This is a genomic window from Desulfoplanes sp. PS50 (assembly GCF_053851535.1).
The window spans coordinates 1-57,671 of the sequence record NZ_JBSPZA010000014.1 but is presented as its reverse complement, the minus strand read 5'-3'; the positions used below and the strand labels follow the sequence as shown (position 1 = coordinate 57,671).

48 protein-coding genes and 1 tRNA gene are annotated in these 57,671 nt (G+C 51.3%); 19 read left to right on the top strand and 30 right to left on the bottom strand.

All coding sequences use genetic code 11. The features are described 5' to 3' along the window. Positions 1–248 precede the first annotated feature (248 nt). From hemA to tilS, 3 genes are read left to right on the top strand one after another with little or no spacing between them, the layout of a single operon-like run. A complete protein-coding gene (hemA, locus tag ACTVJH_RS08035; protein WP_455989254.1) occupies positions 249–1,610 on the top strand; it encodes a glutamyl-tRNA reductase in 1,362 nt (453 codons plus the stop codon). Positions 1,611–1,640: 30 nt separating this feature from the next. Beyond that, on the top strand, positions 1,641–1,976 hold the full coding sequence (locus ACTVJH_RS08030; protein ID WP_455989252.1) for a hypothetical protein: 336 nt from the start codon (positions 1,641–1,643) through the stop codon (positions 1,974–1,976). Between the two features lies 1 nt (position 1,977). Further along, positions 1,978–3,033, top strand: coding sequence for a tRNA lysidine(34) synthetase TilS (tilS, locus tag ACTVJH_RS08025; protein ID WP_455989250.1), 1,056 nt, complete (start codon positions 1,978–1,980; stop codon positions 3,031–3,033). A 114-nt stretch (positions 3,034–3,147) separates the two neighbouring features. On the opposite strand, the gene nadD is transcribed toward tilS, so the two are convergent. Further along, positions 3,148–3,843: a nicotinate (nicotinamide) nucleotide adenylyltransferase gene (nadD, locus tag ACTVJH_RS08020; RefSeq protein WP_455989248.1), complete on the bottom strand. Its 696-nt coding sequence runs from the start codon at positions 3,841–3,843 to the stop codon at positions 3,148–3,150. 200 nt (positions 3,844–4,043) lie between these two features. On the opposite strand from nadD, the gene ACTVJH_RS08015 reads away from it, so the two are divergent. Genes ACTVJH_RS08015 through ACTVJH_RS08005 form a run of 3 tightly spaced genes read left to right on the top strand, consistent with a single transcriptional unit; the run spans position 4,044 to position 8,205 of the window. Further along, positions 4,044–4,454, top strand: coding sequence for a YkvA family protein (locus tag ACTVJH_RS08015; RefSeq protein WP_455989246.1), 411 nt, complete (start codon positions 4,044–4,046; stop codon positions 4,452–4,454). Continuing rightward, positions 4,451–6,979, top strand: coding sequence for an ATP-dependent helicase HrpB (hrpB, locus tag ACTVJH_RS08010; protein WP_455989244.1), 2,529 nt, complete (start codon positions 4,451–4,453; stop codon positions 6,977–6,979). Before ACTVJH_RS08015 ends, hrpB begins: the two co-directional genes overlap by 4 nt. Before the next feature lie 41 nt (positions 6,980–7,020). Beyond that, positions 7,021–8,205, top strand: a complete 1,185-nt coding sequence (locus ACTVJH_RS08005; RefSeq protein WP_455989242.1) for a serine hydrolase domain-containing protein — start codon at positions 7,021–7,023, stop codon at positions 8,203–8,205. A 263-nt stretch (positions 8,206–8,468) separates the two neighbouring features. Here the strand turns inward: ACTVJH_RS08005 and ACTVJH_RS08000 are convergent, their stop codons facing one another. Next, complete coding sequence (locus tag ACTVJH_RS08000) at positions 8,469–8,855, bottom strand: hypothetical protein (protein WP_455989240.1); 387 nt, start codon at positions 8,853–8,855, stop codon at positions 8,469–8,471. 176 nt (positions 8,856–9,031) lie between these two features. Here ACTVJH_RS08000 and ACTVJH_RS07995 point away from each other — a divergent pair, with 176 nt between their 5' ends. Beyond that, positions 9,032–10,219: an FprA family A-type flavoprotein gene (locus ACTVJH_RS07995; RefSeq protein WP_455989238.1), complete on the top strand. Its 1,188-nt coding sequence runs from the start codon at positions 9,032–9,034 to the stop codon at positions 10,217–10,219. A 157-nt stretch (positions 10,220–10,376) separates the two neighbouring features. On the opposite strand, the gene ACTVJH_RS07990 is transcribed toward ACTVJH_RS07995, so the two are convergent. The 8 genes from ACTVJH_RS07990 to ACTVJH_RS07955 form a co-directional block, all read right to left on the bottom strand. Next, a complete protein-coding gene (locus ACTVJH_RS07990) occupies positions 10,377–10,808 on the bottom strand; it encodes a cyclic nucleotide-binding domain-containing protein (protein ID WP_455989236.1) in 432 nt (143 codons plus the stop codon). Positions 10,809–10,853: 45 nt separating this feature from the next. Next, a complete protein-coding gene (locus ACTVJH_RS07985) occupies positions 10,854–11,936 on the bottom strand; it encodes an ATP-binding cassette domain-containing protein (protein ID WP_455989234.1) in 1,083 nt (360 codons plus the stop codon). After that, positions 11,933–12,715 carry an ABC transporter permease gene (locus tag ACTVJH_RS07980; protein WP_455989232.1) on the bottom strand — a complete coding sequence of 261 codons (783 nt, stop codon included), beginning with the start codon at positions 12,713–12,715 and terminating at the stop codon, positions 11,933–11,935. Before ACTVJH_RS07980 ends, ACTVJH_RS07985 begins: the two co-directional genes overlap by 4 nt. Then, the gene (gene modA, locus ACTVJH_RS07975; RefSeq protein ID WP_455989230.1) at positions 12,703–13,467 is read right to left on the bottom strand and encodes a molybdate ABC transporter substrate-binding protein; all 765 of its coding nucleotides are present in this window, start codon (positions 13,465–13,467) and stop codon (positions 12,703–12,705) included. Before modA ends, ACTVJH_RS07980 begins: the two co-directional genes overlap by 13 nt. Positions 13,468–13,967: 500 nt before the next feature. Further along, positions 13,968–15,317, bottom strand: a complete 1,350-nt coding sequence (locus ACTVJH_RS07970) for a hypothetical protein (RefSeq protein WP_455989228.1) — start codon at positions 15,315–15,317, stop codon at positions 13,968–13,970. Further along, positions 15,296–20,788 carry a GDSL-type esterase/lipase family protein gene (locus ACTVJH_RS07965; protein ID WP_455989226.1) on the bottom strand — a complete coding sequence of 1,831 codons (5,493 nt, stop codon included), beginning with the start codon at positions 20,786–20,788 and terminating at the stop codon, positions 15,296–15,298. Before ACTVJH_RS07965 ends, ACTVJH_RS07970 begins: the two co-directional genes overlap by 22 nt. A 446-nt stretch (positions 20,789–21,234) precedes the next feature. Further along, a complete protein-coding gene (locus ACTVJH_RS07960; RefSeq protein WP_455989224.1) occupies positions 21,235–23,394 on the bottom strand; it encodes a RelA/SpoT family protein in 2,160 nt (719 codons plus the stop codon). Between the two features lie 83 nt (positions 23,395–23,477). Next, positions 23,478–25,016, bottom strand: a complete 1,539-nt coding sequence (locus ACTVJH_RS07955; protein ID WP_455989222.1) for a peptide-binding protein — start codon at positions 25,014–25,016, stop codon at positions 23,478–23,480. Between the two features lie 603 nt (positions 25,017–25,619). Here ACTVJH_RS07955 and ACTVJH_RS07950 point away from each other — a divergent pair. The 4 genes from ACTVJH_RS07950 (at position 25,620) to bioB (ending at position 32,213) form a co-directional block, all read left to right on the top strand. Next, on the top strand, positions 25,620–28,826 hold the full coding sequence (locus ACTVJH_RS07950; protein WP_455989220.1) for an SNF2-related protein: 3,207 nt from the start codon (positions 25,620–25,622) through the stop codon (positions 28,824–28,826). A 310-nt stretch (positions 28,827–29,136) separates the two neighbouring features. Further along, complete coding sequence (gene bioA, locus ACTVJH_RS07945) at positions 29,137–30,426, top strand: adenosylmethionine--8-amino-7-oxononanoate transaminase (RefSeq protein WP_455989218.1); 1,290 nt, start codon at positions 29,137–29,139, stop codon at positions 30,424–30,426. 60 nt (positions 30,427–30,486) lie between these two features. After that, positions 30,487–31,134, top strand: a complete 648-nt coding sequence (gene bioD, locus ACTVJH_RS07940) for a dethiobiotin synthase (RefSeq protein WP_455989216.1) — start codon at positions 30,487–30,489, stop codon at positions 31,132–31,134. 95 nt (positions 31,135–31,229) lie between these two features. Next, positions 31,230–32,213, top strand: coding sequence for a biotin synthase BioB (bioB, locus tag ACTVJH_RS07935; protein ID WP_455989214.1), 984 nt, complete (start codon positions 31,230–31,232; stop codon positions 32,211–32,213). 24 nt (positions 32,214–32,237) lie between these two features. On the opposite strand, the gene ACTVJH_RS07930 is transcribed toward bioB, so the two are convergent. From ACTVJH_RS07930 to ACTVJH_RS07915, 4 genes are all read right to left on the bottom strand, one after another. Beyond that, a complete protein-coding gene (locus ACTVJH_RS07930) occupies positions 32,238–32,996 on the bottom strand; it encodes a methyltransferase domain-containing protein (RefSeq protein ID WP_455989212.1) in 759 nt (252 codons plus the stop codon). After that, entirely contained in the window at positions 32,993–33,622 is a 630-nt protein-coding gene (locus tag ACTVJH_RS07925) for an alpha/beta hydrolase (protein WP_455989210.1), read from the bottom strand. The genes ACTVJH_RS07930 and ACTVJH_RS07925 overlap by 4 nt, the downstream gene beginning before the upstream one ends. Before the next feature lie 166 nt (positions 33,623–33,788). Continuing rightward, a complete protein-coding gene (gene bioF / locus ACTVJH_RS07920) occupies positions 33,789–34,961 on the bottom strand; it encodes an 8-amino-7-oxononanoate synthase (protein WP_455989208.1) in 1,173 nt (390 codons plus the stop codon). Between the two features lie 77 nt (positions 34,962–35,038). Next, positions 35,039–35,464: a hypothetical protein gene (locus tag ACTVJH_RS07915; protein WP_455989206.1), complete on the bottom strand. Its 426-nt coding sequence runs from the start codon at positions 35,462–35,464 to the stop codon at positions 35,039–35,041. A 206-nt stretch (positions 35,465–35,670) separates the two neighbouring features. Between ACTVJH_RS07915 and ACTVJH_RS07910 the strand changes: the two genes are divergently transcribed. Further along, positions 35,671–37,194 (top strand): CDP-archaeol synthase, encoded by a 1,524-nt coding sequence (locus tag ACTVJH_RS07910; RefSeq protein WP_455989204.1) that lies wholly within the window; start codon positions 35,671–35,673, stop codon positions 37,192–37,194. Positions 37,195–37,326: 132 nt separating this feature from the next. On the opposite strand, the gene ACTVJH_RS07905 is transcribed toward ACTVJH_RS07910, so the two are convergent. The 15 genes from ACTVJH_RS07905 to ACTVJH_RS07835 form a co-directional block, all read right to left on the bottom strand. Continuing rightward, positions 37,327–37,761 carry an iron-sulfur cluster assembly scaffold protein gene (locus tag ACTVJH_RS07905; protein WP_455989202.1) on the bottom strand — a complete coding sequence of 145 codons (435 nt, stop codon included), beginning with the start codon at positions 37,759–37,761 and terminating at the stop codon, positions 37,327–37,329. A 159-nt stretch (positions 37,762–37,920) separates the two neighbouring features. Further along, entirely contained in the window at positions 37,921–38,841 is a 921-nt protein-coding gene (locus ACTVJH_RS07900; protein ID WP_455989200.1) for a manganese-dependent inorganic pyrophosphatase, read from the bottom strand. A gap of 394 nt (positions 38,842–39,235) precedes the next feature. After that, positions 39,236–39,826 carry a hypothetical protein gene (locus tag ACTVJH_RS07895; RefSeq protein WP_455989198.1) on the bottom strand — a complete coding sequence of 197 codons (591 nt, stop codon included), beginning with the start codon at positions 39,824–39,826 and terminating at the stop codon, positions 39,236–39,238. 103 nt (positions 39,827–39,929) lie between these two features. Next, entirely contained in the window at positions 39,930–40,397 is a 468-nt protein-coding gene (locus ACTVJH_RS07890; RefSeq protein ID WP_455989196.1) for a PTS sugar transporter subunit IIB, read from the bottom strand. Beyond that, complete coding sequence (locus ACTVJH_RS07885; protein ID WP_455989194.1) at positions 40,398–40,805, bottom strand: PTS sugar transporter subunit IIA; 408 nt, start codon at positions 40,803–40,805, stop codon at positions 40,398–40,400. Positions 40,806–40,948: 143 nt separating this feature from the next. After that, a complete protein-coding gene (rapZ, locus tag ACTVJH_RS07880) occupies positions 40,949–41,830 on the bottom strand; it encodes an RNase adapter RapZ (protein WP_455989192.1) in 882 nt (293 codons plus the stop codon). A gap of 3 nt (positions 41,831–41,833) precedes the next feature. Further along, entirely contained in the window at positions 41,834–42,283 is a 450-nt protein-coding gene (locus ACTVJH_RS07875) for a PTS sugar transporter subunit IIA (protein ID WP_455989190.1), read from the bottom strand. A 3-nt stretch (positions 42,284–42,286) separates the two neighbouring features. Next, the gene (hpf, locus tag ACTVJH_RS07870) at positions 42,287–42,826 is read right to left on the bottom strand and encodes a ribosome hibernation-promoting factor, HPF/YfiA family (protein WP_455989188.1); all 540 of its coding nucleotides are present in this window, start codon (positions 42,824–42,826) and stop codon (positions 42,287–42,289) included. Between the two features lie 108 nt (positions 42,827–42,934). After that, positions 42,935–44,380, bottom strand: a complete 1,446-nt coding sequence (gene rpoN / locus ACTVJH_RS07865) for an RNA polymerase factor sigma-54 (RefSeq protein WP_455989186.1) — start codon at positions 44,378–44,380, stop codon at positions 42,935–42,937. A gap of 145 nt (positions 44,381–44,525) precedes the next feature. Continuing rightward, a complete protein-coding gene (gene lptB / locus ACTVJH_RS07860) occupies positions 44,526–45,248 on the bottom strand; it encodes an LPS export ABC transporter ATP-binding protein (RefSeq protein ID WP_455989184.1) in 723 nt (240 codons plus the stop codon). Between the two features lie 4 nt (positions 45,249–45,252). Continuing rightward, positions 45,253–45,789 (bottom strand): LptA/OstA family protein, encoded by a 537-nt coding sequence (locus ACTVJH_RS07855; RefSeq protein ID WP_455989182.1) that lies wholly within the window; start codon positions 45,787–45,789, stop codon positions 45,253–45,255. A gap of 233 nt (positions 45,790–46,022) precedes the next feature. Then, positions 46,023–46,577: an LPS export ABC transporter periplasmic protein LptC gene (lptC, locus tag ACTVJH_RS07850; RefSeq protein ID WP_455989180.1), complete on the bottom strand. Its 555-nt coding sequence runs from the start codon at positions 46,575–46,577 to the stop codon at positions 46,023–46,025. Positions 46,578–46,583: 6 nt separating this feature from the next. After that, entirely contained in the window at positions 46,584–47,105 is a 522-nt protein-coding gene (locus ACTVJH_RS07845) for a KdsC family phosphatase (RefSeq protein ID WP_455989178.1), read from the bottom strand. Continuing rightward, positions 47,095–47,904: a 3-deoxy-8-phosphooctulonate synthase gene (gene kdsA / locus ACTVJH_RS07840; protein ID WP_455989176.1), complete on the bottom strand. Its 810-nt coding sequence runs from the start codon at positions 47,902–47,904 to the stop codon at positions 47,095–47,097. Before kdsA ends, ACTVJH_RS07845 begins: the two co-directional genes overlap by 11 nt. 9 nt (positions 47,905–47,913) lie before the next feature. After that, entirely contained in the window at positions 47,914–49,548 is a 1,635-nt protein-coding gene (locus ACTVJH_RS07835) for a CTP synthase (RefSeq protein ID WP_455989174.1), read from the bottom strand. A 276-nt stretch (positions 49,549–49,824) separates the two neighbouring features. On the opposite strand from ACTVJH_RS07835, the gene ACTVJH_RS07830 reads away from it, so the two are divergent. From ACTVJH_RS07830 to ACTVJH_RS07810, 5 genes are all read left to right on the top strand, one after another. Then, the gene (locus ACTVJH_RS07830; protein WP_455989172.1) at positions 49,825–50,634 is read left to right on the top strand and encodes a phosphoribosylformylglycinamidine synthase subunit PurQ; all 810 of its coding nucleotides are present in this window, start codon (positions 49,825–49,827) and stop codon (positions 50,632–50,634) included. Between the two features lie 47 nt (positions 50,635–50,681). Next, positions 50,682–51,227, top strand: a complete 546-nt coding sequence (tadA, locus tag ACTVJH_RS07825; RefSeq protein WP_455989170.1) for a tRNA adenosine(34) deaminase TadA — start codon at positions 50,682–50,684, stop codon at positions 51,225–51,227. A gap of 69 nt (positions 51,228–51,296) precedes the next feature. Next, positions 51,297–51,387: transfer RNA gene (locus tag ACTVJH_RS07820), tRNA-Ser, on the top strand. A gap of 93 nt (positions 51,388–51,480) precedes the next feature. Next, positions 51,481–52,782, top strand: a complete 1,302-nt coding sequence (locus ACTVJH_RS07815; RefSeq protein WP_455989168.1) for a tyrosine-type recombinase/integrase — start codon at positions 51,481–51,483, stop codon at positions 52,780–52,782. A gap of 305 nt (positions 52,783–53,087) precedes the next feature. Then, positions 53,088–53,921, top strand: a complete 834-nt coding sequence (locus ACTVJH_RS07810) for a hypothetical protein (protein ID WP_455989166.1) — start codon at positions 53,088–53,090, stop codon at positions 53,919–53,921. Between the two features lie 17 nt (positions 53,922–53,938). Here ACTVJH_RS07810 and ACTVJH_RS07805 read toward each other — a convergent pair whose 3' ends face one another. Then, positions 53,939–54,865 (bottom strand): ImmA/IrrE family metallo-endopeptidase, encoded by a 927-nt coding sequence (locus ACTVJH_RS07805; RefSeq protein ID WP_455989164.1) that lies wholly within the window; start codon positions 54,863–54,865, stop codon positions 53,939–53,941. Between the two features lie 450 nt (positions 54,866–55,315). On the opposite strand from ACTVJH_RS07805, the gene ACTVJH_RS07800 reads away from it, so the two are divergent. Continuing rightward, positions 55,316–55,528, top strand: a complete 213-nt coding sequence (locus ACTVJH_RS07800) for a helix-turn-helix transcriptional regulator (RefSeq protein ID WP_455989162.1) — start codon at positions 55,316–55,318, stop codon at positions 55,526–55,528. A gap of 187 nt (positions 55,529–55,715) precedes the next feature. Next, entirely contained in the window at positions 55,716–57,563 is a 1,848-nt protein-coding gene (locus tag ACTVJH_RS07795) for a DUF927 domain-containing protein (RefSeq protein ID WP_455989160.1), read from the top strand. Positions 57,564–57,671: the final 108 nt, after the last annotated feature.

Sequence of the window (57,671 nt, the reverse complement as noted above, 5' to 3'; positions counted from 1 at the left end):
GCGCAGTGCGCAGGAAAAACAAAAAAGTGACAACTCTTTTTCAGGACGGGACAAAAATACTTGTCGACAACGTCATCCCGGACTTGATCCGTGATCTCAATGGACTTGGCGCTATCTTGAGGTTCAGCCCATATCTTTGGCCTCCAGGATCTGCGCACTGTGCTTTGCGCACTGCGCACTGCGTACTGTGTACTGCGTACTATCCTTAATCCTTAACCTTCCCCTACTTTTTACAAAGATTGCCCATAATGAATCAAAGCATCTATCTCATAGGTCTCAACCACCGGACAGCCGATGTATCCATCCGGGAACAGCTGGCCCTGCCGGATTGCAATCCCTGTCTCCAGGGTCTGGTCAGGCCGGATGGTCCGATCAAGGAAGCCATGATCCTGTCCACATGCAATCGGGTCGAATTCCTGGTCATCGGTGATCCCCAGAAAAATCCCATCAGGGAAGTGATCGAATTCTGGGGGACCACGTGTTCCTTTGCCGCAGAAAACATCAAAAATCACGTTTATGTCTTTCAGGGACTCGAGGCCATTCACCATCTGTTCACCGTGGCCTCCAGCCTGGATTCCATGATCCTCGGTGAACCCCAGATTCTCGGGCAGCTCAAGCAGGCCTACCGCACGGCCGTGAAACACGGCAGCGCCAAGGTGATCGTCAGCCGTGCCCTGCACAAGGCCTTTTCCGTGGCCAAACGAGTCCGCACAGAGACCGCCATTGCCTCCAACGCGGTCTCCATCAGCTATGCGGCCGTGGAGCTGGCCAAACGCATCTTCGGGGATCTCTCGCCTCAACGGGCCATGCTCGTGGGCGCCGGAGAGATGGCCGAACTCGCAGCCACCCACCTTTTAAGGGCGGGCATCCAGGGAATCACCGTGGCCAACAGAACCCTGTGCCGGGGTGAGGAATTGGCGGAAAAATTCGACGGCAAGGCCATACCCTTCGAGAATCTGACCGATCATCTTCCCGACGCGGATATTGTCATCAGTTCCACGGGATCCCAGTATACCGTCATCAGTGCCCGGGATATCAAGAAGGTGCTCAAAAAACGCAGACACCGGCCCATGTTTTTCATCGACATTGCCGTGCCCAGGGATATCGATCCCGACGTGAACGGATTGGACAATGTCTATCTCTACGATATCGACGATCTCAAGGAGGTGGTCGAAGAAAACCTGGCCGAACGCAAGGAAGAGGCCGGCAAGGCCGAACTCATCGTCAGGGAGGAGGTGGACAGCTTTGCCGTCTGGCTCAAATCCCTGGCCCTCAAACCGACCATCGTGGATCTTTTGGACCGGGGCGAAACCATTGCCCAGCGGGAGATCAAGAAAACCCTGAAGGCCCTCGGCCCCGAGGTTGCGCCGGAGGTTCACGAAGCCTTGCAAGTCCTTGCCCACTCCCTGATCGGCAAATTGTACTGCGAACCCATTGCCTATCTCAAACGCCGGAGCAAGGAAGAGGACACGATAACCAGATGCATCCACGACACCCGGCGAATGTTCAATCTCGATAATGAGACCATTCCGGACGATGCCCACAGCCAAAAAAAATCCGGACCATGTTCCGACGACTCGCTCACCAATCAATTGTACGAAAACAAATAAATTTCACCCGTCACTCAAAAAGGATGACCGATGCGCTCTTACCAGATCGATGAATTCACCCCTGAACAGATGGAAACCATCAACGCCCGGCTCACGGGAAAGGGATATGCCAGCTCCATCCCCCAGCTGTTCCAGATCCCCCTTCCTGACGAACTCATGGGTCCCGAGCAGGCGGCACATGCCGATTCCTGCGGCCCCTTCTACATGGCCGTGGAAACCGGCAAGGACTGGCTGCGGCTGGAATTTCTGGTCCGGGCCCGCCAGATCCTGCGCTGTTCCTGCGTGGCCTATGCCACCAAAAAGCAACGGGATTTCATGATGGACTATATCGATGCCACCCTGCGGGAATGGGACATCCCGGTCTGAGATGATCAGCCCGCGACTTCAGGACCTTGCGCCCGCATGGGCCCGCTTCTGTCTGGGCATCGAAGGATTTGTCGCCAATGAGCTGGAAACCCGGCTCGAGGGCAAAACCCTGGTCCTGGCCTATTCCACGGGCATCGACTCCACAGCGCTTGTATACATCTTCCACATCCTGGCCCCCCGGCTGGGTCTTCGCCTGGTGGGGGCCCATCTCGATCACCAGCTCAGATCCGAGGCCGCACGGGAACAGGAGATCGCCAGAACGACCTGTAGCCGTCTCGAAATCCCCTTTGAGGGCAGTACCCGGAATATCCGGTCCATAGCACAGGAAACCGGCCAGGGACTCGAAGAAACCGCACGGATCGAACGCTACCGGTTTCTTGAAAACGTCAGAACCAGCCATGAGGCCGATTTCATCCTCACCGCCCACCAGGCCGACGACCTGGCCGAAGATGTGCTCATGCGCCTTGTCAGGGGCACGGGATGGCCCGGACTGGGAGGGATGCAGGGAAAGGATGGGAATCGTCATCTGCTCCGTCCGCTTCTGGGAACGCCCAAGAAAACCCTGCAAATCTTTCTCGAATACCTCGGCGTCGGCTGGGAGGAGGACGCGAGCAATACGGACACCTCCTTCCTGCGCAACCGGGTGCGTCTGAACATCCTTCCCCTTTGTATTCAGGAAAATCCGGGCTTTCTCCAAACAGTGCAGCAGTTGTGGCAATGCGCACAGGCCGACCGGACATTCTGGGACCATCGTATCGCACACCATCTAAAGGATCAGAAAAAATTCATCCCCTCCCACCTGTCCAGCCTTGAACGGGCCGAACGCTACCGGCTGATCAAACACACCCTGGAGACCATGGGTCCGGGCCAGCCCCTGGCAAAATCGATCTTCAAGCTGGATCACCTCTGGCAGACCAGGGCCACGGGCAAGACCGTCCAGTTTCCCGGAGACAAGACAGGAACCATAACCCGAAAGGGGATCGTATTCGCCATAAAAAAAGACGAACCAGAAGGCTCGCCCGGGACGGATTGCGTCAGAACGCTAAAAATGTACTAACGCGGCCAGGCCGCAGTTTTAGGTTTTAGGTTTTAAGTTTTAAGTTCAAGCGGTTATAAAATTTTCTTGTTTTTTATGGCAGACTTTCACGAGTAAGGTACTCAATGTGAAAAATTAGAAGCGGTCAGCATGAACCTCTTGGTCCACCGACATATGTTCTTTCCAGATCATGCTGATCCGTGTTCGATGCTCGCAAAGATAGGCTTCAACCGGTTCCGGGACCAGATAGGTGATGCTCTGTCCTTTGGCCCATTTGTCGCGGATGAGTGAGGAGCTGATATCCAGCCGGTTCATTTCAAGAAAAAAAATATCCTTGTTGGTTCCCGGAAGCGTCCATCTCCCCTGGTTCATTCGACTTCCAGGCCAGAATTCCCGGATCAGTTCGTCGGCTGCAGTGCGGTCCAGCCCACCCCGTCCAACCAGAACCAGATGGGTCAATGCAGGAAGATCCTTTCCCCTGTACCAGGAACCGATGTGGATCAGATCCTCACTGCCCATGATGAAAAAGAGTTCGGTCTTCGTGCCGGCTGATCCATACGCCTTCAGTGTATCATAGGTATAGGAAGGTCCCCTGCGGTCCGCCTCCAACTCGTTGACCCGCATCCCATCGATCGTTCGCACACATTCGCGCACCAGATGTGCCCTGAGGGAAAAGGGCAGCAGTCCCTGGGTCGTCTTGTGCGGAGGCACGGATGCCGGAACAAAATCCAGCCAGGTCAGTTCAAGCTGCTCCAGAACCTCGAAGGCCACGCGCAGATGGCCGATATGCGGGGGGTTGAAAGAACCTCCCAGAATGCCGATACGTTGCATTGTCTATCCACACACGGGTTACAGAAAATTTTCCCAGGATCACGGTATGGTCCGCCGTGACTGGAAACACAGTCTCCCATAAGCCCTGATCTCACAAACTGCAACTCATGAAGGTATGCTTTGATTTTTCCAACCGTGTATGACACTCAAACGGCTGCATGGACCAAAACAACCTGTAACCCCGTTGTGAGCACTTTTTCATGGACATCAAGAGCATTCTGAACAAGATCGACAAAGAGTTCATTCTTTCCAAGGCCGAAACCATCGGAAACAGCGATTTCGGCAGGGTCATCAGGGAATCGGAAACCATCCAGAAACTTGCGGCCAAGGACGGCCCTCTGCAGAAATTTGTAAGCGACGTCACCCTGCTTCTGGCCATGGTCAAGGACTATTACACCGGCGCGTATCGGGACATCCCGTTCAAAAGCGTTGCCGCCATCGCCTTCACCCTGCTCTACGTCCTCAATCCCCTGGATCTGATTCCTGATTTTCTTCCAGGCATCGGCCAGCTCGACGATGCGGCCGTTCTTGCCCTGTGTCTGAAAATGATCCGGGACGATCTGGAGAAATACCAGACATTCTCTACAAATACACCTGAACGCAGACCATGAGTCATCCACCGGGTTTCGCGACCTCTCTTCCCATAGGCGAGGTGCTTGACGATCTCGCCCGTGTACTTGACCGGCACACCCGCATCCTGCTTCAGGCCCCGCCCGGTGCGGGCAAGACCACCATCGTGCCTCTGCACCTGAAAAACGCGCCCTGGCTCAAGGGACGCAAGATCCTGGTCCTCGAGCCCCGGCGTCTGGCCGCCCGGGCCACTTGTTACCGCATGGCGGATCTTCTGGGGCAACATGCCGGCCAGGATATTGGCTACATCACCCGGCTCGATACGAAAACCTCCCCCCAATCGCGCATTGAAATCCTCACCGAAGGCATCCTGACCAGACGGATCAGCAAAGATCCCGAACTCGCCGATGTGGGGATGGTCATTTTTGATGAATTCCACGAGCGCTCCATCCACGCCGATCTTGGGCTGACCCTCTGCCTGGATATCCAGAAGAATCTGCGCGAGGATCTGCGCATCCTGATCATGTCCGCAACCCTGGATTCCCAGGGCATTCTGGATACCTTAGGGAAACACACACCGATCATCACGGCTTCGGGCCACTGCCATCCCGTGACTACCCGGTATGTCCCGCCCGCGCGGGAAGAACGGATCGAGGAGCATACCGCCCGGATCATCCACAGAGTGCTTGTGGAAGAGTCCGGGAGCCTTCTCGTGTTTCTTCCCGGGGTACCGGAAATCCGCAGGATTCTCACCCTGCTTGCGGCCAAATCCCTGCCTTTAGGCGTGAACATCTTTCCCTTGTTTGGCACCCAGAGCCGGGACGACCAGGACAAGGCCCTCAACCCTGCACTGCCGGGAACGCGCAAGGTGGTTCTGGCCACCTCCATTGCCGAGACCTCACTGACCATCGAGGGTATCCGCGTGGTCATCGATGCGGGACTCTCGCGTACTGCCCGGTATTCCCCGCGAACAGGCATGGACCGTCTGGAAACCATCCCCGTATCCAGAAGTTCGGCTGATCAGCGCAGGGGCCGGGCCGGACGCCTTGAACCCGGAATCTGCTATCGTCTCTGGAACTCCACCCGCCAGGCAACCCTTCCCGCGCATCATCCGCCCGAGATATCGACCAGGGATCTCTGCGATCTCATCCTGACCCTTGCCGACTGGGGAACAACCGACCTGACTGAGCTTGACTGGGTCACTCCACCTCCCCGGGCCCACCAGGAAACAGCCCGCTTTCTGCTCACAACCATCAACGCCCTGGACCCACAGGGACGAATTACCCAGCATGGCCGGGATATCCAGAAAGTGGGTACCCATCCAAGGCTGGCCCATCTCATCCTGGAGGCAGACAAACTGGATCTGGGATGGACGGGTTGCGTTGTGGCCGCCCTGTTCATGGAACGCGATATCTTCGAACACACTCCAGGCAGGGGACGAAAGCGCGATATCCGCCTCAGACTCGATGTGATGGAGGGTATGATCACGAAAAAACCTTTGGAACGCGGGGTGAACAAGGCCGTGTGCCGGCGGATTCTCGCCCAGGCCCGGATCTGGAAAAAGCGATTACACGTCAAAGATGGACAGCTTGTTCCTGAAGCATGCGGCCCTCTGCTTGCCCTGGCTTTTCCGGACCGCATTGGAAAAAGACGTTTAAACACCAACGAGGAAACAGGCTATCTGCTGACAAACGGCAAGGCAGGAAGATTTTCCGGACCCGATCCGCTGACCTGTTTTTCCTGGCTGGTCATTCCTGAACTCGACGACAAGGAAAACGAGGCCATGATCCGGCTGGCCGCTCCGGTGGACCGGGCCTGGCTGGAAGACCATTTGGGAAATATGTGGCAGATACAGGAAGAATATGCATGGGACCCGGCGCGCAAGGAGGCCACGGCCAAGGAAATCGTGTATTTTGGCAAGATACGGGTCAGATCATCCCCGCTTTGTGACCCTGACATCCAACGGCTGCAGGAGGTCACGATCCAGGCCATCAGGGACCAGGGACTCTCCCTGCTTCCATGGAATGCACCGGCCCGCTCCTGGCTCTCCAGGGTGCGTTTTCTCATACACCACGGCCTGGATCTCCCGGCCCACGATGACCAAACCCTGCTTGACGAACTGGAAACCTGGCTTGCCCCCTTCTTTTCCCGGCCCGTATCCCGGCTGGAAAAAATCGACCTGCTCAGTGGTCTGAAGTCACGGCTTTCGTGGAACAACCAGCAACTGGTCCATACCGAGGCCCCCACGCACATGACCGTTCCCAGCGGCTCGCGCCTGCCAGTGAGGTATGAAGATGACCAGCCCATCCTGGCCGTGCGGATTCAGGAAATCTTCGGATGGCAAAAAACACCCAGGATTGCCGGGAACAGGGTTCCCGTGTGCATTCACCTTCTCTCCCCGGCCCATCGGCCCGTGCAGATCACCACGGATCTCGCGGGATTCTGGGAGACCGGCTACCCGGAGGTGAAAAAGGAGCTCAAGGGGCGCTACCCCAAACACTATTGGCCGGACGATCCCCTGACGGCCCAGGCCACAAAAAAGACAAAAAAACGTATGGGTATGTGACCACGCTTATGTTTGATTCACCCCGACATCAGAGGATTCTCATGAAAAAAAACTTTCTGGAAGGCTGGCTGATTCTTGTTTGCTGCTGCATTCTCTGTGGATGTGAGGCAAGCATAAGCGGTACAACTGACGCCCAACGGTTTGAAAGCAGACTCGAACAGGGTCTTGCCTCGACTGTCACTTCGACCAACGGCCCCGGAGGCGTACTTGTGGTCCGTTTTGCCGATGGGTCCCTCCTCAAGACCGCCTATGGTAACGCAACTCTCGCCGGAACAAAAAAAGTGTCGCTGGGCGCGGATTGGGAAACCGATTCTGTTCTGTCTGTCCCCATGAACCCCACGGACCGTTTCCGCATTGGCAGCGTGACCAAGACCTTTGTGGGCACGGCCATCCTCATCCTGGTCGGGGAAGGTTCACTTTCTCTTGACGATACCCTGGAAACCGTGCTGCCGGGCGTCTATTCCAAGGGCAATCAGGTGACCGTTCGCCAGCTCCTCAATCACAGCAGCGCCATCCCCGACTACACGGCAACAGACAAGTTTGCCGATGTCTATATCGACGATCTCGAACATGTCTGGACCCAGGCCGAACTCATCGATCTGGTGGATGACGCAGAACTTCTGGATGTGCCGGGGCGCAAGGGGTATTACAGCAATACCAATTATCTTTTCCTGGGGATGATCATCGAACGGTTCAGCAGCGGCAGGACGCTGGAGGAATTTCTGGCCGAACGGATTTTCGAACCCCTGGGACTGGCGAACACCTCGTTTCCAACCGCAAACACCATCCCGGGAGCCCATGCGGACGGGTACTTTGATTACAATGAAAACGGCCGGTTCGAACCCGATGAAAAGGCGACCAATCAGAGCCCCACAGCCATCTGGGCCGCAGGGATGATCGTGTCCACTCCGGAGGATCTCCTTGTCTGGCTCGATGAACTCATGACCGGAACCCTTCTGACCCCGCACCTTCAGGCCGAACGGATGAAGATGAACATCCCCATGGTCGGAGCACCCGACGGGGTCTATCTGGGACTGGGGATCGCCGATCTCATGGGACCCATTGGCCATACCGGCGCGGTCGCCGGCTACACGACCAATATCTTCCGATACAAGGGAGTGGATTTCGTGACCTATTCCAATGGCTACCACACCACGGGAACCACGAACATCGCCAACGAGATCTTTGACATGGCCAAGGCCATTGTTTGTGGAGAAGACGATTGAAACCAGACCCGATGTGAATTCCAATTGTTATGACAACAAAAGCATCAGCCGGTGGTGAGCGCGGACGTCCCGCCCGCGCTCACCACCACATACGACCTGCTCATCTCGCAAGATCGCCAAGTTCCGGTTTGGGCGAACACAAGGTTCGCCCCTACAGACATTCACCTTCCATTCGCCTTTCCCGTCTCCTTTTCTCCCGTCTCCCTGCGCACTGCGTACTGCGTACTTCCAAACTCAACACCTAAAACCTAAAACTGCCCTTCCTACACCATCTCCTTCATCTGCCCGAAAAAATCATCGCGGTCGAACAAAGGAGAGTATGTCTTCTCGAGATCATCCAGTTTCTCGAGGAAAACCGGCCATTCCCAGATTTCCTCCATCTTCTTGTTGTCCACAAAGATCTTGAAGAAGGTCCCCTTGGGACAGGTGCTGAAGATGATCTCAAAGGTCTGTCCGTTTACGTAGATCTTCCAGGGGGCCGACCACAGGGTCCGGTCGCCTTCGGTTTTCTTGTATTTCTCGAAAAACTTCGTTGCGGTCTCCTGGATTTCCTGATTGGTCATTTTTTTACCTCCGCGTCGCAGATTGACTGACAATGTGCCGATGCCATGTCCCTGGCATCCGGTCATGGATGCATCTACCCGATCCATGGCATATCCATTGTCGAATCGGCAAGTGGTTGTATCCGTTCAAGCCCGTACCTCGTCTTTCCAGTGGCCATTATTCTGATCATCGCTTGCAATGCAGCGTGAATTCGGTCAAGGGTAAACGGAAAAATCAACGATCCGTCATTTTCGACATCCACGTTCTAACCCCGGAGCAACCAATGAGAAAAATTACAGATGCAGTCGATTGGACAGGCGTGGTCCATTGGGACAGACGTCTTTTCGATTCGCTGGTCCCTCTGCCTGATGGGACGACATACAATGCGTATCTGGTGCGTGGTTCGGAAAAAACAGCCCTTTTGGATGCCGTGGATCCGGATTTTTCCGAGACCCTTCTGGCTACCTTGAATGAAATTCCTCGACTCGATTATATTGTTTCGCACCATGCCGAACAGGATCATTCAGGGACCATTCCCCTGGTCCTTTCCCGTTTTCCCGAAGCCAAGGTCGTGGTCACGGCCAAGGCAAAAAACATGCTCATGGATTTGTTACCCATTCCGGAGGAGGCGTTTCTTGTTGTGGCCGACGGCGACACGCTCTCTTTGGGCGACAGGACACTTAAATTCATACATACACCATGGGTCCATTGGCCTGAAACCATGGTCAGCTACCTGGTCGAGGAAAAGATCCTCTTCAGCTGTGATTTTTTCGGTTCGCATATCGCCACCAGCGAGCTGTTTGTAACCGATCAATGCCGGGTTCATGAAGCGGCCAAACGCTATTTTGCCGAGATCATGATGCCCTTTCGCACGATCATCACCAAAAATCTCGAAAAACTCGCCCAGTACGATATCCGCATGATAGCACCCAGTCATGGCCAGATCTACGAGCAGCCCAGGTGGATCATGGACGCGTACCGGGAATGGACATCTGCCCCGCCTCGCAATCTCGTGTCTCTACCCTATGTGTCCATGCATGGGAGCACCCGGCACATGGTCGACCATCTGGTCGCAGCCCTGACCCGACAGGGCGTGGAAGTCGAATTGTTCAATCTCGCTGTCACCGATATCGGCAAACTGGCCATGTCCCTGGTGGATGCGGGGACCATTGTCGTGGGCGTGCCCACTGTTCTGGCAGGTCCGCATCCCCTGGCCGCCTATGCCGCATTTTTAGCCAATGCCCTGCGTCCCAAGACGCAGTTTCTGTCCATCATCGGCTCCTATGGCTGGGGCGGCAAGACCGTGGAAACCCTGGCCGGAATGATCCCCAACCTCAAGGTGGAAATTCTCGACCCCATTCTCTGCAAGGGCATGCCAAAGGAAGATACCCTGGCCGCCCTGGTTAACCTGGCAGAGCAGATCTCTACAAAACATCGTGAAAACGGATTTCGCAATTACGACATGCGGTAATGTTTCAAGCCTGTCCATCGTGGTACGGGTTTGCCGAAAAAAACGTACCAGGTTTACCGGTTACGATTGATCGGTATTCATCGGATACACCACATAAAAAATCCCGGCTCGAAACAGATTTCGGACCGGGATTTTTGTATGTATTCACGACAACCATCTACAGTAGGACGTACTTTTTGTTCAGTTCCTTCAGCCGCGCGGCGGTTATGCTGAAGATATATTTCATGAACGGATAGAGGATGGTCTTGGGCAGTCGCATGAGATCATGCTCGTTATACTCGAAGAGATAACACTCCTCCAGGGCGATGACATTGGCGCAGCGGAATTCGTGAAGCAATGCCCCCATTTCACCGAACACGTCACCCGCCTTGAGCATGGCAAGTGTCTTTTTATTCTTGAATACCCGGAGCTTGCCGCGAACCAAAAGATAGAATTCCTCTTCATACGCCCCTTCCGAGATCACCATGTGCCCAACAGGAATGCGCAACCATTTGCCTTCCTGGACAATCTTCAGGAGTTCCTCATCACTGAAAAGAGAAAAAAACGGAAGGTCGTGCAAAAGGGGCAAGTAGCTTTCGTCAAAAATCATGCCACACTCCTGTTTTTCAAAGAAAGATTACTCAATCATACACATCTATCCAGACGAAGATCCTGAGTAACACAGCCGAACCGCATTGGTATCCAACTGAACGAAAAACGCCTCTCCCAGTCGTGGGGCAAGACGGGTCAGGCCGTTAGCGGTCATCATGACAGGAATACGCATCTTTCCCTTGGAAAACACCAGATAGTGCATATTGCATTCGTTTTCCATACTCTCCAGGGTACAACACATGGTGGAATCGGCATGTTCCGACTTGGGTTCATGACGGTAGATGCGAACAGCTTCAGGACGAAGGGCGAGAATGACCTCTTTTCCAATCTCTGCTTTATCCGAAGTATAAATGTCAATATCATCTACGCGAACACGGCTTCCATCGTCATTTGTATCCATAACAATACCTGCAAACTGCGTCGCCCCGACAAAATCGGCGATCTGAGGGGTGGCAGGTCGGTGAAAAACCTCTTCAAGGGTCCCGAATTGCTGCAAACACCCGTCACTGAAAAAAGCGACCTTGTCGGCCAAAGACCAGGCGTCGTCCAGATCATGAGTGATATGGATCACGGATGTCCCCGTTCTAGCGATGATTTCCTTGAGCATGGACCGAATTTCCCTGCGAGTGCGTGGATCAAGGGCAGAAAAAGGTTCATCCATGAGCAGGAGTTTGGGCTCCACCACAAGGGAACGGGCCAGTGCAACGCGCTGCTGTTCCCCGCCCGACAATGTCTCCGGATGTCGCTCGAGAATATGCGAGATATGTAAACTTTTGGCCATGTGCTCGACCTTTTCCCGGACAAGAACACCATCCTTGATGTATTTTTTGAGTCCATACGCGATGTTGGCAAAGACAGTCAGGTTGGGGAGCAATGCATAATCTTGATACACAATGCCGATACGTCGTTTTTCCGGACGCTCGTTGGTGATATCCCGTCCTTCCAGAAAAATACCTCCTGTTTCAGGACGATAAAAACCAATGATACATTCGAGCAGGATGGTCTTACCGGCTCCGGTAGGGCCAATCACCGCCACATATTCATCTTTTTCAAGTTCCATGGAAACGCGGTTGAGATGAAAGATCCCCAGACGGATGGAGATATCCTGGACATGAAGAAAACTCATAATCCGGCCTCTGCTCGTTCAAAAAAATAGATGGCCACAAACGAGACCACCGTGAGAATGATCCCGCAGGTCAGGGCCATGCCCATATTTCCGTAGGAGATATTCAGATACAGGGTGATGGGCAGGGTGTCGGTCTTGCCGGCGCTGCCTCCGGCCAGAATGAGCACTGTACCGAAGGTTCCTATACACCGGGCAAAGGAGATGACCGTGGCGGCCATGATCCCGCTTTTGGCCAAAGGCAGGGTCACGTTCACAAAGGTTTCGAACAGCGTGTACCCGAGGCTTCGGGAGACAAACTCCAGCCGCGGATTGATGTAGTCATAGGTGGATTTCATGATCCGGGTGGCATAGGGCAGGGCCGTGAAAAACTGGGCCACCACGATCCCGGTCTTGGTGAACACCGGATTGAACCCGATGGACTGCAGCCACTTGCCCAGAAAGCTCTGTCCGAAACAGAGCAGCAGACACAGACCGAGGACGAGCTCGGGAAAGGCCACGGGCAGATCCACAATGGTCTTGACGAATCCCTTGCCGATGAAATCGAACCTGGACAGGGTGTATCCCACGGGCAGTGCAAAAAGCATGACCAGCACGGTGGAGACTCCGCCGGTCCACAATGAAAGTTTCAGAGAAAAAAGCAGTTCCGGACTGGTGAGATTCTCCCAGACCACGGCCCAGGACGGCACCAGAAAAAACGAACCGATGGCCAGGACCAGGATGCCGGTGATTACAAAAGAGATAACTATCAGAACAGCCCTGAACAGACTTACCCGGCGCACGGCTCAAACCCCCACTTCTTCCAGACAGCCAAACCTTCGGGGGAGCCCATGAGTTCATTGAAGGCCCGGGCGAGGGGTTTGTCCCTGCCCTGGACGGTCAATGCCGTGGGGATGGTCATGATGATATTTTTTTCGGGCCGGATACGTACGATCTCCACCTTGCCCTGCCCTTCGGCCCAGGTCACCAGATCGCCCCAGATGATGGCCGCGTCCACCTGTTCCAGGGCCACATAGACGAGGAGCTGGTTCACCGTGGGTGCGAACACGGTCACGTTGGAATCAACCCGGGCCGTGAGCTTGTTCTTGGCCAAAAGTTTCTTGGAAACCCGCCCGATGGCCGGTCCCTTGGGATCTCCCAGGGCGACCTTCACCCCGGCACGGGTCAGATCCTCGAGACCGGTAATCCCGGCAGGATTGCCCTGGGGCACGGCGATCATGGGTTCATGCAGGACCAGATTGTGGATGGACTCCTTGACGATCCAGCCGTTTTTAAGGGCATCCTCGGTATACTTTGCCGCCCCTGGGATGAACACGTCGCTGGGCTGGCCCATGGAGAGCAGACCAAAAAGCTCGCCCGAGCTGCCGTAATGAACTTCCACCTCGCAGTCATGGGCATCCTCGAACTGCGCACGCATCTCCTCCATGGGTTTGATCAGGCCTGCTCCGGCATAGACCTTGAGGTCCGCAGCCGTGGCGGTTCCACAAAACAATACCAGGGAAATAACCAAAAAAATCCAAAGAATCCGTTTCATTGTCTTCTCCTTGCGAAAATGAAGGCCAACTTTTTTAAAAAATCAGCTGACACATCCCGCACGAAAAAGCAACGCAATTATGGTTGAAAATCAATAAGTACAAGGCAAATTTGTTTTTGTCCAAGTACCTGGAATAGAGTGGCCGGCTTGCCCCATTCCGGGCGGTTTGACTGTCTGACCGAGCCAGGCATCGTTCATCAAGCCGTTGCCGGACTTTTTGCCGAAAAACCATGTTCTTATGGAGCAACGGCTTGATGGTACGAGGCCCGCGAGGGAGTTTCAAAGCGCCCGGAATGAGGCAAGCCGGCCATGAGAACAAATCAGCCCTGTCAATAAGTACCCCAGCCGGGACACTGGGTGCACCACTCGGGAAATCCAAACCAGTCAGGCCCGGGCAACATGCCCGGGCCTGACTGGCAATGACAAAAGCGCAGGATAGAGTAAAACAGTCGGTTCTTCATCGCTACTGCCTGACGTACCTTCCTGCACGCCGGATGAGACTATCGATCCGAAAATACCGCATACCCGACTATTTCGTCGTAATGCTTCACCTCGCTGTCCAGGGATTGTTCCTCGTCAATATGGATGGTAGCCATGGTTCCGGTCAACAGATCGCACCGAATAGTGGACGGATTGTCGCCATTGAAGGTTTGCATGTCGGCAACAAAACCCTGGTTGAGCGAATAGTCCTGATCAAAAACGAGATCCCACCCGTAGCTGGTGACCACCAAACCGGTTCTGTCCACCTTGAACCGCTTGCGGTTGACCACGCCACTTGCGGGTTCCCAGGCGATATATCCGACCGACTCGCTGCCATGGATCTGGTCGGCGGCCTCCTCCTCCTGAAGCGTACAGGTAAATCCCTGATTCGAAATTCCCGACAACCGGATCACACAGGGTGACGGATCGTTTTCTGTACTCACCGATGCAAAGAGAACCGGGGGCTGATTGCATATGGAAGCAAAGAAAACATCCCGACTGCCGCTCCCTGCATCCATATCCGCCAGACCCGCCTGTACAAGGGTTCCATCGTTTAAGACATAGTCGCCTTTTTCCATAACCATGTATCCCGCGATCTCTTGCCCATGGTTTCCATCCTGATAGGCCCACTCCTGAACGCGGACATCACATCCCGATGAGGTGACATTGGATATCCGGATCGTGGCCGGTTCATTATCACCATGACCGAGCGGTCCGAAGACAACGACCGGTGAGCTGTAGCCTGCCTTGAAATCCAGATGTCTCAAGGAGGAATCGATCGCCATGACACCGGTTTCAAAAACCATGTTCGTGACGCTCGGCTCGGTGGAAAGGGCATCACCAGGATCATATCCATCCCTTATTTCGAGCCCGTCAGGATCCCCGTCTCCATCGGCATCAGGATCAAGGATGTTGATCAGTCCGTCACCGTCGAGATCCTGGTTCCATGCGTCCCCCCAATACGTCAGTTCTTCCATGTCGTTGAGGCCATCCTCGTCTGAATCCGGATTGCCCGGGTCGGTCCCATAGAGATCTGTTTCCTGCGTATTGGTCAATCCGTCACCGTCGAGATCGACCTGAATCGAGACATGGGTACAGGCCATAAAGGCAACGGGCTCACCGTAGTGATCCAGTTCCAGATCACGCGACTGTTCTTCCACAATGGCCAGTTGCACCGTGGTTGCGGCTTTGTGATCGTGACGCACATTGGCCGGATTACCGCCAACCGTATCCTGCATATCAGCCAGAAGAACCGGGGGCATGGAAAACCCGTTTCCCAGAAAACAGGCTTGCATTTCATGGGTGATGCGTGGTTCCACAAGGCCGATGACGAACCGATGCCCATTGACTATGCCGGGGAATCTTCCCAAGCGATACAGGAAACCGTTTCGGATCCATGGATCTGGTCTCCGTCTTCTTCTTCCTGCAACGCATAGGTGAATCCGTTTACCGTCAGATCATCTATCCTCCCGACCACAGCCGAGGGGTCGTTTTCTGAAACCACCGATGCGAATACCCGGGGTATCCGGTTGAAGCTCTGCTTGAAGAAAAAGGATTGTTTGGTTCCCTGAGAGACCTCAATGTTTTCCGCACAGAGCAGTGTGCCATCCCCCAGGATGTACTTACCGCTTTCCATGACCAGATAACCCGCTGTTTCGCTGCCATGATCCGTATTTTGATAATTCCAGGGCCGGATGCGCACATCACATCCCGTGGCATTCAGATTCCTGACCCGGATCGTTGCCGGACGCGCGTTGGTCGAACCCATGGGTCCAGCCACGAACACGGGGTTCGTGAATCCTCCGGTGAAGTCGAGATGCTGCCAACCGTCATGAATTTCGATTTCTCCCACCTGGAAAAGAATCTCATCACTGCTCGGCGACACGGACAGGGGATCGGCGGGATCGGTGCCCATGAGAATCTCGTAGCCGTCATAGTCACCATCATTGTCAGCGTCCGGATCGAGCAGATTGATCACTCCGTCCCCATCGATGTCCTCGTTCCAACGATCTCCCCAATACGCGAGCTCCTGACCGTCCTTCAGTCCATCATTGTCGGAATCGTCATGGTCCGGCAGGGTTCCATACACAATTGTTTCACGATAATTGTCGATCCCGTCGCGGTCCAGATCCACATCGTCAGCATGCCGGGAACAAACGACAAACCCCACGACCTCGGGAACCACATGCTCCATTTCGACATCGAGGGACTGCTCTTCCTTGACCATCACCTCCATCATCTGCGTATTTCGATTTCCCAGGCGAAGATTGCAGGTGTTCGCGCCATGGTATGTCTGCATATCCGCCAAGACATCGGGGGCAGCCGCCAGGGATCTCAAAAAGATCACCTCGCGCAGATAATGATCCATGGTCATGGGAGATCGGCCTACCTCAACCGCTGTATCATCCACGATGCCGCAATAGGGTTCCCATGCGACATACCCGATCCGTTCAACCCCATGTACCTGATCACCCTGTTCCTCTTCCTGGAGAAGGCAGGTAAAACTCTGCAGACCGATTTCGATGATTCTGATGACAGCAGGATCGGTTTCCCGGTCGGTCATAACGGAAGTGATGATCACGGGCGCCTCATCAAAGGGTTCGCCAAAAGGCACTGAAACCGGCTCTCCACCCTGAATATCCTTATATCCGGCCCGGACATGAACACCATCTTCAAGGACATACTCCCCGTATTCCATGGCCATATAGGTCAACGGTTCCTCTGCATGATCGTCATCCTGATACGCCCACTCCCTGATCCGGATATCGAATCCCGTTGCATTGACATTGCGGATACACAGGGTTGCCGGCTGGATGTCGTTAAGCCCCATGGGCCCGGCGACCACAACGGGTTCCCTGTATGATTTTTGAAAATTGATCCGTTTCCAACCACTGCTGACCTGGATTTCCCGGGATTCGAAGACAAGGGTGTGCTGATCCGGCGGAAAGGATTGCGCATCAAGGGGATCATACCCATGGAGCCGTTCATATCCGTCCAGATACCCATCGTTGTCCGAGTCCGGATCCAGGAGATTGATCAATCCATCATTGTCCGGGTCCTGATTCCACGCATCTCCAAAAAAGGCGACCTCCTCACCATCGTTGATCCCGTCACCATCGGTGTCGGCACGGGTGGCATTGGTTCCGTAGATGGTCGCTTCGTCCTCGTTTCCCAGACCGTCCCTGTCCAGATCGTCATCGACCAGATACCGGGGGAACACCATGTATCCGACCTCTTCGCCCACATGGTCCACTTCCGCATCGAGGGACTGCTCTTCCTCGATCTTGATGTCCACTCCGGTTGTGGTCTTGTTGCGGAACCTGAGATTGGCCGTGTTGTCGCCGTAAAAGGTCTGCATATCCGCCAGAAAAACCGGAGACGCTGTAAAATCCTGATCAAAGGTCATGGACTGGAATTCATGGGTCACCAGTGAAGGATGTCTGACAACGCTGAAGGTCATATCACTCACCGTCCCGGAAAATGCCTCCCAGGCGACATAGGCGACCGTCTCACTGGCATGGATCTGATCTCCCTCCTCTTCTTCCTGGAGCAGATAGTTGAAGCCGGACGTGGTGATTTCCCCCAGCCGTCCGACCACCGGGATGGCATCGTTTTCAGTGATCACCGAAATGAATACCAGAGGCAAGGTGTTGAATTGCTGATTGAATGCAAAGTGAAGGAGTCCTCCGCCGTTGGTGGAGACCATTCCGGCGCAGACCCGGGTACCGTCTTTAAGGGTATATTTCCCCTGCTCCATGACGAAAAAACCGACCTCTTCACGGGCATGGACCCCGTCTTCATACTCCCACTCCCTGACCGCCATTTCACATCCTGTGGCGTTCACATTACGGATTCTGACCATAGCGGGATCGATCTCCGCAAATCCGATGGGCCCGGCAACCACGATGGGGTGGGAAAATCGCTTTCCAAACTCGACCCGCTCCCACTCATTCCCCAAAAGGACCTCGCCCATGGCCAGGATCAATTCGTTCTGATTGGGTGAACAGGAAAGAGGGTCTCCGGGATCGTATCCGTTTTCGATCTCGTAGCCGTCGAGATCACCGTCCCCGTCAGCGTCCGGATCACACAGATTGACCACTCCGTCGCTGTCGAGGTCCTGGTTCCATGCCTCCCCCCAATAGGTCAGTTCCTCACCGTCGAGCAATCCGTCATTATCCGAATCCGGATACTCGGGGTTCGTACCGTAGACTCCTTCCTGATCATTGGGAATGCCGTCGCCATCCTGATCCACGTCCCGGGGATCGGCAGAAAAAACGAAATAACCTACCGACTCTGAATAATGCGAGGTTTCATCATCCAGCGACTGTTCTTCATCAATGAGCACATCGACACCGTCTCCCGTGGTATCTGAAAAACGCACATTGCAGGGATCGGTCCCGATCAGGGTCTGCATGTCAGCGACACACCCGGGCTGGCCCGCAAAGGACGAGACAAACGGGATATGATACAACGCATCCGTCACCACCCGTCCTGACCTTCCCACTTCAAAGGCCATTTGCGACAAAATACCCGATGAGGGCTCCCAGGCGATATAGGATATGGTCTCCTGGGCATGGGTCTGATCGCTTTGCTCCTCTTCCTGGAGACCATACTCAAACCCATGTACGGTTATATCATCAATCCGACCAATCACGGCTTCACTTTCGTTGACACTGGATACCGAAGAAAGAACTATAGGAGGCTCGCTGAACACCTGGGGATAGTCGATCTGCTGCCGGGCTCCTGAAGCCAGGGTAGTAAACTTGTCGGCACAGATTCTGACCCCCCCTTCGAGAGTATATTTTCCTCTCTCCATGACCAGATAGGAGACGGTTTCAGCGAGATGCAGATTATCCTGATACCCCCATTCCTGAACCTTGATCTCGAATCCGGTACTTTCCACATTGCGGACGCGAAGGGTTGCCGGCTCGTCCTGACCAAGTTCCAGAGGGCCTGCCACAACAACCGGATCATTGAATGACTGTTTGAAATCCACTCGCTTCCAATCACCGCTCACGGAGATTGCAGCGGCCTCGAGAATGGGAAGTGTCGTTCCCTGTGACACGGACGCCGGATCAAGGGGGTTATATCCATTGGAGATCTCATAACCATCTGTATCGCCATCATTATCCGAATCAGGATCAAGAAGCTGGATCAACCCGTCCTGATCATAATCCTGATTCCAAAGATCACCCCAGTACGCCAGTTCAGCACCGTCCCCGATACCGTCATCGTCCGTGTCCATGCGCGAGGGATCTGTTCCATAGACAGTTCGTTCTTCCGAATCCGGAATACCGTCTCGATCCGCATCCACATCGGATGCCTTGGAAATAAGGGCGATATACCCCACGTCCTCGCTCTTGTGACTTACCTCGGTATCGAAAGAAAGCTCTTCCTGAGCGTACAGGGAAATGGATGAGGCACTGCGCTGATTCCACCTCAAGGTACAGGGATCGCTCCCGTGAAAACTCTGGAACGCACCCACAAACACCGGAGTGGACGGGAAGCTGGAGAAAAAAGGCAGGGAGACAGCCGTATTGGGGACCAGCTGATCGACACGGCGAACCTCAAAGGAGATATCGTGCAGACTGCCGACGGATGGCTCCCAGGCGATATAGGCGATTCTTTCCGTAGCGTGGATCTGCTCGCGGCTCTCCTGCTCCTGCATCTTGCAGGTGAACCCCCAGGTTGCGATCGTATCGATACGCAGAGAAACCGCATCGGATTCATTGCAGCTTTCCACGCACGCCACCACCACCGGAGGCTCGGTAACCGTCTGCGCGAAAAGCACATCTCCAAAGTCCACGCACGCGTTCGTGTCCACATGCCCCGCAGCGATCAAGGTCCCGTCGGCCAGGGAATAGACGCCCTTCTCCATGACCAGATACCCGACCTGTTCCGGGCCGTGGTCATCGGCGAGATACTCCCACGCCTGCACACGGATCTCACATCCTGTTGCATTGACATTGCGAACGCGAACAACCGCGGGATCACTGTCTCCGGACCCCATGGGGCTGACGACCACAACGGGATCGACATATCTGCGCTCGAACTCAAGCCGTCTCCACGCATGATCCGCAGCGACCTCGCCCGCCTCCAGGGGAGGGAGATTGGTCAGATCCAGGAGATCCTTGAGAGGCCAGTACCACGTGTCGGCGATTTTTTGGTATCCGATTTCCGAGGGATGCCGCATGTCATAGAAATCAGCACTTCCGGGAGAATAATCCAGGGCGTTTTCCAGATTCACCAGGGTCAGTCTGTCCCCGGCCGCGATGCGGGACTGGATCATGTCAGACAGCAGAAGATTGAGTTGAGAGGTGTTGACCCTGTAGAATTCCGACCCATCCTCCTCGACCAGATTGATGATCTGGGCCACGAGAACCATCACTTCGCTGTGATACCGATCGATTTCGTCCAGGATGGTTGCCACTTCGGCCACGATCTCGGAGGGAGGCTGGCGGGCGGTTATATCGTTGGTGCCGATGTGCAGGAGCACGATATCGGCGGGATTGCTCACCAGCCAGGCGTAGACATTGCTTCCCAGTTCATCGGCGGTTCGTCCGCCGTAGGACTCGTGATCGGGGTCTTCAAACCGGCCATCGCATTGCAGGCCGACCAGATCAATATCGTATCCCTGCTGGCGGAAGGCCTCATACAGGGGTTTTCTGTACCCGTTGAAAAACATTCCCAGTCCGTCGGACTGCCCATATCCCCGGGTGATGGAATCCCCAAGAGGCATGATGGTATAGGCCGGGCTGTAAAATCCATAAACCTCGCATACGAAGAGAAGCAAAAGCGAACAGACACTGCCTGCCAACCTGACCGGGTGTACCCATTTCATCGACTCCTCCTTTGCTTCTCGGCATGAAGACGGTCTACGCCCTTATGGTGTCATCGCTCGCGAGGACGCAGGTTGCCGCTCGACGCTCCCGTTTCCCGGGTGCTGCGCGCTTTTCGGGATATCCGCTCTTTTCGAAACCACCTGCCCATGAACGATCTGCATTTTCTTTTCCAAAAAAGGTTCCTTTTTTTTCATGTTTTTTCAGCTGGATACTCAAACAGTACATAAAAGCCCGAGAAATGCTTCCCGGGCTTTCGTCCGTATAAAACGGAATATGTCAGATTTGGTGGACAGTTCTGCATGGTTGTGAACCCGGGTCGCACACTTCTTGGCGCACTAGATCTTGGCCTGGATCAACTTCGCTCACCAATAAGAAAGGGGCGAACATCTTGTTCGCCCCTTTCTTATTGGTGAGCGTGCATAGAACTAAAACGCCGCTATCTCTGTCAGTCCGTTGTTCTGCGGATGACCTCCAGAACCGGGGGAAGTTTGCGCAGCTTTTCAATGGTCTCATAGAGGTGGGTGGTGTCCCGTACCTGGATAGTGAGAAAAATCTCTGTATTTCCATCGACATCGGATCTGAAATTTCCCGAATCGATGTTCACGTCTTCTTCGGCCAGCTGGGTGGCCACGGTTGCCAGAACCCCCCGCTGATTCCTGCATTTCATCTTTATTTTCACGGGTAATCGTTGATGCCCGGAATCTTCCCATTGGACGTCAAGAAGGCGTTCTTCCTCCATATTGGCCACGTTGGGGCAATCCTGGGTATGAACGGTCACCCCTCTGCCCCGGCTGATGTACCCGACTATGGGGTCACCCGGAACCGGATTGCAACACTGGGCGAACCGGACAAGGACATCCTCGACCCCTCTGACCTTGATGGAGTCCGAACTCGGTTTCTGTTCCTCTCTGGACCGGGCAGCTTCCTGCTCTTTCGCCCGCTTTTCAACCCGTTCCGGCTTCAATTCCTCCTTGGGCAAAAGCTGGTGCAAAAGCTGTTTGGGTGTGATCCGGGCATAGCCTACCGCGGAAAGAAGATCGTCCACGGTCTTGAGGGACATATCCCTGGCAATGGGCTCGAGATCCCCGTTTTTCAGGGCCTTGACAAAATTGATACCCAGCTTGCGTCCTTCCTTTTCAAGAACCTCCTTGGCCAGAGAGATGGAGCGCGTCCGCTCTTCCGTACGCATCCAGTGTTTGATCCGGGTCCTGGCCTTGGCCGTCTTCACGAATTGCAGCCAGTCACTGCTCGGATGACGCCCCTGGGTGGTGAGGATCTCGACGGTATCCCCGTTGACCAGGGGGGTATTCAAGGGAACGAGCCGACCGTTTACCTTGGCCCCGGAGCATTGATTGCCCACCTCGGTGTGGATGGTGTAGGCAAAATCCACGGGAGTCGCTCCTTCAGGCAATTCCCTGACCTGACCATGCGGAGTGAAGACGTAGACCTCGTCCTGAAAGAGATCGAAGCGCAAAGACGACATGAATTCTCTGGAATTCTTGAGTTCTCCCTGCCAGTCCAATATTTGGCGCAACCAGGAAAACCGATCCGCATCCTTGTCTTTGAGCCTGGAGCCTTCCTTGTAGAGCCAGTGCGCAGCGACACCGTATTCAGCAAGCCTGTGCATCTCCTGGGTCCGAATCTGAATCTCGATCCGTTCCCCCTCGGGACCGATGACAGTGGTGTGCAGACTCTGATACATATTTGGCTTGGGCATGGAAATGTAATCCTTGAATCGCCCGGGAACGGGTTTCCAAAGCGAATGCACCAATCCCAAAACCGTATAACAATCCTTGACCGTCTTGACATTGGCCCTGAAGGCAATCAGGTCGTAAATCTGCTCGAACGTCAGCTTCTGGACCTTCATCTTGTGGTAGATGCTGTAGGTGTGCTTGATCCGTCCGGATATGGTTCCATCGACATTGTTGTCCTTTAAAAGATTGCCGATGAGCGTACACACATTGTCGATATATCCCTGACCGGCAACCTGATGTTCCTTGAGCCCCTCCTGGATCTGATTGTAGATATCCGGTTTCTGATAGCGAAGACTCAAATCCTCGAGCTGGACCTTGAGGATGTACAGGCCAAGCCGATTGGCCAGGGGGGCATAGATATCCATGGTTTCCTGGGCGATCAGCCGCTGCTTGATCTCCTTTTGGAACTCCAGGGTACGCATGTTGTGCAACCGATCGGCAAGCTTGACCATGATCACGCGGATATCATCGGCCATGGCCAGAATCATCTTGCGGATATTCTCGGCCTGGGCCTCCTCCCGGGAGTCGAATTTCATCTTGCTGATCTTGGTCACCCCTTCCACGATCTTGGCCACGTCCTCCCCGAATTGACCGGCCAGGTCTTTACGGGTGGCAATGGTGTCCTCGATGGTGTCATGCAGAAGTCCGGCAGCAATGGTTGGGGCGTCAAGCTGCAGTCCTGCGAGGATATTGGCCACTTCCAGGGGATGTGACAGATAGGGTTCTCCGGACAGCCGGATCTGACCGGCGTGGGCGGAGGCGGAAAAGATATATGCCTTCTGGATAAGACCCTGTTCCGAAGGGGAGAGGTAGGAATCGACCTTGTCCAGGATTTCATTGATTCGGATCATGATGATATGGTATTGGAAAAAAGTTGATGAAGGAAGTGATGGTATTCTCAAACGATTCCGGGGGCAATCATTTATGGCGGTGATCAGCGCATCTGCTGCAGGGATTTGGGAACCCACCAATCGTTGAAGTTGTAGGTGATCCCCGCGGGTGCCGGTTCTATGCCCATGAATCGGGACTGGACAATGGGCAGGGACATGGGAACGTACAAAAAACAATAGGGCTGGTCACGATGCAGAATTTCCTGAATGCGATCATACACGGGTTTACGGTCATTTTGATCGATGAGCCGACGCCCCTTTTCCAGAAGCAGATCGAGCTCCTCGTTCTCGTAGCCCACGAAATTGAGTCCTCCGGGAACGGCCTTGGATGAATGCCATACATTATAGCTATCCGGGTCTTGCAGAATATTCCATCCGAGAAGCAAGGCGTCAAAGCGCCCCTTGTTCACGAATTCCTTGATAAAGGTGGCCCACTCAACGGTTCTGATTTTTACCTTGATGCCGATCTGCTTGAGCCGATACTGGATAATGGTGGCGGCCTTGATTCTGAGGCTGTTGCCCTGATTGGTGAGAATGGTAAACTCAAAAGCACGACCATCCCTGTCCAGCCATCCATCCCCGTCATGATCCTCCCAGCCGGCCGTGGCCAGGAGATCCCTGGCCGTGGACGGATCATACCTATAGTCCTGTATGTCGGTATTATAGACCCAGGTCCCGGGCTTGTAGGGGCCGATGGTGGATTGCCCCTGTCCCAGAAGCACCCCTTTGACAATCTCCTGTTTGTCGATGGCATGGGCCATGGCCTGGCGAACCCTGACATCGGCAAACAATGGACGCTTCAGATTGTATCCAAGATAGGCATAACTGAAGGAAAGGTATTCAAACTTGTCGAACCCCTGTTCCCACAGGGGGCCGTCTGTCTGATACAGATATTGCTGGGGGGAAAGGGTCATCATGTCCAGATTCCCGGACTTGAGTTCCATGAACATGGTTGTCGTGTCCGGGATAAACCGATAGACTATCGTGTCGATATTCGGTCTGCCCTCGAAATAATCCTCATTGGCCGCAAGTACGATCCTTCTTCCCGGTTCCCACTCCATGAGTTTGTAGGCACCAGCCCCCACGGGATGTCTGCTGTACGACGTATCGAGGAGATCCTCGTTGGCAAGAACATGCTTGGGCAGGATGAGCGAGGCCCAGGTGGAGAGAGCCCGGGCAAAGGGCTGAGCATACGAAACCTCAAAGGTATAGTCATCCACAAGGGTGAACGACTCGATGGCCTTGAAGTTCTCTGCATAGGCGGTGGGGGTCTCTGGATCGATCATCAACCTGTAGGTGAACTCGACATCCTCTGCGGTCAAAGGATGGCCGTCAAACCACCGGATATCCTTCCGCAGAATGAACCGGAACCGGAGTCCGTCGTCCAGGACCTCATAGGACCGGGCAGCCCACGGCTCAAGTTCGATCTCCTTGTTGTAGCGCAGCAAAGCCACATAGAGATATTCGGCAATCTCGTGGGAGGCACCATCCGAGGCCAAAGGGGGGATGAGATTACTCGGCTCGCCAATGGACCCCAAGACGATCCGCCCTCCAGGTGTGGGCCCCTTTTCAGGTTCAACCATGTCTGAAGGCACTCGTGAAACCGAGGGAGGACTTTCAAATGAATCACATCCAAAGAATGGGACAACAATGATCACCGACCAAAGAATCCATATAAATCGCATCTCGATACCCCTGATATCCTTTTTCATTTCCTGTCTTGGTGACAAAGATGCCACGGGCTACATAATTTTCACGAAGTGCTTGAAAAAAAATTCAACTTTGATTAGATGGATGAATCGTTTGTTGCGCGTAAAAAATTTGTATGACAATATTTATTGTTGCTCCAAGCCCATATTTCGGGTTTGTGACCCCATCCCGGCCTATCATCTGTCCTGAATGAGCCGGTCAAGCAAATAATACAAAAAACGTAACTATTCAGGTCAAAATTTAGCAAAAGCAACAGGCTGGAATATATCGTTAGATTTGAGTGCCAGCCCGTAAATTTCAGAGATTTAAGGATTTAAGAAATTTTAGAAATTGAGGACCTGGACGCTAACCGCTTGTAATTTCTTAAATCTCTTAAATTTCTTAAATTCGTAATTCTGATTCTTGAGAAATGCACCTGAATAGTTACAAAACAATATAAATTCTGGTAGATAGAGTTTCAAGGAGAGAATCATCTCATGAAAGACCAAGAAGAGCACAGAGTTAAAACTCTTCTGAGCGAATACATCAACGATAATATTCCCGAGTATATCCTCGAAGGTGCCAAAGCCATTGTCCTGGATGAACGCATCCAGAAACTGGACATTCTTAAAAACGAATTTTCCTGGGATATTGAAGGCCAGATCCAAGGTGATGATTTTCAAGTATACAACTCGGAAATAGGAATCAACCTGGATCAGGGCAGTGTAAATGTCTATTGCAATTGTGCCGAGGCATTTAGCGGGGCGTGTAAACATGCCGCAGCCGTACTTCTGAAGGTTTCCGAGCAATTGTCTGATGATCAGGATGAAGATCTGGTCAAGCCCAAAACAGATTGGAAACAAAATTTCCGCATATTCTTTTCAACGGAACTTGAGCCAGAAGCAGGACAACACTATCTTATTTATCGTTTTTTTCCCGAACACGGACGCCTGCAGATCGAGTTTTACAGAGCACGACAGAACAAATCCGGTCTTTCTACGGTTCAAAATCCTGTTACTCTTGAACAGATCATCCGCAATCCCAATTGGTGCGAAGTATCACCACAACTTCCCAGGGTGTGTGAACAGATTGGACAATATCTGGACTATTACGGCCACCGGGTTGAAATTCCCTTTGGCCTGTTAACCTGGTTTTTCTGGGCCATCCGCAAGGAATATTATCTTTTCTGGCAGGAAACCGAAACCCCGATCCGTATCGAAAGCACCCCCATGCGTTTGCAGGTCAGTCCACGGATCAATGAAGAAGGCCTTGGATTCGAGCTCATGCTCGGCCGCGAAGGCAAGGTCCCCTTTTCCATCACCAGCCACGAAGTCTATTTTTACGGCAATCTTCCCTTGTGGGTCTGCTGGAAACACAATTTCTATCCCCTGCAGACAGGACTCTCCCCCCAGCTTGTCCAGGAACTGGTCACTGAGCAGCCGGTTATCCCGAATTCGGACATCTCCGAGTTTCTCGACCGTGTCTGGACCAAGATTCCCTCATCGGACCTCTATGGACAGGACGAATTTCTGGAACGCATGGCCCCCATTTTCGTCCCGGCCACTTACAATCCCAAGCTGTTCCTTGGGGAGGAAGGCAGCCTGCTGACCCTGGAGATCCAGAATATCTACGAAACCGAACATGGTGAGATCACCCTGCCGGGTCCCAATCAGGACTTTCAGACAGGAAGTTATCAATTCGAAGGGAAATCCTTTCTTTTACGTCGGGACCAGGAGCAAGAGGAAAAACTCCTGACCATGCTCGTGGACATGGGCTTTCAATCCAGAAGCAATTCCTTGTGGTTTCTGGAACCCGAAGAGGCCATCGTGTTTTTGCTCGATGCCTATCCCAAAGTGGTCGAAGAGTACCGGGTATATGGCGAAAAAGACCTGACCCGATTCAAGGTCAGGCTGACCCCGCCCAGTGTCGTGGCCAAGATCGAAACCCAGGAGGACGACAAGTGGTTCAACCTGGATATCAATGTCGAATACGAGGACTTGAGCGTTCCCATTGACAAGATCTGGAAGGCGTGGACCAATGGAAAACGCTATGTCCAGCTCAAGGATGGCTCGTACACCGGCCTTCCTGAATCCTGGCTGGAAAAATTGGGACACAAGCTGCATGCCATGGGGCTTGATCCGGAGAAGCCGCCCAAGAAAAAATTCGAAAACTTCGAGGCCCCTGTCCTGGACAAGATCCTCGAGGATATTCCAGAGACCCAGTCCGACCAGTTCTGGGACACCCTTCGGGACAAGATCCATCAGTTCCAGGAAATCAGGCAGATCGAGGTCCCGGCCGAGGTCCAGGCCACCTTGCGCCCCTACCAGACCCAGGGTCTGAGTTATCTCAATTTTCTCAAGGAATACAATTTCGGCGGTATCCTTGCCGATGAGATGGGACTTGGGAAAACCATCCAGACCCTCTCGTTTCTTCAATACATGAAGAATCAAAAGATCAAGGAACCCAACCTGATCATTGTACCGACCTCGGTTTTGCCCAACTGGGAGCGGGAGGCCCAAAAATTTGTACCCAACATGACGCGACTGGTCATCTACGGATCCAGACGGGAGGGCCTGTTCAAGGAGATCCCCAAATCCGAACTGGTTTTGACCACCTACGCCCTGTTGCGCCGGGATCTGGATGAGATTCTCAAATACGAATACAATACCGTGATCCTTGACGAGGCCCAGAATATCAAGAACCCGAACACCATCACCGCTCGGTCGGTCAGAAAGATCGATGCCAAGCTCAGATTGTGTCTCTCGGGTACGCCTATTGAGAACAATCTGCTGGAACTCTGGTCTCTGTTTGAATTCCTCATGCCCGGCTTTCTGGGATCGCAATCAGCCTTTCAAAAAGGCTTTATCAAGCCCATCAAGGACGGAGATCAGGAGAGTCTCGATTACCTCCAGGCACGGGTCAAACCGTTCATTCTGCGCCGGACCAAATCCGAAGTGGCCAAGGATCTGCCGCCCAAGGTGGAAAACGTGTTCTACTCCGCCCTGCTCGAGGAACAGACAGAACTCTATTCCGCCCTGGCCAAGAAGCTCAAGGAACAGGTCATGCAGAAGGTGGACGAAAAGGGTGTCTCCGGCAGTCAGATGTCCATCCTCGATGCCTTGCTCAAGCTCAGACAGATCTGTTGCCATCCCAGATTGCTCAAACTGGATATGCCGGGTGTGAATACGAACATGTCTTCAGGAAAGTTCGAGGCCTTCAAAAACCTCTCGCAGACCATCATCGAAGATGGGCACAAGGTTCTGGTTTTCTCCCAGTTCGTGCAGATGCTGCATATCATCCGCTCCTGGCTGACCATGGAAGAGATCCCCTTTGCCTATCTCGACGGTACCAGCAAGGACAGATTCGAGCAGGTGGACCGGTTCAACAACAACCCGGACATCCCCATCTTCCTTATCTCCCTCAAAGCCGGAGGCACAGGCCTCAACCTGACATCGGCCGACTACGTCATTCACTATGATCCCTGGTGGAACCCGGCTGTGGAGGCCCAGGCCACAGACAGAACCCACCGTATCGGCCAGACCAGACAGGTGTTTTCCTACAAAATGATCTGTGAAAACACGGTGGAAGAAAAGATCCTCAAACTCCAGGAGCAGAAAAAAGGGATTGCAGATTCCATCATCCCCGGTCAAAGTGCCTGGAAGTCACTCACCAGAGACGATCTGGAAATGCTGTTTGAGATATAAAATAAGTACGCAGTACACAAAAGTGCACAGTACGCAGTGCATAAAAGTGCACAGTACGCAGTGCGCAGTGCGCAGGTCATAGTCGGCAATTCATGGGTAGCTGTGCGTATTTTTGGGAATCCCGGCCTTTGGTCGGGATTTCCGGTTAAAGCGACATGCCCATCATACGCTGTACCAACCGTGCCCATACGATCCACCATGTCTTTTCTGTGCACTGCGCACTGCGAACTTTCTATGTCTTTTCTGCGCACTGCGCACTGCGTACTGCGCACTTTCTTCCTGCGTACTTTATACCCCCCACGAGAACGCCATGAATCAATCAATTAACGATCTTTTATCCTTTGACCGCGAGCACATCTGGCATCCCTATACCTCCATGCGCAATCCCCTGCCGGTCTTTCCCGTGCAGTCGGCACACGGGGTGCGCATACGCCTTGCCGACGGCAGGGAACTGATCGACGGAATGTCCTCCTGGTGGTCAGCTATCCACGGGTATAATCATCCGGTGCTCAACAAGGCCCTTGTCGATCAGGTGCAGAAGATGGCCCACGTCATGTTCGGCGGGCTGACCCATGAACCAGCAATCACCCTGGCCAGACTGCTCACGGATATCGCCCCCGAGGGCTTGACCCGTGTCTTTCTCGCCGACTCGGGTTCGGTTTCCGTGGAAGTGGCCCTGAAGATGGCCTTTCAGTACTGGTTCTCAAAGGGAAACACCAATAAAAACAAGCTCATGACCATACGGGGAGGCTACCACGGGGATACCTTCGGGGCCATGGGGGTCTGCGATCCCGTCACCGGAATGCACGAAATCTTCACCGGCATCCTGCCCGAACATATCTTTGCCCCGCGCCCGGACTGCCCGTTTGACGCGCCTTTTGACCCGTCCTGCATGAAAGAATTTGAAACACTTCTCAAGCGTCACAGCCAGGAGCTGGCCGCGGTCATTCTCGAACCCATTGTCCAGGGAGCCGGAGGGATGTGGTTCTATTCCCCCGAATATCTGGCCCGTGTGCGGGAACTCTGTGACGCCCATGACATTCTTTTGATCGCCGATGAGATCGCAACGGGATTCGGACGCACCGGTACCATGTTCGCCTGCGAACACGCACATATCACCCCGGATATCATGTGCGTGGGCAAGGCCCTGACCGGCGGCTGCATGACCCTGGCAGCCACCCTGGCCACGGACAGGGTGGCGGAAACAATCTCCAAAGGATCGGCACCAGCCCTGATGCACGGACCCACCTTCATGGGCAATCCCCTGGCCTGTGCGGTTGCCTGCGCATCCATCAGGCTTCTCATGTCCACCCCATGGCAGAAACAGATCCAGACCATCAGCGATCAATTGAATCGCGAGCTCACCCCCTGCAAGGCGTCTTCGAATGTGGCCGATGTCAGGGTTCTCGGGGCCATCGGGGTCGTGGAGATGAACCAATCCGTGGACATGGCCGTCCTGCAACAGTTTTTTGTCGATCAGGGCGTCTGGATCCGCCCCTTTGGACGGCTCATCTATGTCATGCCCCCCTATGTCATCAGCCCGGAGGATCTCTCCCAACTGACCCGGGCCATCCAGAAGGTCGCATTCAAAAAAGCATAGCTGAACGACAATTCTTCAGATCGAAGAGCATCGTCCCACTCTTTCACCCACAGGTGCTGCATGTCCTGTATCTTTCCTGATCGTTTCTTTATCACCGGTACGGACACGGATATCGGCAAGACAGTGATCGCGGCCATGCTCACACAAGGTCTTGGCGCCCGGTATTTCAAACCCATCCAGAGCGGAACCGAGCAGACCACGGATACGGATACGGTCAGACAACTGACCGGGCTTCCACGTGAATATTTTTCTGCCTCCGCATATACGCTCAAGGCTCCGCTTTCCCCCCATCTGGCCGCTGCGCGGGAAAACACACGCATCGATCTCACAGCCATCACCCTGCCTGCCGATCCACCGACTCCCGGAGGTCCGGGGCAGCGTCTGATTGTCGAGGGGGCGGGTGGGCTGATGGTCCCTTTGAATGAAAAAGATCTGATGATCGATCTGATCAAACAGCTTGATCTGCCAGCGATTCTGGTTGCTCCCAATCGGCTGGGCACCATCAACCAGACCCTGTTGTCCCTTGCGGCCCTGCGAGCCCGTTCCATTTCGGTCATCGGGGTGATCCTGAATCAAGGAATCAATGACGATCATGCCCAGGCCATCGCCCGCTTTGGCCGTGTTCCCGTGATCGCCCAGGTTCCGAACCTCCCTGTTTTGTCCCCTCTTCTCCTTGCGGAGTGGTTCAACCGTCTTTTTGTCAACTAATGCGGCCAAGCCGCAGTTTTAGGTTTCAAGTTCAAGCGGTTATAAAATTTTCTTGTTTTTATGGCAGACTTTCGCGAGTAAGGTACTAACGTATCATGTCCACAGCAAAAAAACATATTTTTCAGCTTGCTCACAAGGCCCTGGATACCGATCTCTCCAGAGACGAACTCATCGAACTGGTCCGGATTCCCGAACACGACCTCCCTGAGCTGTTTGAAGGGGCCGATCGCATCCGGACCCATTTTTTCGGCAGATCTATTCATCTGTGCACCATCCTGAACGCCAAATCCGGCCGCTGCTCAGAAGACTGCCGGTACTGCGCCCAATCAAGTCATTTTGTCACCCAGGTCCCTTCCTACCCCCTGCTGGGGCGCAAGGAGCTTGTACAAGGCGGCATGATGGCATCGCATTCTCCCATCAATCGATACTCCTTAGTCACATCGGGACGCAGACTGCCCAAAAAAGAAATCCCCCAGGTGGCCAGCGCCCTGAGGGACATGAAAGATGGCACAGTGAAACTCTGCGCCTCCCTTGGAATTCTCGATTGCGAGGATATGAGAAAACTCGCAGCAAACGGGATGACCAGGTACCACCACAATCTGGAAACCTGCGCCGAACTCTTCCCATCCATCTGCACCACCCACACCTTTGAGCAACGGGTGGCAACCATACGCGCGGCCAAACAGGCCGGACTCCAGGTATGTTCGGGGGGCATCTTCGGGCTCGGGGAGACTCTCAAGCAGGCCCTCGATCTCGCCCTGACCTTGCGTGAGCTGGAGGTGGACGCCGTGCCCATGAATTTTCTCATCCCCATTCCAGGAACCCCTCTTGAAAACGCCCGTCCCCTGCGTCCCCTCGAGTGCCTGCACCGCATCGCCCTGTTCCGGTTCGCACTTCCCGATACGGAAATCATCATCTGCGGCGGCCGGGTGGCCACGCTCAAAGACCTCCACCCCCGTGTCTTTCAGGCCGGTGCCAGCGGGATCATGACCGGAAACTATCTGACCCGTTCAGGCAGAACCCTTGATGAGGATCTCAAACTTCTCGATGATCTCGGACTTGAACCACGAACCAAGTGATTTTCCTGTTCCCTTCTCCGCAAATCACAACTTCTTTCCGCTGAGATAGAGAATTTCATAGGTGGCCCGAACCCCTTCCCTGTCCGTGAATCTCTCGCTGTATTCCCGGGAGAATCTGGCATATCGTTGCCTGCCAACCTTTCCCATCCGCGGTGTGGCCTTGGCGCCCGTGCCCTGATGGGCCCGTAAAAAGGTTGCCACGCTATCGTAATGCATGATCCGGGTTGATCTGTGGCTCTCCCAGCTGATATCGTTAATCTGTGACATGATCCGTTCATACTCCCGGGCGGGACGCAGGGGAAACGCCGATCCAAATCCTGTGGATGCACTCACCGCTTCAAGTTCCGCCAGGGTCCCCTGAACAAAAAGGGCCAGGGCGAACCATCCCCCGGGACGAAGGAGAGCCAGATTACGGGGAATCGATTCGTCCGGATTGAGATACCATTGCAGGGCGGATGAGCTGACCAGAAGATCGACACGTCCCGGGGCAAGGGGTGGGTTCTCGCCGTCACCTACAAGGGGAAAGACACCGGGAAGCGTGAAATAGATACCCTTTTTGACCATGCCAGGGGCCAGGTCCAGGGCCAGATAGAGACGGGCATCGACCCGGGGGGCGAGAAGCGCGGTCAGGAATCCGGCTCCTGAGCCGATCTCCAGAACCGTGTCATAGGACCCGGACGCAACCAGTTTGGAGCAATCACGGGCCACGTCGCGCTGGACAACGGCCCATTTTTCATAACTGCGACTGGCCCGGTCAAAGGCGTTACGTATACGTGATTTCAAGAAGTGGTCGTATTGATAAGTGAGAGAAGCAGGGATTCATCAACGAGGTGGCCACAGCGAAACTGATGCACCGCGGCCTGGGGCAAAAGTGAGCAGACTTCATGGAATGCTCGACAAGGAACGATCCGGTCCTTTGTCCCATGGACGAGATGGATGTTCGTACCGGTACCTGCAGACCGATCCGGTGCACAATGAGAATGCAACAGATACTCGAGACCACCGACAAGTTCAGAAATACGCACATCTTGCAGGGGGATGCAACCCCCTGGGGGCAGCCCGCAGGTGGCATAAAACTCCCCTACCACACGCGTACCTTCCTTGCTCAAACGATCCTGCATCCTTTTGACAATCCGCACAGGCAGACACCGGGTAAAATCCAGAAATGGCGCCACGAGCACGACCCGTGAAAACCGATTCAAGACAGCATCGCCCCATTTGAGTATCATATGCGCCCCCGTGGACCAGGCTACAAGGGTCTGCGCGTGAATATGGCGCAAAAAGATATCCTTGAGGTCATTTTCTCCAAGAGGAGAAAATGGAACATAAAAATGCTCAATACCCCCAAGACCGGGAAAAAGCTCCCTATATCCAGCCCACCCCGAAAGAAAACAGATATCCTTATGCATGGCCCATATTTTCAGCTATGTTGTGCATGTTTGAAATTTCCTCCCCTCCTCAACACTCTCAAATCTCTTAAACCTCTCAAATCTCTTAAATTTCTTAAATCTCTTAAATCTCTTAAATTTCTTAAATCTCTTAAATTTCTTAAATTTCAAAATTTCTTTATAGCAATCATTTCCCCATCTCCCTGCGCAAACGATCAAAGGCTTCCATGATCCTGGCAAGATGATCTTCCTGCATGTCCCCCCGCAGGGCCAACCTGAGGCGCGAGGTGTTCTTGGGCACGGTGGGCGGCCGGATGGCGGACACAAGGACTCCGGAGGCGAGCAGATGGTCTCTGGCCCAGAGGGTCTTTGCATTCTCCCCGATGATTACCGGGATGATCTGGGTAGTCGAACACCCCGTATCAAATCCCAGAGAACGCAAAAAATCACGAAGTCGTGTGGCACGATCGAGCAGCGACATCCCCTGCCCGGGATCTTTTGTGACCGATGCAACCCCGCAAAGCCCCGCAGCAATGACACATGGCGGCAAGGAGGTCGAAAAAATAAACGACCGGGCCCTGTTTTTGAGCACATCGATGATATCGTGTCCGGCGCACACAAATCCACCATACGCCCCGAGTCCCTTGCTCAAGGTTCCCATGTGGATGGGGATCTCCTTTTCAAGTCCCAGCTCGCAGGCAAGCCCCCTTCCGTTTCCAAGCACCCCGGTGGCATGGGCCTCATCCACCATCACGACAACATCATGTTCCTGACACAACGTAACGATACTGCAGAGATCAGCACGATCACCGTCCATGCTGAACACGGAATCAGTAACAAGAAATTTGCGAGGGACATCTCGATATTTTTCAAGACAATACCGCAAATGGTCCATATCGTTATGCCGATACCGGACATGACGGGCCCGGGACATGATGATCCCGTCCACGATGGAGGCATGGTTCAGGCGATCGGAAAAAACAACGCTCCCCCGACCTGCAAAGGCGGTCACAAGGCCCAGGTTGGCGGTGTAGCCTGATCCGAAAACAAGGCAGGATTCCTGGTGCTTGAACTCGGCAAGAGCTGCTTCAAGCCTGTTATAGAGCTCAAAGGTTCCGGTCACCAAACGGGAAGCACTGCTCGAGGTTCCATACGCGTTCACCGCACTGACAGCCGCGTCCTTCATGGCCTCACTGCCGGCCAGACCGAGATAGTTGTTCGAAGCCAGGTTGATGACCTCTGTGCCGTTTATGACGACCATGAGATCGGCCCCGTGGTCTAATTCCGGAATCCTGCGCCACAATCCCTGTTCCCGCAGGGCAGCGGTGGTGGATGTGATCCAATCATCAAAAAAACTCATACCCAACTCGCCTGGAGGATAAAAAAACCCGGTTCGCTTCAGGACGAACCGGGCGTCAAAACGTACGTTGCGACGGATTATTCCTTGGACGCAGCCGCCAACCCTTCGTCAATGCGCTTTTCCACATAGGCCAGCAGATCTTCTTCATAGCCGTCGATATCGAAACAGCAGGCATCTTCGCCAAAAAGTCCTTCCGGGGCGATGTCACCGAGTTCATCAGGATCTGAAATGAGCTCGGCGTAAAAACACACGGACAGCCAACGATCTGAAGGATCATCGTCGATCACGTCAGCCATGACAAAAAGAGGTCGTTTGGACTGTTTGTCGTGCTTGGCGCGGAGAGAATAGGTCACTCCGGGACGGGCGTTGAACTCCAGCGTGCACTCTTCAAGTTTACTCAAATAGTCCTTTAGCCGCATGAATGCCTTTTTGGGCCGGGCCTCGCTATCCTGCCACTTTTTCAGGAATGCATCGACCTGTGCCAGAACATCATTTTTCGCCATGAACAGCTCCTTGTGTCTAAGTGATTCGTGGGTATCCGTGATGACTTTTTGACCGTTCCTTCTCTTCAATCGTATACACCTTCACAGCCACAAAGAAAAGTCCCGGTGCAAAAAAACCAAATCCTTCAAGCTGCTATTGTCACCTGGGGTGAAAACCAGTAGCAAATGACGAAGCGGATTCTCCAACCTTTATACCACCTGCGATCATGCTTCTTTATCTGAAAATTCTTTTTCTGCTCTGGCTTATCAATTTCGCTCCACCTCTTGCCGCCTTCTTTCTTGACGACACGGGCAACGCGCCCATTGACGGGGGACGAACATGGAGGGACCAAAAACCCTTTCTGGGGCCTCACAAGACCTTCAGAGGACTTGCAGCTGCAATATGTGCCGGGGCTTTTTGGGGATATGTCCTGGGGCTGACGATTGGGACAGGAATTGTGTGCGCTGTCCTGAGCATGATGGGTGATCTTGCTTCCAGCTTTGTCAAACGGCGTCTTGATGTAGCCAGCGGCAACGACTTCCCCGGCCTGGACCAGGGGGTGGAAGGATTGCTGCCCCTCGCCTTTCTCACGTACCGGTTTGACCTGGCCTGGCTGGAAATAATTTTTTTGCTGATCGCATTTTGTATCGGCGCGTATGTGGGTTCACGGATCTACAAGGCATTTTTGCGCACAGCAACCACCAGGTACGCTTCCTACCCCCGCCCCCTGAAACCCAGGATTCTGGCCAAGGAATTCTGCTCCTGTCATCTTGAATCCCGCTTCTGGCGCAGCTTCACCCATTTTGAAGATGCCATCTACTATCACCTGATCATCCAGGCGGTGTTCAAGGCAACCGGACTCTACGACCAGGGAAAGGCCAATGCCCTGTGTTTTCAAACCACAAAAATGACCGTGGAGCTCGACAGGCTGCCCAAAAACCTTGAAGGTTTTCGCATTCTTTTCATGAGTGATTTGCACCTCGACGGATTGCCCGGGCTTTCCGAACGACTGGTCAGTCTGCTCCCCAAAATCGAGGTGGATCTGTGCCTGCTTGGCGGGGATTACCGCATGGCCACCTATGGCAATTATCGGGATTGTCTGACCCGTCTTGAGATGGTCACTGGGGCGATCAGGTCACGCCATGGAATCATCGCGATTCTGGGCAATCACGATTGCATCGAGATGACAGACGCCCTCACTCAAATGGGCGTTCAGGTCCTTGTCAACGATGCTCTGTGTATTGAAGAGCATGATGAGTCCCTGTGGATTGCCGGGACCGATGATCCCCATTACTACCAATGCGCCGACCTCGACCAGACCTTTGAAAACATCCCGAAAGAGGCATGCACCATTTTCATGGCCCATTCCCCGGAACTCTACAACAAGGTGTGCCACAAGGCCGATTTATATCTGACGGGCCATACCCACGGAGGACAGATCCGGATTCCCCGCATAGGCGCTGTATTCACCCATTGCAAGGCCCCGCGCCGTGTCTGCTCCGGCCACTGGTCAGAGGGAAAGATGCAGGGATATACCAGTAACGGCGTCGGGGTTTCAGGCGTTCCAGTGAGATTCAATTGTCCGGGAGAAATCGTGATCCTGACCCTTCGATGCGGACCCCAAAAAGACATGGGGAGAAAAGGAGACGGGAAACAGGAGACAGGAAGCAGAGAACAAAGGTCCAAAGACAGATATCACGAGTGCGCAGTGCGCAGTACTCAGTGCGCAGATTGGAACATACCGCCATAACCAGCCACTCACTTTACGTATTCACTCTATCAAACCCCTGAAAAATCCACGCGTTGCCCCCGCCTTTGCTGCATACTGCGCACTGAGCCCTGCACACTGAGCCCTGCACACTGAGCCCTGCGCACTTCTCCCCTACTTTCCATCCTTCTCCAAATACTTGCGCACCGCCTCACGCAGGGTTTCGGCTGCAAGATAGGCGCAATGTTCGTTCTCTTCCGGCAACCCACCCAGGGTTTCAAGCACATCCTTGCCATCGAGCATGCCGGCCTGTTCCACCGTCTTTCCTTGAGCATACTCACAGGCCACCTCCCCACTGACCTGGCTTGAACCACATCCCGTGGTTTCAAACCGGGCCTTGCTGACCACATCATTCTCGATACGCAGATAGATGGTGATCGTATCGCCGCAGCTGCCCGTCAGAGCGGCCCAGGATGAAGGATCATCCATCTTTTCAAGATGAACGGGGTTGCGCCACCGCTTGTACACTTCTTCACCCATGTTTTCGCGGGTGTCTTCAAAGACACGATTTTGCAGATCGTCCAGAAAGGAATCCAGATTATCGCTCATTATCACTCCTTACCTCCATGTGATGGGAAAATCCGATGTAAAGATAAAATCCAGGGGAGGCAATCGGTTTTTCCAGAGCATCACCAAGCATAGTAACGCGAAAAGGCCCGCTACGGAAATCCGCAAGGGCCTTTTCGTTGTTACAGCAGCGAGGAATTTCTAGGCAAAGGCTTTTTCGAAATTAGGCACGACCTGTTTTTTCCGGCTCATGACGCCGTCCAACCAGACCCTGCCGCCTTCGGGCTTGGCACCAAAGGCTTTTTCGACCACGGATTCGTCGTCGGAGACGATGAGCAATTCGGTTCCTTCCTTCATGATGTCGGTGAGCATCAGGAATACGGAATGACGATTGCCTTCTTCCTTGAGGGCCTGGATATCCTTGGCCAGGTCTTCCTTGATGTCGGCGACCAGAGCGAGATCGACCAGTTCGAGCTGACCGATGCCGACCTTGTTGCCATTCATGTTGAAATCCTTGTAGTCACGTTCGACGAGTTCACGCATGGGTGTGCCCTTGATGGCGGACTTGACTTCGAACATCTTCATGCCCAGGGCCTGAAGGTCGGTTTCACCAGCGATCTTGGCCAGTTCTGAAGCAGCCTTCTTGTCCTTTTCCGTGCAGGTGGCGGACTTGAAGATAACGGTATCACTCAGGATGGCGCAAAGCATGAGACCGGCGATACTCTTGGGGATCTCGACATTGTAGAAATCATACATGGCCTTCAGGACAGTACAGGAACAACCAACAGGCCAGATCCAGCATTCCAGAGGATTGGGGGTAGTCACGTCGCCAAGCTTGTGATGGTCGACAATGCCGAGAATTTCGGCTTCCTTCAGATCGTCAGGGCTCTGAGCCAGATCGGAATGGTCCACGAGCATGACTTTTTCGCCAGCAAAAGAGGTTTTGACTTCAGGAACAGCGACACCAAACTTTTCCAGAATAAAGGCGGATTCAGGATTGATTTTTCCCTGGGTGACAGGGGTGGCTTCTACGCCAAGTTTGCTCTGCAGATCGGCAAGAGCAATGGCGCCGCAAACGGTGTCAGAATCGGGATTCTTGTGACCAAATACATACACTGCCATGATTAACCTCCTCAATTGAAAGAAAAAAATTTACTTCATCAGTAGAAATGGAATCCTATGCATGAAGAACGCTTGTGCCAAATATCACAATAGATCGCCACTGCCAAGCGGTTATAAGGGGTAAAATGAACAATTTTTGTATTTCATGATAACAATCTGATTATCGTGAAAAAAACATCTAATTCACCTCTATTGAGTCCACCAAATCATGAGGGATATCCCTAAAAAGCCCGCCACCGCCAAAACGTATGAAACGGACAAAAAGCTGCGGATACGGGATGGCGGCACAGGAAATGGATCATGTACGAAAAATACGTGAAAAAAACGCGAGAAAAAACAGGATAAAAAAACCCGGGCAATGAGACAACCATTCACGAAGTCGCGGGCCCGGATCTTAGAGCGTCAATCCGGCCCACAGAATGAACGTGACCAGGATGATAGCGGTGGTCATGTACATATAAGCCCTTCGAAATCGCATGGCGATGACGCCGCCGAGACTGGCCACCAGCCATAAAAACGGCCAGGATATCCAGGGAACAGGTTGAACGTAAGGGAGAAGATGGTCAAGGATCACTGCGAGGGGAAGGAGAATGACCAGCGACATACCCCCCTGAAGTAACAAGGATTGAACAATCCCCTTGCGAATATAGCTTCCAGGGACAAAAAGCCTGGCATTCCCTTTTCGGGTGGAAACAACCAGAAGATTGAACTCTCTATTCTGCCAGAGACGCTGCCTGGACTCGAGCCAGGCCATAAACGCGGCAAAAGGGATAGTGGCGGTCAGGACAACGAAGATTTTACCGGGATGGCTGATTCCAAGCACCTGAATGAGGCTTAAGGAGGCGATCGTGGAAAAGAGCCCTGCAGGGGGAATGAAGGTTCCCACGGGAATGATATCAAGCCAGAACAGCTCGAAGAAAAAGGCCACTGAAAGACCGATCGCTGGGGAACCGGTGCACAGGGACCAGAAAAAACCTGCTGCCAAGGGTCTGGACAATAATTGCAGGCTTATACAGAACTTGAACAGGGAAAAAACGGCAAAAAAAAACTCCCTGCCGCCAGCACGGCGAATCCGGATACGCCGAGTTCTACCATGACGTTACCTGAACGGGCTTGGTGGGAATACACCTGAAATCAAGATTGATCCCCTGATTGGAAAAAAATCTCAAACAGGTGATATCCTCTTTACCCAGGGCCACATGATCACAAACCTGTTTTTTGCCAGGGCCATAGTGAAGATTGCCGATGTTCAGCTGGGTAAAGCTGACGCCGTGGGTATAGGCGGTTCGGGCATCACTGCAGGTGGAAAAAAGCAGAAGAATGGATGCATTCTGCCGGGCCCTGCGAGCATTGGCTATGGCATGATCCGCCTTGGTAACCTTCGAAAAAGCCAGTGTGATGTCCTGCGGAATGGCCAGTTGCATGATTTCCTGGCGCAACATGTCGTCCGCCAATTCATCGTTGACCACGATGATGGTTCGAGCCTTGGTGTGAGGCAGCCAGGTTTCAATAACCTGGCCATGAACGAGACGATTGTCGATGCGAACCCAGAGCATTTATGCCTCAACCCTCCTGCGCAGCACCTCGCCGGCGACCAGAATTCCCTGCTTGCCGGCTGATTTGGCTTCCGATGCAAGTTTTGGCAATTCAGTTTCACGATTGCCGAGCACCTTGAGAAGCAAAGGAAGATTAACCCCGGTAACCACCTCGAGCCTGCCCACAACAAGCAGAGAAAGGCTGATGTTCGTCGGTGTTCCGCCAAACATGTCGGTCAGGACCAAAACACCCTGGCCCTGATCACATTCTTTGACCGCACTTTTGACCTCGGCCAGAATGGCGTCCATATCCTTGGTGGTGTCAATGGCCACAGCACGGCAACAGGGTGTCTCTCCGACAATTCCGCTGGCCGTCTCGAGTAACATGCGTCCGAGTTCGCCATGGGTTACCAATACAATACCAATCATTCAATCATACTCCACAAATGGGCATAAACAGCTCCTTGGCCCTGAATCTATTCGCATGTCGCTTTTTGCTTGGATAAAGTTTGCGAGCCCTATTCACCGGCGTGATATGGCCAAAATCCATCCATGGCCCCTGCCCTCATGCATCAGCCAAGTTCCAAATGACGATGCTCAAGGGAGACGATAAATCCCTTTTGGCGCAAAAACGTGTACATCAATTCCGTAACCGTCACGGACCGGTGACGGCCTCCTGTACAGCCAAAACCAATGGTCAATCGATACCGCCCCTCGTTGGCATACAACGGCAACAAAAAGGTCAAAAAATGCTTGAGGTTGTCCATAAATTTTCTGGCAAAATCCTCGGAAAGCACATAGGCGGCCACAGCGTCATCCTTGCCGGAAAAAGACCGAAGCTTCTCATCAAAATAGGGGTTGGGCAAAAATCGCAGATCAAAGACATTATCCGCCTCTGCCGGAACCCCGTATTTAAACCCAAAAGAGATGAGATGCACCCTGAAGCCGGAGGCACTTTTCTTGAAAAAATTCCATTGCTCCTGAATTATGCGGCGCAAATCATGAACCGAATATTCACTCGTGTCCACCACAAGATCGGCACTCTCTCTGATGGGAGCAAGGATTTCTTGCTCCTTGTCAATGGCCTGCTCCAATCCTGCTTCCCTGGACTCCAGGGGATGAGGACGCCTCGTTGTGGCATAGCGGCGCAGCAGGACCTCGGTTGCGGCCTCGATAAAAAGAATCTTCGGGGTTACACCAAGCTTGTCCAATTCCTTCTTGGCAAGCAGCCACTGCTCCATGAAGTCGACCTGTCGAAGATCCATTCCAAGGGCAATCCCCCTGTATTTACAGGTCTTCTCACCTGAAAACAAGGTGACCAAGGCGGTGACGATACTCACCGGAAGCCCATCGACACAAAAGAAACCGAGATCTTCCAGCACATTGAGGGCCGTACTTTTACCTGCACCTGAAAGACCGGTCACAATGACAACAGGGGGATGGCTGGGACTCACAAGCTAGACCTCTTTGAGCAGGTTGCACAAGGTGGACCGGTCAGGTGCCTCGAGAAACGCCTGCCGGAAGGATGCGTCCTGGAGAAGACGGGATATATGGGCCAAAATCCGCAGATGCATGCCGGCAACATTTTCCGGTGCCAGAACAAGAAAAAAAATCCGGCAGGGTTTGTGATCCAGGGCCTTGAAATCAAGTCCCTCGACACAACGGCCAACAACAAGTTTAACGTCCTGGATCCCCTCGAGTTTGCCATGAGGAATGGCAATACCGTCTCCGATACCCGTGGTCCCGAGTTTTTCCCTGTCACGAAGAACTGAAAGAATCTTATCTTGAGGAAGACCGGGCCAGGCGCTCTTGAGCGGTTCAATAAGTTCGGCCAGGACCTCCTCCTTGGTCCTGGCCTGTAAATCTGCGATTACACATTCGTCATCGATAAAATCAGCAAGTTTCATGTATTAAATCCCAGGATCGATAAGACCAAAATCTCCGTTTTTGCGGCGATAGATCACATTGACCCGTTCTGTTTCAGCATTGAAAAAAACCAGAAAATCATCTTCGAGATTGTCAAGCTGCATGGCCGCTTCATCCACTCCCATGGGCTTGGGGGAAAAGCGATCAGAGCGAACAATGGTTGGAGCCTGTTTTACAGGTTCACTCTCATCCAGCATATCGAGATCGATTTTTCCAGCTCCCCCCTTTTTCCTGTTTTTCTTACCCTTGTCACGAGAACGCCGGACCTGGGCTTCAATCTTGTCGAGCAACAAATCGACTGTAGAGTACATGTCCTCACTCTGCTCATTAGCCGATAATCGGAGGTTGTCACCGGTGAGAACCACATCGGCCCGATGACGGAATTTTTCCACTTCAAGATTGACCTGGAGATCTGCATTCTCCGAATTGGGCACATACTTGGCAAGTTTGCCAAAACGCCCTTTTGCATACTCGCGCAGATGATCCGAAGGTTCAAAGTTCTTGAAGTTGAAGCTCATATTCATAGAATACCTCCTGGATTAAGGTGGGTACATGACAACACATCTATGCAGCCCGAAAGACGGCTCCAAGAAAGATTCCGTTCGCTCTCAGAAAACACGTTTCCCTGGAAATCAAAAAAACTTCTTCCGTCTGGAAGACGATTCAATATTAAGGGCCGAACGATATTTGGCCACTGTCCTGCGCGCTATATTCACTTCAAGGATATCCTTGAGCATTTTGGAAATCTTTTCATCGCTATGGGGTTTCTTGGGATTTTCCTGTTCAATGATCTTCTTGATGGCCACTTTGACGCTTTCTGAGCCGACCTGTGAGCCATCATCGAGATCAAGCGCGCTGTTGAAAAAATATTTGAGTTCGTAAATACCATGCGGCGTGGCCAGATACTTGTTGGTCGTGATCCGGCTCACGGTTGACTCGTGCATATCGATGTCTGCGGCCACATCCTTGAGGATAAGAGGCCTGAGTCGTGATGACCCGTGCTCGAAAAAATCATGCTGGAACTTGAGAATACTTTCAACCACCTTGAAAAGTGTACGCTGACGCTGCTGCAGACTCTTCATCAGCCACTGGGCCGCACGCATTTTTTCATGAAGATACGAGGAATCCTCCTTGGTCGTCTTGCCCTGCATGGTTTCCATGTAAAAAGGATTCAATTGCAGTTTCGGCAACCCATCATCGTTGAGAACAATGATGAAATCATCGTCATACTTGTACACATAGGCGTCCGGGCTGACATAGACAGAGGTGGACGATCCATAACTCGCACCGGGCAGAGGATCGAGCGAGGTTATCACGTCAAGATATTCCTTGAGATCGTCCTTGGAAAGCTTGAACTTGCGCAAAAGAGGCTTGTATCTGCGCTGTTCAATATCCTCGAGATGATCCTCGATCAGGGAACGAAGAATAGGATCATTATCCCCCACGGCATCGAGCTGAATGTGTAGACACTCTTTAGCCGTACGAGCCGCGATGCCTAACGGGTCGAAATGCTGGACAACATCGAGAACACGTTCCAATTCCTCAGTGGTTACCTGAAGCTGTTTGGCAAGGTCATCTACAGGCGTAGCCAGATAGCCCGACGAGGTCAGGTTGCCGATGATCAGCTCCCCAATACGGCAGTCTTCCTCATTGATATCGGAAAGATGGAGCTGCCAGAGAAGATGTCCCTCAAGGGAAGGCTTTGCCGAGACCCGCCCTTCATAGGAGCTGATCTCTTCCAATGATTCACTCTCGTACCCCTGAACCTGCCTGGTGGTGCTTGAAAAATCTCCGAGATAATCTTCCCATTCCGCATTCTTGAGAAAATCCTTCTCTTCTGTTGCAAACTCCTTGCGCTCGTCCTGCCCCTTTTTTTCAGGCTCCTGGTCTTTTTCCTGATCCCCCTTGTTCTCACCCAAGGCCTGTTCATCGAGCAAGGGATTTTCAAGCAGTTCTTCCTGAATCACATCAAGAAGCTCGACCCGGGAAAGTTGCAAGAGCTTGATCGCCTGCTGCAACTGCGGTGTCATGACCAATTGTTGGGTGAGCTTGAGATTCTGTCGTAATTCCAAAGCCATAAGTAGTCTCGTCGCGGAAGGACTGCCCGGGAACTGCACGTTGCCCGTAGTAAAAAGATGCCATGAATTATTTCAATAAAATGCGAAAATCATCAAGATTGCCACTATGTAACTTGTGCCACAGAAGAAGCCCTCTTGCAATCACCTAAAGTCTGAAATCTTCTCCAAGATAAATCTGACGGGCCTTGGGATCGTCCACTATCTGTTCGGGCTTTCCATCAAGGATGATCTGTCCATCATACACAATAGAGGCCCGATCACAGATGTTGAGGGTTTCTCGGACATTGTGATCCGAGATGAGTACGCCGATACCCAGATCCCGCAACGACCGGATAATCTGCTGGATATCCTCCACGGCCAGGGGATCGATTCCGGCAAATGGTTCGTCCAGTAAAATGAAGGTGGGTTCCTGGATCAAGGCCCGGGCTATCTCCAACCGTCTGCGTTCCCCACCGGACAAAAAGGCCGCCTTCTGATCCGCAAGACGGGATATCCCGAGTTGCTCAAGGAGCAGGTCAGCTTTTTCATTGCGATTTTTTTTGGATAACCCGGTATATTCAAGAATGATCATCAGGTTCTGACGGACAGTCAACTTCTTGAAGATCGAACTTTCCTGGGGAAGATAGCTGATCCCGCTCTTGGCCCGTCGATGCAGGGGCCAATGGGTGATCTCCTGGTCTCCGATAAAAACCGATCCCCCATTGGGGCGAATGATCCCGACGAGCATGTAAAAGGTTGTGGTTTTTCCGGCACCATTGGGACCAAGCAGACCAACGACCTCTCCATCTTCGACCTGGATGGTTATCCCCTTGACGACCTGCTTTTTACCAAAAATCTTGACAAGATCATGAGCCCTGAGAATCGCCATAGAATCACTTCACCTGATCCGGCCGGGAAAAGAAAATCGCCTCGACCCGTTTTTTGCCGCCAACGACTTCACTGCGATTCTCACGGATATAGAGTTTGATGATCTCTCCACTGATCTTGTTCTTGCCATCCTCAAGGCGTGGATTCTCTTCCATCTGGAGCATTTCCTCTTTTTGGAAAAAAATCGCTTTGTCACAAAACCCGCGTTTACCCTGACTTTCAAAACGAACATCTTTCAGAGCAACGATTTTTTCCACGTTGGAAAGATCCTGCTCGGGATTTTTGTTTGTACCTGCCGTTTCTGGCCCATCGGCCTGATTATTCTCTGAAAAATAGATGATCAGCTTATCGGACCAGAGCTGAAAATCCTCACGCACCACATGGACATCGCCTTCAAAAACAACCTCGTTGTGATCCGGATTGTAATACATGCTGCTTGAGGTGATGGTGGTGGGCACTTTGGTTTCTTCGGCAGCTGCCCATCCCGACCATAAACAGATCGTTGCGGCTGCGACGATGGTGTAAAGCAAACAGGTTTTCATGAAGACGTCCTCACGCCATGTTTATGACAGGGCTTGGGTACACTACCATGTTACGGTTGTAGAACAACCACAAAATAAAAAATTTACAACAGAACAAAATATCTAAAAGACAGGCAGCTACCATTACTAATGCGGCCAAGCCGCAGTTTGAGGTTTTAGATTTTAAGTTTTAAGTTCAAGCGGTTATAAAATTTTCTTGTTTTTTATGGCAGACTTTCACGAGTAAGGTACTATCATTGCTGGATGGGGTTTGACTGGGTCACGACTACCGCCTGCACATGACCATGGGCCTTGAGATTTTTTGTTTCAAGTTCCACTAAGCCCGTATCCGCTGTCAAAACCATATCATCCTTATGAACTTCCACACGGTCTTTGAAAGAAAGCTGCGAATTGGTACCATTATAGTGAAGACGTTGCGTGATCAAGCGGCTTCCCTGATGCAGGACAACCACGTTGGACCAGATATCGGCCTGATCGTTTTTCTGATCGATCCTTCCATGATCACCGGTGACATACACGGGATCATTTTCCCCTTCCTGGAAATAGACGATATCAGGATCGGTGACCATGACAACACCTTGTTCCTTTTGGTAATCCGCATGCGTGGCATTAAGCGTCCACAAAAGGCGTCCACCCCTGCCCTGACGCAACACAATGCCCTGCAAGGAGAGATCCATATCCACCGAGGATTTCTCTTTGACTACCGGGACGTCTTCTCGGGCATACCGTATGACCAAGGTAATCCCTAAAAGAGCGACGGCAAGGAGAAAGAGAATCGTTTTTTTCATACTCGATCAATCAGCCCAGGTTCGCCAGAGTCGATCCAGAGCATTCTGGGATTCGAGGATGAAGCGAATGGCCTCTCTGACGGCCCCGTGCCCTCCCCGGTACTGTGAGGTCCAAAGGGCCAGTTTCATGATTTCGGGCTGGGCGTTGGCAACCGCCATGGGCAGGCCGACAACCTCCATGGGCCCGACATCGACCCAATCATCCCCCACATAGGCCATTTGTGCAAAGGATATTCCTGATTTTTCACTGATTTCCTTAAGAACCGGAATTTTGTGATGGTGGCCGGGATAGTAGTATTCAATGCCCAATTCTTCGACCCGGGTTGCAACAGCCCGGGAATTGAGACCGGAGATGACTCCGATGGCAATCCCCGCGCGCTGGGCCAGCTTGATGCCCAAACCATCCTGGACATTGAATCGCTTCAGGATTCTTCCTTCCTGATCATAGTACAATCCACCGTCGGTCAAGACCCCGTCGACATCGAGAACGAGCATGCGAATCCCGGCGGCACGCTTTTTAGCAGGCATGAGGCACACTCCACAGGGACATCAATTCCCTGAGCAGGATCCTGGTTTTTTCAAGGGGCCAGCTGTTGGGACCGTCACACAGGGCATTATCCGGATCAGGATGAACTTCCATGAAAATCCCACTGCATCCTGCGGCAGCTGCCGCCCGGGCCAGCAGGGGAACATATTCCCTGCGCCCACCCGAGGCATGCCCTTGACCACCGGGAATCTGTACCGAATGGGTGGCGTCAAAAATGACCGGACAGGCAAAGTCCTTCATAATGGCCAGGGATCTGAAATCGACCACAAGATTATTGTACCCGAAAGCTGCCCCCCGCTCGGTAAGCCAGATCATCTGGTGTCCCACCGAGCGCATCTTTTCAACAACCTGCTTCATATCCCAGGGAGCAAGAAATTGCCCTTTTTTCACATTGACGATCTTTCCGGTCTGTGCCGCTGCCAGCAAAAGATCGGTCTGACGGCACAAAAAAGCAGGAATCTGAAGGACATCTGCGACCTCACCCACCCTGGCGGCCTGCTCGGGAAGATGGATATCCGTTATGATGGGCAAACCGCTCTGCTCCCTGATCTGCCCAAGCCAATCCAGCCCTTTGTTAAGCCCGGGGCCCCTGAAGCTGGTCACCGAGGTTCTATTGGCCTTGTCAAAGGAGCTCTTGAAGATAACCGGCAGCCCAAGCTCCCTGGAAATGGCGGCGAGCTCCAAGGCAGTATCCCTGGCAAGTTCGAAGCTTTCCAGAGCACACGGGCCCGCTATGATGAAGTGTCCTGTGGACGATAGGTTGAAGAGTTCGTTTGTCATATAAAAGAATTATTTTTTGTACTCAATGGTCGCCCTGACAAATTCACGAAACAGGGGATGAGCGTGCAATGGGTTTGAATTAAACTCAGGGTGAAACTGACAGCCCACAAACCAGGGGTGATCCTTGAATTCCACGATCTCGACCAGGGTCTCGTCAGGGGAATACCCACTCAAGATCATTCCTCCAGCTTCGAAGGCATCCGCATAGGTTTTGTTGAATTCGAAACGATGTCTGTGCCGTTCGCTCACTTCACGCTGCTGATAGGCCTCATAGGCCAAGGTGTCCTTTTTAATGATACAGGGATAGGCCCCCAGTCGCATGGTTCCACCCTTCTCGGATTCTCTGTGCCGAACCTGCAAACTCTGCTTGTGAACGTCAAACCATTCCTTCATCAGATAGATGACCGGATACGGGGTGTTTTCATCAAATTCCTCGGAATTGGCTTTTTCATACTTGAGCACATTACGGGCAAATTCAATGACAGCACATTGCATGCCCAGACAAATCCCGAAAAAGGGGATTTTGTTTTCACGGGCATATTTGATGGTCTGGATTTTTCCCTCAACCCCCCGATTGCCAAATCCCCCCGGCACCAGGATTCCCTTGACCCCGGCCAATTTCTTGGAACAATTTTTGGCTGTGATCTCTTCGGAATTGACATAGATCAGATCAACGGCACAATCATTGGCTACTCCACCATGGACCAGGGCCTCGTGCAGACTCTTATAGGCCTCTCTGAGATCCACATACTTGCCGACAATGGCAATGGATGTCCGACCCGAAGGATTGTGGATTTTCCTGACCAGATTTTCCCAGGTATGCAGGTTCGGATTCTTGGCGGAAAGTCTGAGCAGAATGGCTATCTTCTGATCAACACCCTCGTCGTAGAGACTCATGGGGAGATCATAGATGCTCTCGACGTCGATAGCCGTAAATACCGCGTCCTTGTCCACATTGCAGAACAGGGAAATCTTGGCCTTGATCTCGTCGCTCAGGTCGATTTCGGACCGGCACAAGATGATGTCGGGCTGGATACCGATGCTGCGCAGTTCCTTGACGCTATGCTGCGTGGGCTTGGTTTTGATCTCGCCGGCCGTCTTGATGTAGGGGACCAGGGTGAGATGAATGTAGAGCACGTTGTCCTTGCCAAGATCGGTTCGGAGCTGCCGGATGGCCTCGAGAAAGGGCTGGCCTTCGATATCACCGATGGTTCCCCCGATTTCAACGATGGCTACATCCAGATCATCGTTGGCAACACTTAAAATGGAGGATTTGATCTCATCGGTGATGTGCGGAATGACCTGCACGGTGCCCCCGAGATAATCTCCCCGCCGTTCCTTGGAAATGACCGTATGGTAGATTCTGCCGGAGGTAAAATTATTGGCCTGACCGAGATGCTGGTCGAGAAACCGTTCGTAATGCCCGAGATCGAGATCGGTTTCCGCCCCGTCGTCGGTCACGTAAACCTCTCCATGCTGGAAAGGGTTCATGGTCCCGGGATCGACATTGATGTAGGGATCGAGTTTCAAGATGGTCACGTTCAGCCCCCGAGCCTTGAGCAAGGTGCCCAAAGAAGCGGCCGCCAATCCCTTACCAAGGGAGGACAGAACCCCCCCTGTGACAAAAATAAATTTGGTTTTCATACTTCCCCGCAAGTTCATGTTCCGGCATAATCATTACATAAAATAATGGGCCACCACTACCGTGCGGCCCACCCAAAAAGACGAATACAGGCTGTCGAGCATTGGAGTCATTAGACAATGATTTTTCACATTGTCAAGAATCTTGAAACTTCAAATATTCCTTGCTTCTTGTATCCATGAAAGCTATTTGGGAAGACCGTTTTGTCTTTTGTGAAAATATCAAAAACACCCTGATTTTCACCGGGTGTCTTTATTGTACACACTCCAGGAGGATCGATGGCCAAGGTCAAAACCTTAGTCATTACCGGATACGGTACCAATTGCGAAAAGGAAAGTGCTTTTGCCGCTCAAAAAGCCGGTTCCGACCAGACCGATATCGCCTATTTTTCCGATCTCGTCGCGGAAACATACTCGCTGACCGACTACAATTTCATCATCTTTCCGGGAGGATTCCTTGATGGTGATGAACTGGGCGCAGCCCAGGCAGCAGCCCTGAGATGGCGATACGCCAGGACAGTCTCCGGGATTTCCCTTGAGGAAGAGATCAAAAAATTTCTGGCCTCCCAGGGAATCATTCTTGGCATCTGCAATGGATTCCAGCTTCTGGTCAAACTCGGACTCCTTCCTGCCGCCGGCGGAAGATATTTTGAACGTCAGGTCTCTTTGAGTCACAATGATTCAGCACGGTTTGAAGACCGCTGGGTGCATCTTAGGTGCAATCCCGATTCTCCCTGCGTGTTCACCAAGGGACTTGATCAGCTCTACCTGCCGGTACGCCATGGTGAAGGCAAACTCATCGCCAAAAACGAACACGTGCTGACCGAGCTGAGACAGGCCAACCTGATCGCCCTGCAGTATATTGACCCCAATACCGGAAAACCGACTCAGAACTATCCGGAAAATCCCAATGGCTCTCCCCTGGCCATCGCAGGACTGACCGATCCTTCGGGACGAATTTTAGGACTCATGCCCCATCCCGAGGCGTACAACCACCCCACCAACCACCCTGCCTGGACCCGGGGGAAAACAACCATCCTGGGCACGGCGCTCATGGAACGGGGTATTCAATACCTGCGTAGATTATAGGCCGATGGAACCCTTCTCCCAGCGCGAGATACCCCTTGCCTCCCGTTATGGAATTCATTAAGGAGTCACCTCCAGGCAGTTGGTCCAGCTGGGATGAACCCATGGATCTGGCATTGTTGCAGGCACAACATGCGGCAAAAAAGGATGAGATCCCGGTTGGTGCGGTTCTCATTGACAGTGACGGACAGATCCTCGGCCAGGGATACAACCAGAGTATCACCCTGCATGATCCAACAGCCCATGCGGAAATCCTGGCCATCCGCCAGGGATGCCTTTGCAGGAAAAATTACCGCATCCCGGGAACCACGCTGGTAGTTACGCTTGAACCCTGTCTCATGTGTCTTGGCGCGATCATCCATGCGCGCATCCAAAGAGTGGTGTACGGGGCAGGCGATCCAAAAACCGGTGCCATCACCTCGCGCATGCAGGGGGCCAATCTTTTTTTTAGCAACCACCACTTCGAGGTGGTCTCAGGAATCCGGGAACATGAATGCAGCCGCTTGCTGACCGATTTTTTCAAAAAGCGGCGCGCACAAAGAAAAGCTGCTTCCAAAACAGCCTCCGAAACATCCAGCGATCTTTCTCATCAGTGATTTCATTAGTGAAAACGTGAAAATCACCACCAGGGGCAGAAAATCACCGCTGAAAGCCCCTAACATAATGGAGAGGTAGCGAAGTCCGGCCGTAACGCGCTCGACTCGAAATCGAGTTACCCGCAAGGGTACGTGGGTTCGAATCCCACCCTCTCCGCCATTTGTACTTCCAAAGAAAACCCGATTATTCCAAGATATTTGTAAATAAAGGAAAAATCGGGTTTTCTTTTCCATAATAATCCAAGTTAATCCATTGACAGCCATCAAAAAAATGGGGCAACAAGTAGGGCAACTTTTCCTTTTCAATCATTTTTGGAAAAAGTTGCCCTATTTTTATCTTTACTATCTGCAAAAACAGAGGGTTCAAGATATGCTCAAAGATATTCAGATTAAGCAGCTCCCACCTCCGGAAGATGGCAAAAAAGGATACAAGATCCATGATCAAGGTGGACTTTTCTTGGAAGTACCCCAAAAAGGGTCCAAAAGATGGCGCTTTCGATATAAATTTCAAGGGAAGTCCCAGCAAATCAGCTTAGGGATATACCCCAAAGTCTCATTAAAAAAAGCCCGCGAAGAGCATCGTGCGATGCTTGATTTGCTGCATGAAGGAAAAAATCCCTCAACTTTCAGAAAATTACAAAAATACTTTGTGGGCGAAACAGTGGAAGAAATTGGTCGTGAGTGGCACAAAAAGTATCGTCACACTTGGACAGATAAGCATGCTGACACAATCATCTACAGACTTGAAAGCAATATCTTCCCTTACATTGGTAATCGTCCAGCAAAGGATATCGAGCCTCCCGAACTATTGGCCTGTCTGCGCAAAATTGAAACCCGTGGTCATCTAGAACTAGCGCGCAGAGTTAAACAAATTTGCGGGCAACTATTCCGCTATGCAGTCTCAACAGGAAAGGCCTCACGTGATATAACGGCGGACCTTCGTGGTGCCATTCCTCCTTCCAAAACGAAAAATTTTCCAACCATCACAGATCCAAAACAAATTGGAGAGCTTCTCCGTAAAATTGATCAATATCCAGGCATGTTTATTACCCGCCAAGCCCTCAAGCTAGCTCCACTCGCATTTGTACGACCGGGAGAATTGCGACACGCAGAATGGCTCGAAATTGATCTTGAAGCAAGAGTGTGGAAAATTCCTGCTGAAAAAATGAAGATGAAGCAGCTGCATGTGGTTCCTTTAAGTCAGCAGGCTTGCAAAATATTCGAAGAAACAAAGCCGTTAACTGGCAGAGGTGACTATGTATTTCCTTCTCATGGCTCAAATGGAAAGCCTATGAGCGAAAATACTATCAACCAAGCCCTGCGAAGAATCGGCTATCCCAAAGACATCATATGCGGTCATGGTTTCAGAGCAATGGCAAGCACTCTGCTCAACGAACAAGGTTGGCTCGCTGATGCTATTGAAAAACAGTTGGCTCATGCAGAAAAGAACAAAAGCCGTGCAGCTTATAACTATGCACAATACCTGCCCGAGCGAACAAAGATGATGCAATATTGGGCTGATTATTTAGACTCACTGAAAGCACATACTTTTTAAGAAAACAGCAAACTTTTTGATTCTTCGTTATTTTGTATGAGTTAGCCGGCTATACCAGCATGCGTTTTCCACCTTTAGAGACCGGGATGGCATACGAAACCTAGCCAATCAACACCGAACGCCGAGGCCTTTGGGTGTTTCTCTGCGTTTCTCAGTCTTGACTACCTAGCCTTCGCATGCCCTGTAGACTTTTAGCAACGGCCCCCTGTGTCAGGAAAGATGTCACCTCAATTGATCACCCACACAAAAAAAACATCAAAAAACCGCTTTTTTTCTAGTATTTGCAAGTAAATAAGCATGTTAACATGAAAAACGAAAATTCAAACTACAGCGTCCCACATATAAATCAATGCAAATTTCTTAATGGACTTGATCTTTGCAGTCGCTGGAATGTTGATTGGAAGGATATCATAAATATGATGCTCTATGATGATCTTGAAACAGAAACCTACAAGAGATATATTAAAGAAAAGAAATTATATAAAATAGATGATTTTTTAAAAAAAACTTTTCAACGTAGCTATGACCCTTTTGAATCTAAAGATGGAGAGATATCATTCGCAATGTATTGTGAAATTATTCCTCCAGAAAATTTTGCGTTCGCTCTCGAAACCAGTATATGGCCCTACGAAAAAAAACATCCTATGTTAAAAGAAGCGGCCAGATCGTATTATGAGATGCAAAAAGTTTCATCTAATAAAATCAAGCGTGAAGATAAGTATCCTGAATATATTTATATGCCGCCCTTTTCGGGAACGAGAGAAGAGAAACAAAGACAAAAAGTAAAATGGTTCAAAGAACATGGAATAAGGAATTTTGACATCAAAAGATCTATTGTGAATGAGTCACAAAAATATTTCGAAGGCACCGAGAAATTTCAAGAATTATGCAAAACTTCAACAAGAAGAGTTCATGTATTTGAAGACTTCCCTCCTTTCCTTGAACATTTTGACAAATCGATTACGAAAAATCGAGCAATAGCTGCTTTTTTAAAGAGCAAAAGGTTTCCTAATATTAAAATTGGTAAAATTTTAAATAAAAAAATCGTTGATTTAGGCACATATAAAACGACAGGATCTAGGTATGCTAAAGCAGGAAAAATTTTACTAGAGCAAATGTATCGAGAAGATAAAAAATAATATCGTAAAATAGATAACTATTTTTTCTTCCCTGTATTCTTGCACATTGATTCAATAATTCCTGCTATTTTTAGCATACGATTAAAATCAATTTCGGGAATATTACTATTTTTCCCTATATATGATTTTAAAAATTTTTCTGAGGAAGTCGAAATCCCAAGTCGATTACAAACAATAAAAGAAAGTGATTCCGCCTGGAATTCCTTGACATCTATTGCAAGATTCTCGTTACCCAACGATTCAAGTAACCCACCAACTATTTCTATTTTTCCCAAATGCCCACAAAAAAGATGCCCCACTTCATGGATCATCGTAGCCAACTTCATTTCATTGTCTAATCTTGGATTAATAGCTAGTTCATACCTGATTTCTCTTTTATATTCAGTAGACTCTTTCTTACTCAAAACATCACTAACGGTATCTATTTTTTTTACAACTGTACGATCTAATCTTTTTATTTCACCTGACAAATTTAATCCATAATTATAATTATGAACAACACTTACATGATACTTATCAATACCATTGATTAGATTTTCAGTATACAAATCAATTTTATTTTTTGTTTTTTTATGATTGTTGTTACTTTTCTTTGAAAGAATGTCTTCATAACCACTTATAACAGATGTGTCGCTTATATCATAAACAAATTGAACCGGACATCCTATTCTTATTATTGCTATAGGAACTGCATTTATATTCAAAAAACGTTTATGTTTTATATACCATTGTTCTTCACTTGCAACCATTGTTGCACCCGGTTTTTGACTGAAAATCAAATTTCGATTGAAAGGCGACAGGTGTCCATCTTCGCAGATAAACCTTAGTCTAGCCAAATACTCACGGGAATACCGGGCTGATACCGCCTTTGAATACATCTCTCTGAGTTTTTTTATTTCATCAACATCTTTTGCATCACGATTTATTGGTTTTTTAGGATCCATTAAAATTCTCTTTGAGATTATCGGTTGTTCGATGTCACTTACAACCCAGGTACACTAACTGCTAAACTGCTAGTTGACTTCCTAAAATTCACTTACCAAAATTTTGATAAGTGTCAATAAAACCTGATCCATAGCATCTGGATCAGGTTTTTTTTGTACTCGTCATAAACGAAGGAACATTCTCCCCCAAGATTCTCACTCGCCCGAGAGACGGGAGCATTAGACCACGGAACTAAGCCGAAAATTTTAACGATTTTATTGGGGTATACAGAAGTTTTTTTGTATACGGTGAAGCATACACAGATAAACATAATTAATTAATGGGGTTAAAGATGTTTTGAATTTAAAAAAATATTTTTTTGTCCTCTTGTGTCTACCCACCGGGTACATGCGAAATTTTACTCCAGCTTGGTTCGAACTGATCCAGAATAATCTAAAAAAGGAGTAAACATGAGCGTAAATTCTGAAGTTGTCCGCGAACTCCCTGCTGATGGTCTATTGCGAGCCTCGGAAGTCCTTCAGTATCTCCCCATCCGCAAGTCAACATGGTGGGCAGGGGTTCGGAGCGGAATTTATCCCCAGCCGGTACGCTTAAGTAGGAGAACCGTTGCGTGGAGAGCAACTGACATACGCCATCTCATCGATCACGGGATCGAAATATGAGTAATTCCCAAAAAAAGTCGGCAACTATTGCGTAGTTACCGACTTTTTGCAGGTAAAAATTCACCCTGCTAACCTGACTTTCTCAAAAAAGAAAAAGTGAAACCTAGAGAATTTTTCTTTATTCTTTTTCCCGAAGAAAGGCAAGGCGGCATACAAATTCATAAATGAGGTATTTATGAAAAAATGCATGAAAAACCAGGTTATTATGTCGACAAGCCCTGAAATGACTTCCCAGGAAAATATTGAATTACAAGACTACGCAACTATTTCAAAATTTCAAGAACACCTCGAAGAAAAAGGCCTTTTCCCTAGAGAAATAATTATTTCAAACGATATCCAGCGATTTTCGACTAATTCAGCAGACGACCTCACAGGATATTTCCAATTGTTGAGAAATGAGGATGGTTTTTTGGGAGGCTATTATGGAGACTGGAGAACAAACCAAAAGGGAATATGGTTATCACATCATATTAAAACGCTAAGCAAGAGCAAACAAAAAAAATTCAAACTTAATATTGAAGACGCCCATTCAATAGAAATTTATCACCAAAAAAAATTACAAGAACGCGCAGCACAAAAAGCTCAAAAACAATGGAGTTCTGCAACAGAAGTTGATGTTGATAATATATACCTTAAAAGTAAGCAGATCAAATCATATGGTCTACGACAAACAAAAAAAACTATTATAATACCTTTATTTAATAATTTAGGAAAAATTCAATCACTACAATATATTTTTAATAATGGCCAAAAAAGTTTTTTAAAAGATGGAATGATACATTTTCATTTTTTTAAATTACAAGGCAAAAAAGAATCTATTGTTATTTGTGAAGACTATGAATCAGCAGCGTCCGTCCATGAAGCAACAGGATATAATGTTATTATAACATTTATTTCTTCCAATTTCCTTCCTGTTGCCCAAAAAATTCGAGGAAATAATCCTCGAACGCGAATTATTATTGTCGGAAATAATGAACAGATAAAGTCCACTGACATCCAAAAGACAGATGCCTTCGAAGCAGCTAAAAAAATTAAAGCGGATTTTGTGATCCCAACGTTCAAGGAAAATCCATCAAAATCACAAAATTTCAACGAGTTAAGACGTCTTGAGGGGCTTGAGGCAGTCCGCGATCAGATCAACTCAGCTCTGCCTTTGGCCAATACCAACGAAAGTCCTTACGTATGCAAATCGGACGGTGTATACTACATGAGCACCGATTACGAAGACAATATAAAATTCGAGTATATCTGTTCTCCCATATCTATAATCGCAATGACTCGAAATATTGATAGTGAAGACTGGGGGCGTCTACTTGAAATTCAAGATCCAGACAAAATTTTACATAGATGGTCTATGCCGATGCATATGACTTCAAAAAAAGATGCGTGCATTTCACATCTTTTGAGCTTAGGACTTCATTTATCTTCAGAGTATAACTCAAAATATAGACTTTATGACTATCTTACGTCGACATATATCGAAAAAAGAGTGCTATGTGTCCCTAGAATTGGATGGCATGGAGATTTGTTTGTGCTACCATCCTCAAACTATGGAAACTCAGAGGAAGAGGTGGTGCTCCAAAGCCTACCCACCGAAAATTTGTTCTCACAACTTGGAACATTGGAAGAATGGAAAAGCAATATTGGCAGATACTGTATCGGAAACAACCGCCTGCAATTCGCAGTATCTTCAGCATTTGCAGCTCCCTTGCTCGAGCTGATTGGTTTGGGATCTGGAGGCTTCAACTTCGTTGCCGATTCTTCCGTTGGGAAATCAACTCTAGCCAAAATTGCAGGAAGCATCTGTGGAGGAGGAGGCCTCCACGGGTTCATCACATCATGGAGAGCGACAGACAATGCGCTCGAAGCAATTGCGACAAACCATTGCGACTGCCTTCTATGCCTTGATGACATGGGGCAAGCGCCTCCAAATGTGGTATCGGCTGCATCCTATATGTTGGCAAATGGACAAGGAAAAGCACGATCGAACAAATATGGAACAAATAGTCAATCTAGTGTTGCGTCCGTTAAATAATTATACTATCATAGCCTCCAAATCAAGGAGGCGAAATGGGCAGGTCAGTACATATAGAATTAACGCCAGAGGATCGGGCAACGTTGGTCATGTGGGCACGTTCTGGGA

Coding starts and splice junctions, on each gene's coding strand:
- hemA (WP_455989254.1), top strand. CDS start 249: ATGAATCAAAGCATCTATCTCATAGGTCTCAACCACCGGACAGCCGAT.
- ACTVJH_RS08030 (WP_455989252.1), top strand. CDS start 1,641: ATGCGCTCTTACCAGATCGATGAATTCACCCCTGAACAGATGGAAACC.
- tilS (WP_455989250.1), top strand. CDS start 1,978: ATGATCAGCCCGCGACTTCAGGACCTTGCGCCCGCATGGGCCCGCTTC.
- nadD (WP_455989248.1), bottom strand. CDS start 3,843: ATGCAACGTATCGGCATTCTGGGAGGTTCTTTCAACCCCCCGCATATC.
- ACTVJH_RS08015 (WP_455989246.1), top strand. CDS start 4,044: ATGGACATCAAGAGCATTCTGAACAAGATCGACAAAGAGTTCATTCTT.
- hrpB (WP_455989244.1), top strand. CDS start 4,451: ATGAGTCATCCACCGGGTTTCGCGACCTCTCTTCCCATAGGCGAGGTG.
- ACTVJH_RS08005 (WP_455989242.1), top strand. CDS start 7,021: ATGAAAAAAAACTTTCTGGAAGGCTGGCTGATTCTTGTTTGCTGCTGC.
- ACTVJH_RS08000 (WP_455989240.1), bottom strand. CDS start 8,855: ATGGATCGGGTAGATGCATCCATGACCGGATGCCAGGGACATGGCATC.
- ACTVJH_RS07995 (WP_455989238.1), top strand. CDS start 9,032: ATGAGAAAAATTACAGATGCAGTCGATTGGACAGGCGTGGTCCATTGG.
- ACTVJH_RS07990 (WP_455989236.1), bottom strand. CDS start 10,808: ATGATTTTTGACGAAAGCTACTTGCCCCTTTTGCACGACCTTCCGTTT.
- ACTVJH_RS07985 (WP_455989234.1), bottom strand. CDS start 11,936: ATGAGTTTTCTTCATGTCCAGGATATCTCCATCCGTCTGGGGATCTTT.
- modA (WP_455989230.1), bottom strand. CDS start 13,467: ATGAAACGGATTCTTTGGATTTTTTTGGTTATTTCCCTGGTATTGTTT.
- ACTVJH_RS07965 (WP_455989226.1), bottom strand. CDS start 20,788: ATGAAATGGGTACACCCGGTCAGGTTGGCAGGCAGTGTCTGTTCGCTT.
- ACTVJH_RS07960 (WP_455989224.1), bottom strand. CDS start 23,394: ATGATCCGAATCAATGAAATCCTGGACAAGGTCGATTCCTACCTCTCC.
- ACTVJH_RS07955 (WP_455989222.1), bottom strand. CDS start 25,016: ATGGTTGAACCTGAAAAGGGGCCCACACCTGGAGGGCGGATCGTCTTG.
- ACTVJH_RS07950 (WP_455989220.1), top strand. CDS start 25,620: ATGAAAGACCAAGAAGAGCACAGAGTTAAAACTCTTCTGAGCGAATAC.
- bioA (WP_455989218.1), top strand. CDS start 29,137: ATGAATCAATCAATTAACGATCTTTTATCCTTTGACCGCGAGCACATC.
- bioD (WP_455989216.1), top strand. CDS start 30,487: ATGTCCTGTATCTTTCCTGATCGTTTCTTTATCACCGGTACGGACACG.
- bioB (WP_455989214.1), top strand. CDS start 31,230: ATGTCCACAGCAAAAAAACATATTTTTCAGCTTGCTCACAAGGCCCTG.
- ACTVJH_RS07925 (WP_455989210.1), bottom strand. CDS start 33,622: ATGCATAAGGATATCTGTTTTCTTTCGGGGTGGGCTGGATATAGGGAG.
- bioF (WP_455989208.1), bottom strand. CDS start 34,961: ATGAGTTTTTTTGATGATTGGATCACATCCACCACCGCTGCCCTGCGG.
- ACTVJH_RS07915 (WP_455989206.1), bottom strand. CDS start 35,464: ATGGCGAAAAATGATGTTCTGGCACAGGTCGATGCATTCCTGAAAAAG.
- ACTVJH_RS07910 (WP_455989204.1), top strand. CDS start 35,671: ATGCTTCTTTATCTGAAAATTCTTTTTCTGCTCTGGCTTATCAATTTC.
- ACTVJH_RS07905 (WP_455989202.1), bottom strand. CDS start 37,761: ATGAGCGATAATCTGGATTCCTTTCTGGACGATCTGCAAAATCGTGTC.
- ACTVJH_RS07900 (WP_455989200.1), bottom strand. CDS start 38,841: ATGGCAGTGTATGTATTTGGTCACAAGAATCCCGATTCTGACACCGTT.
- ACTVJH_RS07890 (WP_455989196.1), bottom strand. CDS start 40,397: ATGCTCTGGGTTCGCATCGACAATCGTCTCGTTCATGGCCAGGTTATT.
- ACTVJH_RS07885 (WP_455989194.1), bottom strand. CDS start 40,805: ATGATTGGTATTGTATTGGTAACCCATGGCGAACTCGGACGCATGTTA.
- ACTVJH_RS07875 (WP_455989190.1), bottom strand. CDS start 42,283: ATGAAACTTGCTGATTTTATCGATGACGAATGTGTAATCGCAGATTTA.
- hpf (WP_455989188.1), bottom strand. CDS start 42,826: ATGAATATGAGCTTCAACTTCAAGAACTTTGAACCTTCGGATCATCTG.
- rpoN (WP_455989186.1), bottom strand. CDS start 44,380: ATGGCTTTGGAATTACGACAGAATCTCAAGCTCACCCAACAATTGGTC.
- lptB (WP_455989184.1), bottom strand. CDS start 45,248: ATGGCGATTCTCAGGGCTCATGATCTTGTCAAGATTTTTGGTAAAAAG.
- ACTVJH_RS07855 (WP_455989182.1), bottom strand. CDS start 45,789: ATGAAAACCTGTTTGCTTTACACCATCGTCGCAGCCGCAACGATCTGT.
- lptC (WP_455989180.1), bottom strand. CDS start 46,577: ATGAAAAAAACGATTCTCTTTCTCCTTGCCGTCGCTCTTTTAGGGATT.
- ACTVJH_RS07845 (WP_455989178.1), bottom strand. CDS start 47,105: ATGCCTGCTAAAAAGCGTGCCGCCGGGATTCGCATGCTCGTTCTCGAT.
- kdsA (WP_455989176.1), bottom strand. CDS start 47,904: ATGACAAACGAACTCTTCAACCTATCGTCCACAGGACACTTCATCATA.
- ACTVJH_RS07835 (WP_455989174.1), bottom strand. CDS start 49,548: ATGAAAACCAAATTTATTTTTGTCACAGGGGGGGTTCTGTCCTCCCTT.
- ACTVJH_RS07830 (WP_455989172.1), top strand. CDS start 49,825: ATGGCCAAGGTCAAAACCTTAGTCATTACCGGATACGGTACCAATTGC.
- tadA (WP_455989170.1), top strand. CDS start 50,682: ATGGAATTCATTAAGGAGTCACCTCCAGGCAGTTGGTCCAGCTGGGAT.
- ACTVJH_RS07810 (WP_455989166.1), top strand. CDS start 53,088: ATGAAAAACGAAAATTCAAACTACAGCGTCCCACATATAAATCAATGC.
- ACTVJH_RS07805 (WP_455989164.1), bottom strand. CDS start 54,865: ATGGATCCTAAAAAACCAATAAATCGTGATGCAAAAGATGTTGATGAA.
- ACTVJH_RS07800 (WP_455989162.1), top strand. CDS start 55,316: ATGAGCGTAAATTCTGAAGTTGTCCGCGAACTCCCTGCTGATGGTCTA.
- ACTVJH_RS07795 (WP_455989160.1), top strand. CDS start 55,716: ATGAAAAACCAGGTTATTATGTCGACAAGCCCTGAAATGACTTCCCAG.